Source organism: Kitasatospora sp. NPDC004272 (assembly GCF_053603035.1).
Genome location: NZ_JBSGET010000008.1, coordinates 1 through 56,172 on the forward strand (window position 1 = coordinate 1; position 56,172 = coordinate 56,172).

The 56,172-nt window shown below is 74.7% G+C and carries 53 protein-coding genes and 2 tRNA genes (1 of these 55 only partly in view); 32 read left to right on the forward strand and 23 right to left on the reverse strand.

The genetic code is table 11. The features are described 5' to 3' along the window. Positions 1–43: 43 nt before the first annotated feature. The 3 genes from ACWEO5_RS04510 to ACWEO5_RS04520 form a co-directional block, all read right to left on the reverse strand. The gene (locus tag ACWEO5_RS04510) at positions 44–958 is read right to left on the reverse strand and encodes a YhjD/YihY/BrkB family envelope integrity protein (protein ID WP_452160045.1); all 915 of its coding nucleotides are present in this window, start codon (positions 956–958) and stop codon (positions 44–46) included. Positions 959–1,032: 74 nt separating this feature from the next. Then, the gene (locus tag ACWEO5_RS04515) at positions 1,033–1,794 is read right to left on the reverse strand and encodes a polyprenol monophosphomannose synthase (protein WP_452160047.1); all 762 of its coding nucleotides are present in this window, start codon (positions 1,792–1,794) and stop codon (positions 1,033–1,035) included. Between the two features lie 108 nt (positions 1,795–1,902). Further along, complete coding sequence (locus tag ACWEO5_RS04520; RefSeq protein ID WP_452160049.1) at positions 1,903–2,925, reverse strand: hypothetical protein; 1,023 nt, start codon at positions 2,923–2,925, stop codon at positions 1,903–1,905. A gap of 265 nt (positions 2,926–3,190) precedes the next feature. Here ACWEO5_RS04520 and ACWEO5_RS04525 point away from each other — a divergent pair. From ACWEO5_RS04525 to ACWEO5_RS04535, 3 genes are all read left to right on the forward strand, one after another. Continuing rightward, positions 3,191–3,263, forward strand: a tRNA-Arg gene (locus ACWEO5_RS04525). An 857-nt stretch (positions 3,264–4,120) separates the two neighbouring features. Then, on the forward strand, positions 4,121–4,555 hold the full coding sequence (locus ACWEO5_RS04530) for a hypothetical protein (RefSeq protein ID WP_452160051.1): 435 nt from the start codon (positions 4,121–4,123) through the stop codon (positions 4,553–4,555). A 174-nt stretch (positions 4,556–4,729) separates the two neighbouring features. After that, a complete protein-coding gene (locus ACWEO5_RS04535; RefSeq protein WP_452160053.1) occupies positions 4,730–5,767 on the forward strand; it encodes an AI-2E family transporter in 1,038 nt (345 codons plus the stop codon). A 38-nt stretch (positions 5,768–5,805) separates the two neighbouring features. Here the strand turns inward: ACWEO5_RS04535 and ACWEO5_RS04540 are convergent, their stop codons facing one another. Next, positions 5,806–6,696 carry a LysR family transcriptional regulator gene (locus ACWEO5_RS04540; protein WP_452160055.1) on the reverse strand — a complete coding sequence of 297 codons (891 nt, stop codon included), beginning with the start codon at positions 6,694–6,696 and terminating at the stop codon, positions 5,806–5,808. 130 nt (positions 6,697–6,826) lie between these two features. Here ACWEO5_RS04540 and ACWEO5_RS04545 point away from each other — a divergent pair, with 130 nt between their 5' ends. Beyond that, complete coding sequence (locus ACWEO5_RS04545; RefSeq protein WP_452160057.1) at positions 6,827–7,564, forward strand: SDR family oxidoreductase; 738 nt, start codon at positions 6,827–6,829, stop codon at positions 7,562–7,564. 29 nt (positions 7,565–7,593) lie between these two features. On the opposite strand, the gene ACWEO5_RS04550 is transcribed toward ACWEO5_RS04545, so the two are convergent. After that, complete coding sequence (locus ACWEO5_RS04550) at positions 7,594–8,040, reverse strand: MarR family winged helix-turn-helix transcriptional regulator (RefSeq protein WP_452160059.1); 447 nt, start codon at positions 8,038–8,040, stop codon at positions 7,594–7,596. A gap of 132 nt (positions 8,041–8,172) precedes the next feature. On the opposite strand from ACWEO5_RS04550, the gene ACWEO5_RS04555 reads away from it, so the two are divergent. Then, positions 8,173–9,087, forward strand: a complete 915-nt coding sequence (locus ACWEO5_RS04555; protein WP_452160061.1) for an alpha/beta hydrolase — start codon at positions 8,173–8,175, stop codon at positions 9,085–9,087. 130 nt (positions 9,088–9,217) lie between these two features. Continuing rightward, complete coding sequence (locus ACWEO5_RS04560) at positions 9,218–9,820, forward strand: hypothetical protein (RefSeq protein WP_452160063.1); 603 nt, start codon at positions 9,218–9,220, stop codon at positions 9,818–9,820. A gap of 61 nt (positions 9,821–9,881) precedes the next feature. Here ACWEO5_RS04560 and ACWEO5_RS04565 read toward each other — a convergent pair whose 3' ends face one another. The 3 genes from ACWEO5_RS04565 to ACWEO5_RS04575 form a co-directional block, all read right to left on the reverse strand. Further along, entirely contained in the window at positions 9,882–10,208 is a 327-nt protein-coding gene (locus ACWEO5_RS04565; protein ID WP_452160065.1) for a putative quinol monooxygenase, read from the reverse strand. A 169-nt stretch (positions 10,209–10,377) separates the two neighbouring features. Then, entirely contained in the window at positions 10,378–10,587 is a 210-nt protein-coding gene (locus ACWEO5_RS04570; protein ID WP_344554065.1) for a DUF397 domain-containing protein, read from the reverse strand. Then, entirely contained in the window at positions 10,571–11,410 is an 840-nt protein-coding gene (locus ACWEO5_RS04575) for a helix-turn-helix domain-containing protein (RefSeq protein ID WP_452160068.1), read from the reverse strand. The genes ACWEO5_RS04570 and ACWEO5_RS04575 overlap by 17 nt, the downstream gene beginning before the upstream one ends. Positions 11,411–11,523: 113 nt before the next feature. Here ACWEO5_RS04575 and ACWEO5_RS04580 point away from each other — a divergent pair, with 113 nt between their 5' ends. The 3 genes from ACWEO5_RS04580 to ACWEO5_RS04590 are packed head-to-tail and all read left to right on the forward strand — an operon-like array spanning position 11,524 to position 12,295. Beyond that, on the forward strand, positions 11,524–11,880 hold the full coding sequence (locus tag ACWEO5_RS04580) for a hypothetical protein (protein ID WP_452160070.1): 357 nt from the start codon (positions 11,524–11,526) through the stop codon (positions 11,878–11,880). Further along, complete coding sequence (locus ACWEO5_RS04585; RefSeq protein WP_452160072.1) at positions 11,877–12,062, forward strand: hypothetical protein; 186 nt, start codon at positions 11,877–11,879, stop codon at positions 12,060–12,062. Before ACWEO5_RS04580 ends, ACWEO5_RS04585 begins: the two co-directional genes overlap by 4 nt. Continuing rightward, positions 12,059–12,295, forward strand: coding sequence for a hypothetical protein (locus ACWEO5_RS04590; protein ID WP_452160074.1), 237 nt, complete (start codon positions 12,059–12,061; stop codon positions 12,293–12,295). The genes ACWEO5_RS04585 and ACWEO5_RS04590 overlap by 4 nt, the downstream gene beginning before the upstream one ends. 29 nt (positions 12,296–12,324) lie before the next feature. Here the strand turns inward: ACWEO5_RS04590 and ACWEO5_RS04595 are convergent, their stop codons facing one another. Continuing rightward, a complete protein-coding gene (locus ACWEO5_RS04595) occupies positions 12,325–12,996 on the reverse strand; it encodes a signal peptidase II (RefSeq protein ID WP_452160076.1) in 672 nt (223 codons plus the stop codon). A gap of 206 nt (positions 12,997–13,202) precedes the next feature. On the opposite strand from ACWEO5_RS04595, the gene ACWEO5_RS04600 reads away from it, so the two are divergent. Further along, positions 13,203–13,694, forward strand: a complete 492-nt coding sequence (locus tag ACWEO5_RS04600; RefSeq protein WP_452160078.1) for an HPP family protein — start codon at positions 13,203–13,205, stop codon at positions 13,692–13,694. 19 nt (positions 13,695–13,713) lie between these two features. Here ACWEO5_RS04600 and ACWEO5_RS04605 read toward each other — a convergent pair whose 3' ends face one another. The 3 genes from ACWEO5_RS04605 to ACWEO5_RS04615 form a co-directional block, all read right to left on the reverse strand. Beyond that, positions 13,714–14,187, reverse strand: coding sequence for an ATP-binding protein (locus ACWEO5_RS04605; protein WP_452160080.1), 474 nt, complete (start codon positions 14,185–14,187; stop codon positions 13,714–13,716). 232 nt (positions 14,188–14,419) lie between these two features. After that, a complete protein-coding gene (locus ACWEO5_RS04610) occupies positions 14,420–15,229 on the reverse strand; it encodes an ABC transporter permease (protein WP_452160082.1) in 810 nt (269 codons plus the stop codon). Then, positions 15,226–16,224 (reverse strand): ABC transporter ATP-binding protein, encoded by a 999-nt coding sequence (locus ACWEO5_RS04615; protein WP_452160084.1) that lies wholly within the window; start codon positions 16,222–16,224, stop codon positions 15,226–15,228. The genes ACWEO5_RS04610 and ACWEO5_RS04615 overlap by 4 nt, the downstream gene beginning before the upstream one ends. Before the next feature lie 281 nt (positions 16,225–16,505). On the opposite strand from ACWEO5_RS04615, the gene ACWEO5_RS04620 reads away from it, so the two are divergent. The 8 genes from ACWEO5_RS04620 (at position 16,506) to ACWEO5_RS04655 (ending at position 30,686) form a co-directional block, all read left to right on the forward strand. Then, complete coding sequence (locus tag ACWEO5_RS04620) at positions 16,506–16,670, forward strand: hypothetical protein (RefSeq protein WP_157852240.1); 165 nt, start codon at positions 16,506–16,508, stop codon at positions 16,668–16,670. Between the two features lie 104 nt (positions 16,671–16,774). After that, entirely contained in the window at positions 16,775–18,013 is a 1,239-nt protein-coding gene (locus tag ACWEO5_RS04625) for a cytochrome P450 (protein WP_452160086.1), read from the forward strand. Continuing rightward, positions 18,010–18,885 (forward strand): biotin/lipoyl-containing protein, encoded by an 876-nt coding sequence (locus ACWEO5_RS04630; RefSeq protein ID WP_452160088.1) that lies wholly within the window; start codon positions 18,010–18,012, stop codon positions 18,883–18,885. Before ACWEO5_RS04625 ends, ACWEO5_RS04630 begins: the two co-directional genes overlap by 4 nt. Further along, positions 18,882–21,323 carry an ATP-binding cassette domain-containing protein gene (locus tag ACWEO5_RS04635; RefSeq protein ID WP_452160090.1) on the forward strand — a complete coding sequence of 814 codons (2,442 nt, stop codon included), beginning with the start codon at positions 18,882–18,884 and terminating at the stop codon, positions 21,321–21,323. The genes ACWEO5_RS04630 and ACWEO5_RS04635 overlap by 4 nt, the downstream gene beginning before the upstream one ends. Continuing rightward, the gene (locus tag ACWEO5_RS04640) at positions 21,320–23,566 is read left to right on the forward strand and encodes an ATP-binding cassette domain-containing protein (protein WP_452160092.1); all 2,247 of its coding nucleotides are present in this window, start codon (positions 21,320–21,322) and stop codon (positions 23,564–23,566) included. The genes ACWEO5_RS04635 and ACWEO5_RS04640 overlap by 4 nt, the downstream gene beginning before the upstream one ends. 1 nt (position 23,567) lies before the next feature. Next, positions 23,568–26,813: a DUF4135 domain-containing protein gene (locus ACWEO5_RS04645; RefSeq protein ID WP_452160094.1), complete on the forward strand. Its 3,246-nt coding sequence runs from the start codon at positions 23,568–23,570 to the stop codon at positions 26,811–26,813. 28 nt (positions 26,814–26,841) lie between these two features. Further along, the gene (locus ACWEO5_RS04650; RefSeq protein WP_452160096.1) at positions 26,842–29,106 is read left to right on the forward strand and encodes a TOMM precursor leader peptide-binding protein; all 2,265 of its coding nucleotides are present in this window, start codon (positions 26,842–26,844) and stop codon (positions 29,104–29,106) included. A 53-nt stretch (positions 29,107–29,159) separates the two neighbouring features. Further along, the gene (locus tag ACWEO5_RS04655) at positions 29,160–30,686 is read left to right on the forward strand and encodes a SagB family peptide dehydrogenase (protein WP_452160098.1); all 1,527 of its coding nucleotides are present in this window, start codon (positions 29,160–29,162) and stop codon (positions 30,684–30,686) included. A gap of 84 nt (positions 30,687–30,770) precedes the next feature. Here the strand turns inward: ACWEO5_RS04655 and ACWEO5_RS04660 are convergent, their stop codons facing one another. From ACWEO5_RS04660 to ACWEO5_RS04670, 3 genes are all read right to left on the reverse strand, one after another. Further along, positions 30,771–31,463 (reverse strand): response regulator transcription factor, encoded by a 693-nt coding sequence (locus ACWEO5_RS04660; RefSeq protein WP_344554091.1) that lies wholly within the window; start codon positions 31,461–31,463, stop codon positions 30,771–30,773. 28 nt (positions 31,464–31,491) lie between these two features. Continuing rightward, the gene (locus tag ACWEO5_RS04665; protein WP_452160100.1) at positions 31,492–31,725 is read right to left on the reverse strand and encodes a hypothetical protein; all 234 of its coding nucleotides are present in this window, start codon (positions 31,723–31,725) and stop codon (positions 31,492–31,494) included. 307 nt (positions 31,726–32,032) lie between these two features. Then, positions 32,033–32,377 (reverse strand): hypothetical protein, encoded by a 345-nt coding sequence (locus ACWEO5_RS04670; protein WP_344554094.1) that lies wholly within the window; start codon positions 32,375–32,377, stop codon positions 32,033–32,035. A gap of 274 nt (positions 32,378–32,651) precedes the next feature. On the opposite strand from ACWEO5_RS04670, the gene ACWEO5_RS04675 reads away from it, so the two are divergent. Then, positions 32,652–33,668, forward strand: a complete 1,017-nt coding sequence (locus ACWEO5_RS04675) for a LuxR C-terminal-related transcriptional regulator (protein WP_452160102.1) — start codon at positions 32,652–32,654, stop codon at positions 33,666–33,668. Positions 33,669–34,311: 643 nt separating this feature from the next. On the opposite strand, the gene murJ is transcribed toward ACWEO5_RS04675, so the two are convergent. Then, positions 34,312–36,474, reverse strand: a complete 2,163-nt coding sequence (murJ, locus tag ACWEO5_RS04680; protein ID WP_452160104.1) for a murein biosynthesis integral membrane protein MurJ — start codon at positions 36,472–36,474, stop codon at positions 34,312–34,314. Between the two features lie 304 nt (positions 36,475–36,778). Next, positions 36,779–37,615 (reverse strand): phosphatase PAP2 family protein, encoded by an 837-nt coding sequence (locus tag ACWEO5_RS04685; protein WP_452160106.1) that lies wholly within the window; start codon positions 37,613–37,615, stop codon positions 36,779–36,781. A 475-nt stretch (positions 37,616–38,090) separates the two neighbouring features. Between ACWEO5_RS04685 and ACWEO5_RS04690 the strand changes: the two genes are divergently transcribed. Then, positions 38,091–39,062 (forward strand): sigma-70 family RNA polymerase sigma factor, encoded by a 972-nt coding sequence (locus tag ACWEO5_RS04690; RefSeq protein ID WP_344554099.1) that lies wholly within the window; start codon positions 38,091–38,093, stop codon positions 39,060–39,062. A gap of 42 nt (positions 39,063–39,104) precedes the next feature. Next, positions 39,105–39,311 carry a hypothetical protein gene (locus tag ACWEO5_RS04695; protein WP_344554100.1) on the forward strand — a complete coding sequence of 69 codons (207 nt, stop codon included), beginning with the start codon at positions 39,105–39,107 and terminating at the stop codon, positions 39,309–39,311. A 14-nt stretch (positions 39,312–39,325) separates the two neighbouring features. Here the strand turns inward: ACWEO5_RS04695 and mscL are convergent, their stop codons facing one another. From mscL to ACWEO5_RS04715, 4 genes are all read right to left on the reverse strand, one after another. Then, positions 39,326–39,742, reverse strand: coding sequence for a large conductance mechanosensitive channel protein MscL (mscL, locus tag ACWEO5_RS04700; RefSeq protein WP_452160109.1), 417 nt, complete (start codon positions 39,740–39,742; stop codon positions 39,326–39,328). A 614-nt stretch (positions 39,743–40,356) separates the two neighbouring features. After that, the gene (locus ACWEO5_RS04705; RefSeq protein WP_452160111.1) at positions 40,357–40,665 is read right to left on the reverse strand and encodes an FmdB family zinc ribbon protein; all 309 of its coding nucleotides are present in this window, start codon (positions 40,663–40,665) and stop codon (positions 40,357–40,359) included. Between the two features lie 94 nt (positions 40,666–40,759). Continuing rightward, positions 40,760–42,058: an MFS transporter gene (locus ACWEO5_RS04710; protein ID WP_452160113.1), complete on the reverse strand. Its 1,299-nt coding sequence runs from the start codon at positions 42,056–42,058 to the stop codon at positions 40,760–40,762. A 181-nt stretch (positions 42,059–42,239) separates the two neighbouring features. Then, a complete protein-coding gene (locus tag ACWEO5_RS04715; RefSeq protein ID WP_452160115.1) occupies positions 42,240–43,775 on the reverse strand; it encodes a potassium/proton antiporter in 1,536 nt (511 codons plus the stop codon). A gap of 216 nt (positions 43,776–43,991) precedes the next feature. Here ACWEO5_RS04715 and ACWEO5_RS04720 point away from each other — a divergent pair, with 216 nt between their 5' ends. Beyond that, positions 43,992–46,733 (forward strand): penicillin acylase family protein, encoded by a 2,742-nt coding sequence (locus ACWEO5_RS04720; protein WP_452160117.1) that lies wholly within the window; start codon positions 43,992–43,994, stop codon positions 46,731–46,733. A gap of 125 nt (positions 46,734–46,858) precedes the next feature. Here ACWEO5_RS04720 and ACWEO5_RS04725 read toward each other — a convergent pair whose 3' ends face one another. After that, positions 46,859–47,446: a 5-formyltetrahydrofolate cyclo-ligase gene (locus ACWEO5_RS04725; protein ID WP_452160119.1), complete on the reverse strand. Its 588-nt coding sequence runs from the start codon at positions 47,444–47,446 to the stop codon at positions 46,859–46,861. A gap of 63 nt (positions 47,447–47,509) precedes the next feature. Between ACWEO5_RS04725 and ACWEO5_RS04730 the strand changes: the two genes are divergently transcribed. The 8 genes from ACWEO5_RS04730 to ACWEO5_RS04765 all read left to right on the forward strand — a co-directional run bounded on the left by ACWEO5_RS04730 (position 47,510) and on the right by ACWEO5_RS04765 (position 53,790). Next, positions 47,510–48,349, forward strand: a complete 840-nt coding sequence (locus ACWEO5_RS04730; protein WP_452160121.1) for a GGDEF domain-containing protein — start codon at positions 47,510–47,512, stop codon at positions 48,347–48,349. A gap of 57 nt (positions 48,350–48,406) precedes the next feature. Beyond that, positions 48,407–49,327: a UTP--glucose-1-phosphate uridylyltransferase GalU gene (galU, locus tag ACWEO5_RS04735; RefSeq protein ID WP_452160123.1), complete on the forward strand. Its 921-nt coding sequence runs from the start codon at positions 48,407–48,409 to the stop codon at positions 49,325–49,327. 25 nt (positions 49,328–49,352) lie between these two features. Further along, a complete protein-coding gene (gene glp / locus ACWEO5_RS04740; RefSeq protein ID WP_452160125.1) occupies positions 49,353–50,666 on the forward strand; it encodes a molybdotransferase-like divisome protein Glp in 1,314 nt (437 codons plus the stop codon). Between the two features lie 116 nt (positions 50,667–50,782). Then, positions 50,783–51,220: a cyclic pyranopterin monophosphate synthase MoaC gene (gene moaC / locus ACWEO5_RS04745; RefSeq protein ID WP_344554180.1), complete on the forward strand. Its 438-nt coding sequence runs from the start codon at positions 50,783–50,785 to the stop codon at positions 51,218–51,220. Further along, positions 51,217–51,708, forward strand: a complete 492-nt coding sequence (locus ACWEO5_RS04750) for a MogA/MoaB family molybdenum cofactor biosynthesis protein (RefSeq protein ID WP_452160127.1) — start codon at positions 51,217–51,219, stop codon at positions 51,706–51,708. Before moaC ends, ACWEO5_RS04750 begins: the two co-directional genes overlap by 4 nt. Then, a complete protein-coding gene (locus ACWEO5_RS04755) occupies positions 51,705–52,331 on the forward strand; it encodes a GNAT family N-acetyltransferase (RefSeq protein WP_452160187.1) in 627 nt (208 codons plus the stop codon). The genes ACWEO5_RS04750 and ACWEO5_RS04755 overlap by 4 nt, the downstream gene beginning before the upstream one ends. 151 nt (positions 52,332–52,482) lie before the next feature. Further along, complete coding sequence (gene sepX, locus ACWEO5_RS04760) at positions 52,483–53,565, forward strand: divisome protein SepX/GlpR (RefSeq protein WP_452160129.1); 1,083 nt, start codon at positions 52,483–52,485, stop codon at positions 53,563–53,565. A gap of 148 nt (positions 53,566–53,713) precedes the next feature. Then, positions 53,714–53,790 (forward strand) — tRNA-Ala (locus ACWEO5_RS04765). 135 nt (positions 53,791–53,925) lie between these two features. On the opposite strand, the gene ACWEO5_RS04770 is transcribed toward ACWEO5_RS04765, so the two are convergent. After that, positions 53,926–54,450 carry a PadR family transcriptional regulator gene (locus ACWEO5_RS04770; RefSeq protein ID WP_452160131.1) on the reverse strand — a complete coding sequence of 175 codons (525 nt, stop codon included), beginning with the start codon at positions 54,448–54,450 and terminating at the stop codon, positions 53,926–53,928. A 173-nt stretch (positions 54,451–54,623) separates the two neighbouring features. Here ACWEO5_RS04770 and ACWEO5_RS04775 point away from each other — a divergent pair, with 173 nt between their 5' ends. Next, positions 54,624–56,060 carry an MATE family efflux transporter gene (locus ACWEO5_RS04775; RefSeq protein WP_452160133.1) on the forward strand — a complete coding sequence of 479 codons (1,437 nt, stop codon included), beginning with the start codon at positions 54,624–54,626 and terminating at the stop codon, positions 56,058–56,060. Positions 56,061–56,096: 36 nt separating this feature from the next. Beyond that, positions 56,097–56,172, forward strand: partial view of a class I SAM-dependent methyltransferase gene (locus tag ACWEO5_RS04780; protein WP_452160135.1) — the beginning only. The gene runs 587 nt beyond the window's last position; the window shows 76 of its 663 coding nt (coding positions 1–76); it begins with the start codon at positions 56,097–56,099; its stop codon lies off the right edge, out of view.

Consider the following 56,172-nt stretch of genomic DNA (forward strand, 5'->3'; position numbering starts at 1 on the left):
GCTCGCACGAGCGGCGGGAGCCGGGGCCTTCCGGCTGCCGGGCCTACCAGCGCCCGGGCTCGCCGCGGGTGCCCAGGTAGCGGGCCACGGCGGGCTCCTCGGAGACCACCCGTCCGAGGACCAGGGCCAGGGTGACGGCGGTGAACAGCACGATCAGCCAGGACAGCGCGGTGAACACCACCCCGTACGGGCCGAACTTGGTGACCGAGGCGCTCATCGCGTGCGGCAGGTAGACCTTCGAGGCGATGCCGAGGCCGACCTCGGCGACGCCGCACAGCAGGGCGCCGGGCAGCAGCGGGTACCAGCGGATCCGGGCGCCGAGCAGCAGGTGCTGGGTCCACCACCACACGGCGGTGGAGGCCAGGAAGAGCAGCGGGACGCCCAGCCACAGGCCGGCGCCGAAGCCCTTGCGCATCGGGACCTGGACGACCAGGAACACCAGCCAGCCCAGCAGCCACACCACCCAGCGCCACAGGGCCACCCGGACGCTGTTCTTCGGCATCTCCCAGGCCCGCTCGCAGACCCGCTGCAGGGCCCGGCTGAGCGCGGTCGCGGACGCCAGGGTGACCAGCGCGCCGATCGCGCCGATGCTCTGGGTGGTGCCGTCGACCTGGGTGTTCATCAGCTGCTGGACCTGCTGCTGGGCGGGGCCCTGCAGGCCGAGCTGCTCGCGCAGCGAGCCGGTGACGCTGTGCTTGAGGGTCGCGGGGGCGAACACCGCCACCACGAACAGGGCCGGCAGCGCGGACAGGAACGCCTGCGCGGCCAGCCGGGTGGCGTTGTCGAGCAGGTTGACCCGGATCAGGTTGCTGACGGCCCGGCCGACCAGCGGGATCCGCTCGGGGGCGCCCTTGGCGGACTCGGTGAGCCGGGCCGCCCGCCGCTTCGCCGACCCCCACCGGCCGGGACCGGGGCCGGGGGCGGGATCCTGCTCCGCTCGTCGCAGTGACTCTGTCACGTCGGAACCTCCGCAAGCGCCGCCGGGCCGGGAGGTTCCATCGTCACCCGGCCCGCGGCGGCGGAGCCCGCCGCCTACTTCTTCCGGGTGAGCTTCGCGATCCGGTCGTTCACTCCCCAGGCGGTGACCCGCCACAGCGCCTCGACCACGATGTTGCGGCTCATCTTCGACGCGCCGTGCTCGCGCTCCACGAAGGTGATCGGCACCTCGGCGACCTTGAACCCGGCCTTCACCGCGCGCCAGGCCAGGTCGACCTGGAAGCAGTAGCCCTGCGAGGCGACCTGGTCCATGCCGAGGCCGAGCAGGGTCTCCTTGCGGAAGGCCCGGTAGCCGCCGGTGACGTCCCGGATCGGCACGTCCAGCATCAGCCGGGAGTACGTGGAGCCGCCCTTGGACAGCAGCAGCCGGGACTTCGGCCAGTTCACCACCGCGCCGCCGGGCACCCAGCGCGAGCCCAGCACCAGGTCCGCGCTCCGCAGCGCGGTCAGCAGCCGGGGCAGCTCCTCCGGCTGGTGCGAGCCGTCCGCGTCCATCTCGACCAGCACGTCGTAGCCGGCGTCGATGCCCCAGTGGAACCCGGCCAGGTAGGCCGCGCCGAGCCCCTCCTTGCCCTTGCGGTGCAGCACCTTCACCTGGTCGTCCTCGGCGGTCAGCGCGTCGGCGAGCTTGCCGGTGCCGTCGGGGCTGTTGTCGTCCGCGACCAGGACGTGCGCCTCGGGGACGGCGGCGCGGACTCGGGACACGATCCGCTCGACGTTCTCGGCCTCGTTGTAGGTCGGGATGATCACCAGGATCTTGCCGAGACCGGCGAACGGGGTCTCCGGGGAGGAACTCACAGCTGGGTGCCTTTCGGGAGCGGCTGACCGGAGCGGCACGGAGGGTGCGCGCGATTTCCACGGTAGGCCACCGGGAGGGCTGCCCCGGGCCACCCGGTGGGGCCGGGGTCAGCGCCCGCAGCCCCGGCAGGGGCGCCGGGTGGCCCGGTGGTGGGCCAGCGCGGCCAGGCCGAGGCCGAGGCCCCAGAGCCAGTAGGCGGGCATCGCCACCCAGAGGAAGGACAGCGGCAGCGCGCCGGGGTGCTCCACCGGGTGGACCGTCTCCCCGACCAACTGGCCGATGCCGACGCCGAAGTAGACCAGCAGCCCGACCGAGACCGCCGCCGCGGGCCCGAGCAGCAGCGGACGCGGCACCCGCCGACCGCCGAGCAGCGGCACCCGGCGGGGGAGGACCCGGCCCCAGCGGTGCACCAGGGCCAGCGGCAGGACGGTGCCGGCCAGCAGGAAACCGGCCTCGAACGCCGCCAGCGAGAGCGCCCCGGCCGCGCCCGCCCGGCCCGGCCCGCCGAAGCCCAGGCCGTACTGCGCCCCGATCCGCAGCCAGCAGGACGCGACCGCCCCGTACGCCGCCCAGCGGGCCCAGCGCGGCAGCCGGGCCGACGGGTCGTGCACCAGCCGCTCCCCGGTGCGGCCGCAGCGCGGGCAGTCGCCCCGGTGGCGGCGGCGGTGGGCGACGGCGGCGGCCGCCAGCAAGGCCGAGACGGCGCAGCAGCAGACCCGGCTGGCGGACCCGGCGGCCGAGAACGGGATGTGCAGGCCGGGCAGCAGCCGCCCCACCACGTCCAGCAGCAGGAACGGACAGCCCAGCAGCAGGGCCGCGCTCACCGCGGCGGCCCCGGCGAAGAGCGGGGCGCGCGGCCCGGTGGCCCGGTGCAGCCCGAGGGCGAGGCCCGCGGCGGCGGTGCACAGGGCCACCGCCGCCCAGGACGGGAAGAGCAGCAGGTCGGTGCCGAACCGGCCGAAGGACGGGGCGTGGCCCAGCGCCCACCAGGTCTGCAGCAGGCCGTAGCCGAGGGCCGCGACGAAGGCGGCGGGTGCCGCCCGGCGGGCCCAGCCCGGGGTGCGTTCCGGGTGCGGCGCCGCCGTGCCGCCCGCGCCGCCCGTGCGGTCAGGGGCGTCCGTACCGGTCATGCCGTCCATGTTGGGGCGGGGTGCGGCCGGGAGGCATCGGCCACCGGGAGGAGCGGTCTCCACCGCAGGGAGGACGGCCTCCTCACATCCCCGAGTTGACGCACCGTCAGGAGTCGTCCCGTCCGGCGGGCAGGCGGGCGGCGACCATCCGGGGCAGGAGCGCCAGCCCGCCGGGCTGCCCCGCCCGCGACGGGGGCCGGGGAAAGGGAGGAGCTCCCGGCGGAATCGATCCGCTAGGCTGTGGGGCGGTTGCGCCGCACTGCCCGCCTCAGTAGCTCAGGGGATAGAGCACGGCTCTCCTAAAGCCGGTGTCGCAGGTTCGATTCCTGTCTGGGGCACAGCGTGACCGCAGGTTGCAGGCCCTCCATCCCCTCGGGGGCGGGGGGCCTGCGGCGTTCCGGTGCACGCGCAGTGCGCGTGCCGGAGGGGAACCGTCCGGGGGCGTGGCGGCCGAGGACGGGTCGGCCGAGCGTCGAGCGCTTGGTGTGGGCGAGCGCGGCGAGCCATTCCGGGGAGTAGGGGCCGGGGTCGTGGCTCCGCCGGGCAGTCGGTCCCGCGTCGCTGCTCGGCCCGCCCGAACTCCGCGGATCGAGCGGCATGCCCGGCTCGCCCCGGGCAGGATACGCACTCCGGTGATTCCCCCGCCGGGATTCGGTGAATCTCGCGGCGCCCCCGGTGGCATCCCCTAGCGTGACCCGTACGGTGACGGCTAGTCACTTCACCCCTCCGGTCGCACAACTTCCAGAGCGAGAGGGGGTGGAAGACATGGCCGGGTTCAGGTTCCTGATCAAGACGATCAGGAGGCTTCGAACGCCACCGCTGTCCGGCCGAGGAGACCGACGGTTACTGACCCTGGTTCGCCTGACGCAGTTAGCGGCTGCGCTGGCGACCATCGCGGCTCAGTTCCGCCGGTGACCCCGGCCTCCGCCTAGCCAGCGGACGCGGGGCGGCCCATCGGGTCGCCCCGCGCTTCTGTTCCCGGCCCAGGGGCCGGGTCCGCGTTCTACGTTAGCGGGGTCGGGTGCGACGCTCGTGCCGGTTATCACTTTTCGGCCTCGCGGTATTGCTTCGAACGCTCGATGGAGTTTCTCATCGCCAGAGGTCAGGGTGGTGAGGCCGGTAAACTTCTTTACCGGCCCCACCGGTCAAGAATTTTACCGGTTTGAATCGCTGTCGAAAGAGGGGAATCGCGACCGTGCCCGACCGGACCTCCGCCGCCGCCAGGAAGCTCGAACGCGCGAAGCAGGCTCTGTACGACGCCATGGCCGCAGACGTCCGGGACGGGGTGAGCGCGAACGAGGTGGCCCGCCGGGCGAGCCCCACGCTCAGCCGTCCGGTCGTCCTCGGGGTGCTCAGGGCCCGGGCGATCTACGACGCCGCCGAAGCGGCCCTGGCCGACACCCTGGCCCGGGAGTGGGTGCAGATCGTGCTGGTGGACCGCGCTGTAGCCCTCAGCCTGGACCCCAGGACCGCGGGCCTTTCGGTTCGGAACCAAGACGTGATCGCGAGGATGACCCTCAAGTCCCTGGAGCTGGCGGGCCTCTCCCTGCGCTGCTGGGACAGGAACGACGAGGACGACGACGTGGCCTACCACTTCCGCAACGGACGCCACGTGGAGATCACCCGCTGATCGGCGCCGAACGGCGGGTGCGGGTGGGCCCAAGCGGTGGCGGTCGCAAGCGGGGGTGGGCCGGGTGGGTGATTCGGGGTGGGTGGGGCTGCGGGGCGGGGGTGGCGTGGGGGTGGTGGGGGAGGATTCGGCGCAAAGCGGGCGGGTGGTGCGGCGGAAGGGCGGGTTTCGGTGGTGTCCGAGCGGGAGCCTGGCGCGGCGGGGGAGGGGTGGCGGTCGGCGTCGCGGTGGGGGGCGGCGGTGCTGGTGGCGGCGGCGGTGGTGGCACTGGTGATCGCGCTGTGCGTGCTGCTGCGGGCGGCGGTGGTGCCGCTGCTGATCGCGGTGCTGATCAGCGCGCTGGTGGAGCCGGTGAGCCGGCGGCTGACGGCGCGCGGGCTGCCGCGGGCACTGGCGGCGGCCGTCGGGTGCCTGCTGCTGGTGGCGGTGGTGGGCGGGGCGCTGTGGGTGGTGGTGAAGCTGATCTCGGACGCCGCGTCCGGGTTGACGGCCTCGTTGCAGGCGGCCGCGGACCGGGCCTCGGGGACAGACCCGTTCGCACAGGCGGTGCGCGGCGCGGCGAGCGGCCTGCAGCAGTGGGGGAGCAGCCTGGGGGCGGGCGTCGTCTCGGGGGTGCTGAGCGGGGTGGGCCTGGCCGCGCAGGTGCTGGCCTGCGGGGTGCTGACGCTGGCGCTGGCGTTCTTCCTGCTGAAGGACCGGGCGCTGCTGGTGGCGGCGCTGCGCCGGGCGTCCCCGGCCGGGCAGCGGGAGCGGGTGCTCGCGGTGGTCGGGACGGGGTACGCGGCGATGTCCGGCTTCATGCGCGGCACCACGATCATCGCGGGCATCGACGCCGGTTTCATCGCGCTGGGCCTGACCCTGCTCGGGGTGCCGCACGCGCTGGGCCTGGGCGCGCTGGTGTTCGTCGGCGCGTACGTGCCGTACGCGGGCGCGTTCCTGTCGGGCCTGACCGCGGTGGTGGTGGCGTTCGCGGACGGCGGCCCGGGCGAGGCGCTGTGGGCGTTCGGGATCGTGCTGGGCGTGCAGGCCCTGGAGGGGGCGATCCTGCAGCCCGCGGTGCAGAGCCGGACGGTCCGACTGCACCCGGCGGTGGTGCTGTTGACGATCTCGGCGGGCGCCTCGCTGGGCGGCCTGCTCGGCACGCTGCTGGCGGTGCCGCTCACCGCCGCCGCGGTCGGCGTCGGCCGGCAGGTGCGGGGCTGGCGGAGCTGAGGCGGGCGCTGGCACACGGGCCCCGGCCCGGTGGGGGATCAGGGGGTCGGCGCGGTGTCCGGGGCCGCCAGGCGCGCCGCGGTGCGGACCAGGGCGGCCAGCGGGCGGGAGCGGCTGTGCGGGGGCCAGGCGAGGTGGGTCACCACGGGGGGCGCGTCGGTCAGCGGGACGGCGGCGTGCTCGTGCCACAGCCAGGTGCGGGCGGAGGCGGGGACGAGGGCCATGGTGCGTCCGAGGGCGATCAGTTGGGCCAGCTGCGTGTGGTCGCGGACCTCCGGCCCCGGGCCGGGCGGGTAGCTGCCGCGGCGGGGCCAGCGGGCGACCGGGAGGCCGGGGACGTCGTGGACCTCGGCCAGGGACAGCGCCTCGCGCGCCGCGAGCGGGTGGCCGGCTGGCAGGACGGCGAGCTGCCCCTCGGTCAGCAGCTCCTCGCTGTCGAAACCGGCCGGGGAGCTGAACGGCACGAGGAGGAGCGCGGCGTCGGCGCGGCCGTCGCGCAGCATCTGCTCCTGCTCGTCGAAGCCGCCGGGCAGCACCTCGACCTCGACGGCGTCGGGCTCGGCGGCGTAGGCGTCGAGCAGCCGCCGCAGCAGGTCGTGGGAGGCGGCGGCCTTCACCGCGAGGGCCAGGCGCTCCCGGCCGCCGTCCGGACGGTCCGCGCCGCCGGAGCGGCGGGTGCGCCGGGCCGCGGCGGCGGTGGCGTCCAGGGCCGCGCGGCCCTCGTGCAGCAGCACCCGGCCGGCGCCGGTCAGCCGCACGCCGCGCCGGTCGCGGTCCAACAGGCTTACCCCGAGCCGTCGTTCGAGCTGCTGGACGGCCCGGGACAGCGGCGGCTGGGCCATCCCCAGGCGGGCGGCGGCGCGGCCGAAGTGCAGTTCCTCGGCGACGGCGACGAAGTACCTGAGCTCGCGGGTCTCCAAGGCGTCCACGGCCGTCCCCTCCCCGGGCCGGTGCCAGGGGCGGCGCGCGGGCCGGTGCCTGGGCCGATACCTGGCGGGTGTCACAGGATACCGATCGGGTCTTGGACGCCCGCCCCGGCCGGGGGCGAGCATCGGCGGCATGGACGAGACGAGGACCGCGCTGGTGACCGGCGCGAACAAGGGCATCGGGTACGCGACGGCGGCGGGTCTCGGTGCCCTCGGGTACCGGGTGGGCGTGGGGGCCCGGGACGGGGGCCGGCGGGCGGCGGCGGTCGGGAGGCTGCGGGCCGACGGGGTCGACGCGTTCGGCGTGCCGCTGGACGTGACCGACGGACCCGGCGTCACCGCGGCCGCCGAACTGGTCGAGCGGACGGCCGGGCGCCTGGACGTCCTGGTCAACAACGCCGGGGTCCCGGGGGAGACCGGCCCCGGCTGGTTCCAGGACCCGACCGGCCTCGACCTCGACGTGGTGCGGACGGTGCTGGAGACCAACGTGCTGGGCGTCATCCGGGTGACCAACGCGCTGCTGCCGCTGCTGCGGCGCTCCGCCTCGCCCCGCATCGTCAACGTCTCCAGTTCGGTGGGTTCGCTGACCCTGCAGGCGGACCCGGACGCCGAGATCGGCCCCGTCATGGCGGCCTACGCGCCGTCGAAGACCTTCCTCAACGCCGTCACCGTGCAGTACGCCCGCCAACTCGCCGGCACCGGCGTCCTGGTCAACGCCGCCTGCCCCGGCCTGGTCGCGACCGACTTCACCGGCTTCCACGGCCCGCGCACCCCCGCACAGGGCGCGGCCACCGTGATCCGGCTGGCCACGCTGCCGGACGGCGGCCCGAGCGGTGCGTTCTTCGACGACGGCGGCACCGTCCCCTGGTAGGCCGGGTCCTCCGTCGCGGGCGGTACCGGTCAGCCCAGTTGGCCGTGGGCGCCCGCTTCGAGGGCGGCGCGCAGGACGGCCAGGGTGGCGGCGGCACGGTCCAGGTCGTCCGGGGTGACGGCCGCGGTCAGGGCGGCGAGTTCCGTCTCGACGACGCGGCGGGCGGCGGACAGCCGCTCGTCCCCCTCGGGGGTGAGGTGCAGCAGCGAGGAGCGCCGGTCCTGGGGGTGCGCGGCCCGTCGGCACCAGCCCGCGGCCACCAGCCGGTCGACGGCCTTGCTGACGGCGCCCACGGTGATCGCCAGTTCGCCGACGATGTCGAGCACGCGGCACTCGGGCACCCGGTCGATGATCTCCATCATCTCGAACTGACCGGTGCCGAGGTCGAGTTCGGCGCGCAGCCGGGTGTTCACCGCGTTGTAGAGGCGGGTCTCGGTGCGGACCAGATCGATGAAGAAGGGTGTGACGCGGCTCACATTCGCTCCAATGGATTCCCAGGAATCGTATTCCTTGGAATATTGTTCGAGTCGGCAGATGGATTCCTGGGAATCCATCCTTGCACACCCGTCCGCACGCCCACTCGCACCCGCGCCCCCCCGGAGGTCCCCGTGTCCCGCCAGCAACGCGACGCCCTGAACGCCCTGTTCCGCTCCGTCCCCCGCAGCGAGGTGCCGCCCGCCCCCGCCGAACAGCGCGCCGGTTTCGCCGCGGCCGTCACCCGCCCCGGGCCCGAGGACGTGGCCGTCCGCCGGACCGTCCTCGGCGGGCGCCCCGCCCTGGAGTTCGAACCCGCCGGCGCCCCGGCCCGCGGCCGCCTGCTCTACCTGCACGGCGGCGGCTACGTCATCGGCTCGCCCGACACCCACGCCGGCCTGGTCGGCGAACTCGCCCGCCGCGCCGGACTGCCCACCACCTCGGTCGACTACCGGCTCGCCCCCGAACACCCCTTCCCCGCGGCCCTCGACGACGGGCTCGCCGCCTACCGCGAACTCCTGGCCACCGGCACCGACCCGCGCGCCCTCGCCCTGGCCGGCGACTCCGCCGGAGGCGGACTGGTCATCGCCACCCTGCTCGCCGCCCGGGACGCCGGACTGCCGATGCCGGCCGCGGTGGCGGTCTTCTCCCCCTGGGTGGACCTCGCCCTCACCGGAGAGAGCGTCCGCTCCAGGAAGGACGCCGACCCGCTCTTCGTCGAGGCCGACCTGCACGCCTACGCCGACCACTACCTCGGCGCGGACGACCGGACCCACCCCCTGGCCAGCCCGCTGTACGCCGACCTCGCCGGCCTGCCCCCGCTGCTCGTCCAGGTCGGGACGGACGAACTGCTCCTGGACGACGCGGTCCGGCTCGCGACCCGCGCGGTCGCCGCCGACGTCGAGGTCACGCTCGAAGTCGGCCCCGGCCTCCCGCACGTCTACCAGCACCAGTACGGCCGCCTCGACGAAGCGGACGCCGCCCTCGACCGCACCGCCCGCTTCCTCGCCGACCGGTTGGACGCCGCGCGGTCGGACGCCGTCGGCTGAACCTCGGTCCCGGCGCGGCGCGGGCGCAGGCGTGAGCAGCAGGACGGGGCCGCCCCGGCCGCTCGGCGTTCCCCTCCCGGGTCTAGGGTCCGTGCGAACGATCCCTTCCGGAGAGCGTGCGAGGAAGCACATGAACGTCCGTTTTGTGGTGCACCTGGTCGGGACGCTGACGCTGGTACTGGCCCTGACCTTCGGCGGCTTCGCGATCGGCGGGCCCCTCGTGGGCCGGCTGGGGCTGGTCCTCTGGGTCGTCGTGGCGAGCCTGGTCCGGGCGGTGCTGCCGCCCTCCTACCACTACGGCGTCGCGGGCGCGGAGACCACCTCGGCCACCTACCGGGGCTGGGCGGCCGGGCTCGTCGCGCGCACCGCCCTGGGCCGGAACCGCACCCCCGAGGGCGACCAGCTCCGCCTCGCCGCCGGCGTCCGGCTCTGCCTGTTCGGCTTCGCCGTCCGCGGCGGCCACGAGACCCGGGGCCACCTGCTGCTGCAGCGGACCCCCGACGGCGGCACGGAGGTCTCCTGGCAGGGCCGCAAGGAGGGCGCCGCCCAGCCGATCACCCCCGCGGTCCCGGCCTTCACCCCCGGCGGAGCGGTGCTCAACCCCGCCCACGCCCGCATCGGCTACGCCTCGCCCGTCCGCTTCGGCCGGGACACCTACTGGCTGCGCGCCCACGACGCCGACGTCATCCGACTGGCCCTCGGCCCGGGGCCCGCGACGCCGTCTGCCGCCTGAGCCCGGTCACGGACCCGGGTCCACGACGCTCCATCAATTCGGATGGGCGGACAAGTGCCGCTCAGGAGTCGGTGGTTCGGCTGCCGACATGCACGGCATGACCGTAGGAACCCTCGGGCTTTCCGGCCAGCAGCGGACCGACCCGGCGCGTCACCACGGCGACCGCTTCGGAGCGGGTGGTCGCGTCGTGCGCCTCCTTGTCGGTCCACAGCTGGGTCAGCCAGACCGTGTCCGGGTCGTCGAAGGCCGTGTTGATGCTGTAGTCGAGCAGGCCGCCGGCCTCGCCGCTGACGCGGAACCCGTCGAGGAGCACGGCGACCAGCTCGTCCCGCCGACCGGGCAGCGCGGTCATCCGCCCGTAGACGCTGAACTCGTTCCCGCTGGACATGCGCGCTCACCCCTCCGCCCGATCGATTCGCATCCGATCTTAGGGCAACTGCGGTGCAAAGGAAGAGACTTCGGGGATCGCTTCAGCAAGTGGCGAAAGGCTCGAAGGGGCCGATCGCACCTCGGTGCCGAGGTGCGCCGGGGTCCGGGAGTCGACGGCTGTCGGGCGGTCACGCGCCGGGGAAGGTGCCCGCCTTGACCTCGGTGACGAACGCCTGCCAGGTGCGGGGGGAGAAGGCCAGGTGGGGGCCTTCGGGGTCCTTGGAGTCCCGCACAGCACCGGGGTTGCTGTCGTTCACCTCGACGCAGTTTCCGCCGTCGCCGCCGCTGTAGGACGACTTGCGCCAGGCGGAGGCGCCGGGGTCAAGGGCGTTGCTCATGTGCGTAATCCTCCGCCGCCGATTCGATCAGGGGCAGGGACGCCTTCGGCGACAGCGAGGCGGCCCTGGCTGCATCATAGGCCGCCTGGCAGCGGGCGACTATGACCGGATCGTCGAGCAACTGGCCTGAGTACGGGCCCTCTACGTACGCCACCGGTGGTGCTTCTGCGAACGTCATCATGAAGAGCGAACCTGTCACGAGGGCATGTTCCCCTTCGCTGAACGGCAGTACCTGGAGCACGAGTTTGCCCGCGCGTACCAAGTTCAAGAGGTGGCGCAGTTGCTCGGTCATCACGCGCCTGCCGCCGACCGGTAGCCGGAGCACCGCCTCGTGGAGGACGACCCACAGCTGAACGGCTGCTGTATCGGTCAGGACGGGCACCCGCCCGAGCCTGGCCGACACCTTCTCCTCCACCTCCTCGGCCTCGATGAACGGATTGCTGGCCCGGATGACGGCCCGCGCGTAGTCGGCCGTCTGCAACAGGCCAGGTACCAGGGTCGGGGCGTACTCGAAGATCTGCTCGGCCTGGGCTTCGAGTTCGGCGACCCGCGTGAAGTGGGCGGCGTGCTGTCGGTGGGCCGCCAGGAGGTAGATGCGGGCGAAGTGGTCCCCGGTCTCGAAGACCTTGTCGAAGCGTTCGGAGAGTTCCGCCTGCGGGTTCCGGGCCGCGACCTCGATCTGGCCGATGTACCCGCCGGAGCAGTAGACGAGATCGCCCAACTCCCGCTGGGAGATCCCCATCTTCTCGCGGTGCCGCCGTAGCTCCGACCCGTAGTAGGCGCTCGGAGAGGTGGCGGGGCCGAGCTCCTTGGGGTTGACCATGCGTCACATCCACTTCACTACAGCAGCGTTGCTGCAACGTCGTCCCTGTTCAGGGTAGCTATCCGTGCCGATGCTGAGGGTGGAAAGTCCAGGATCCGAGGCAGGGAGCGGCGATGGCGGAGACGGAGCACGGGACGGCGCAACTGCGCGCCCGGCAGGCCGAGGCGGAGGGGGCGGCGGACGCCGTGGAGGCGGCGTGGCGGTTGGCGGGGTTGCCGTCGGAGCCGAGCGTGATGCCGGTGATGAGCGGGCGGGGGCTGAGGGCGGGGGCGCACGTCTCGCTCGGGGGGTGCAGTGCGGCGACGGCCCGTGCGCTGGCCGAGGTGCTGACGGAGTACGCCCGGCTGACCGGGCGGCTGATCGACGGGCGGTCGCAGCGGATCCTGGCCCGGGTGTTCGCCGAGAACGGGCTGTCGCCGGTGCGGCCGGGCGAGGGTGCGTACCTGGTGGCGAGGGAGCTGAGCGCGTGAGCACGGAGCGGTGGGAGCCCGAGGAGGGGCGGCCGGCGTACGACCGGCGTTCCGGGGAGGACGTCCGGGTGATGGCGGTGCACAGCTGCGGAGTGTTCGTCCGGAGCCTGCGGGACGGGCGGGAGAGCGTCACCACGCTCGCCGAACTCGTCCCGTCCGAGCGCGCGGTGGAGGGGCTGTGACGGACGACGCGCTCACCCGGGCCTGGGCGGGGGCGGCCCGGCTGGCCGAGCTGATCGGGGTGGAGGTCAAGGTCACCGAGGTGCCGGAGGGAGCCCACGTCCTGCTCGAACTCCCGCCCGGGGATAGCGACTCCAACCACCTGGAGGTGCTCGCCGTCCTGCGCACCGCCGACCGCTTCGGCCACCGCCGCTCGGCCGACGGCGTCGAGCACCTGTGGGCCACCTACTGGTAGGCGGACGGCCCGTCCGGGACGGCCCCCGTTCAGGAGCTGCTGCCGACGGCTCCGGTCTCCGGGGCGGGGTCGGCGTCCGAGGCGGTGGCGGTGGCGGTGGCGGTGGCGGTGGCGGGGGACAGGCTCGGGGAGGTGCCGCGGAAGGACAGGACGACGGCGAGGGCGCAGCCGCAGCTGATCGCCCAGTCCGCGAGGTTCATCACGCTGAAGTCGCGGACCGCGATGAAGTCGACCACCGCGCCCTGCGCGCCGCCGGGGGAGCGGAACAGCCGGTCGGTGAGGTTGCCGAGGGCGCCGCCGAGCAGCAGGCCGAGCGAGATCGCCCACGAGGTGCTGGCCAGGCGGCGGGAGAGCCGGACCACCACGACGACCACGGCCGAGGCGACCAGGGTGAAGACGATCGTCATCGCCTCGCCGATGCCGAGCGCGGCGCCGGGGTTGCGCTGCACCCGCAGCTCCAGCCAGCCGCCGATCAGCCGCACGGGCGAGCGCCCCTCCAGACCGGCGACCACCGCCAGCTTGCTGCCCAGGTCGACCGCGTACGCGGCGGCGGCGACCGCCCACAGCAGCCGCACCCGCCTGCGCGCGGCGAAGGCGCCGTCCTTCGCCGCGTCGTCCGATGTCGCGTCGTCCGATGTCGCGTCGTCCTTCGCCGCGTCGTCCGGCGTCGCGCCGCTCGTGGTCGCGTTGCTCGTCGTCATGTTCGCTCTCCTCGCGCTCCTGGCCCCCGTGGGCAGCGGGCGGGGCTTCTCGCCCCGAGGAAAGTACCCCGGGGCGATCTGCGCCCGTCCCTCCGGGCGTACCGGAAAGGCGGTAGGAGATTGCCTCTGAGGCAACAGGATTCTTGAAACGTCAACAGTCTGTTTAGGATCCTGGGATCGCATACTGCCTGATCAGGAGTTCTCACATGTCCGTCACCTCGAAAGCCGCCACGCTGGGAGGCCGCGCGTGGCACGCGATGCGAGCCGGAAGCTTTGCCATGGGGGCACTGCTGGTGCTGGTCGGGGTCGGGGTGGCCCTGCACCAGCCGGTGCTGATCCCGCCGCTGGCGGCCAGCGCCGCCCTGGTGCACGGTGCGCCCGGGCTGCCGATCTCGCAGCCGCGCAACCTGGTCGGCGGGCAGCTGCTGTCCGCCGCGGTGGGCTTCCTGGTGCTGGCGGTGGCCGGGCCGGGCCCGTGGGCGGCGGCGGTCGCCGGCGGACTGGCCCTGGTGGCGATGCTGATCGCGCACGTGCCGCACTCCCCGGCGGCGGCGACCGCCGTGATCGTGGTGCTGCAGTCCCCGCGTCCGGTGGTGTTCCTCCCGCTGCTGGCCCTCGCCACGGCCGTCCTGGTGCTGTTCGGCCTCCTGCCGCACCGGATCGGCGGCCACCCCGTGCGGTACCCCGTCGCCTGGTGACGCGGTCGGCGCGCCGGGACTAGGCGGACGGGGGAGCGGCGGGCAGGAAGGGCTGCCGGGCGTCCACCACGGTGCCGGGGCAGCGGTCGGGGGCGCTCCCGGTCGGGAGTTCGGCCCAGACGACCTTGCCGTGCGGCGAGGTGCGGTAGTAGCCCCAGCGGGAGGAGAGCTCGTCCACCAGGTGCAGGCCGCGGCCGCCGGTGGCGTCCGGGCCGGCCGGGCGGGGGCGGGGCGGGCGCGGGTCGTGGTCGCCGACCTGGACCAGCAGCGAGCCGCCGCGCAGCACCAGCGAGAGGGTGAACCCGTGCGGGCCGCCGCGGGCCCGGACCGCGTTGGTGGCCAGTTCGGAGACCACCAGCCGGGCGGCGTCCGAGAGTTCCACCCGGGCGTGCCAGCACTCCAGCACGTGGACGGTGTGGCGGCGGGCCCCGGCGACCGATTCGGGGTTGCTGTCGAGCGTCAACAGGCTGAGCTGTGGCCGACTTCGAGACATCGCGGGCCTCCCGGCGGATGCGCACGGGCACCCGCCGACGACAGGAGACGACCCGCGCCATCCAGCTTCGGTCGGAGCACCGGCGGCCCGCCACGGCCGGAAGTCCCCCGGGGAAGGGGCACTTCGGGACGGGCGGGCCGGACGGAGGTGGGTAGGCGGCGTTAACCCGGGCGGGCCGTCGAGCGGCCCGGGGGGGCCGACACCGGGTCAACTGCCCCGGGACGGCAACGGATCAACCGCGCCGGGGCTCCCAGCGCAGCAGGCGGCGGCAGAGCGCCGCGGCCGCGGCCAGCCAGGCGGCGAGCAGCAGCAGCGACGGCCCGGCCGACGTCCAGCCGTGCAGCAGGTCCAACTCCCGCAGCGGGCCGCCCGCCCAGGTCTCGGCGCCGAACTCGCGGCCGAACCAGGCCGTCCGCAGCCCCCGCACCACCGGGGAGAGCGGCAGCGCCCCGGACGGGCCGCGCAGCCACTCCGGCAGGCCCGCGACCGGGGTGAACACGCCCGCGCCGAACATGCACAGCACCAGCACCGGCGTCGCCACCAGCGGCGCCGACTCGGTCGACGGCGTCACCCCCGACAGGGCCACCGCCAGCACCGAGAACAGCAGGTAGCCGCCCAGCAGGACGAGCAGCAGCAGCACCGGATCGGCCGGCAGCGGCGCCCCGAACCAGCCGACCGCGACCCCGCCCAGCACCACCGCCTGGATCAGCACCACCACCCCGCCCGCACCCACCTGCCCGGCGAACACCGCGCTCGGCGGGCACTCGGTGCCGCGCAGCCGCTTCAGCACCAGCTCCTCGCGGCGCGCCACCACGCCGCCCAGCAGGTTGACGAACGAGGTCACCAGGGCCAGCCCGAGCAGCCCCACCGCCACGTACCCGGCGGCGTTCACCCCGCCGATCTCCCGCTCGCGCAGCGGCGCGGCGATCACCAGGTTGAGCAGCACCGGCAGCAGGAACCCGATGAAGGTGGAGCGCCGGTTGCGCCAGAACACCTTCCAGGACAGGGCGAACTGCCCCTTGGCGTACGTGGACCAGCTCATCGGGACGCTCCCGTCGCGGTGGGTGAGTGGCGGTCGGCGGGCGTGTGGTGCCCGCCGGGGGAGGGCTGGTCGGCGGGCGCGTGGCGGTCGGCGAGGTCGAGGAAGACGTCCTCCAGCGAGCCGGAGCGCACCTCCAGGCCGTCCAGTTCGACGCCCCGGGCCGCCGCCCAGGCGTGCAGCGCGGCCAGCGCGGGCGCCGAGCGGGGCACCCGGTAGACCGCCCGGCCGTCCGCCGAGGACGGTGCGGCGCCGAGCAGTTCGGGCAGCGCGGCCAGGCCGAGGCCGGGCGGCAGCGGGAGGGTGATCAGGTCGCCGCGGCCGGCCAGCACCTCGGCGACGGTGCCCGCGGCGGCGATCACGCCGCGGTCCATGATGGCCACCCGGTCGGCCAACTGCTGGGCCTCCTCCAGGTAGTGGGTGGTCAGCACCACCGTGGTGCCCGCCGCCCGCAGCCCCGCCACCAGCCGCCAGGTGGCCCGCCGGGCCTCCGGGTCCATGCCGGTGGTCGGCTCGTCCAGGAAGAGCAGCTCCGGCTCGTTCAGCACGGCCAGCGCCAGGTCCAGCCGGCGGCGCTCGCCGCCGGACAGCTGGCCGACCCGGGTGCCGGCCCGCGCCTCCAGGCCGACCTCGGCCAGCACCGCGGCGGTCGGCCGGGCCCGGCTGGTGAAGGCGCGCCAGCAGTCGACCGTCTCCTGGACGGTCAACTCCTTGAAGAAGCCGCCCTCCTGGAGCATCACCCCGGTGCGCCGGCGGACCTGCGGCCCGGCCGTGAACGGGTCCAGGCCGAAGACCCGGACGCGCCCGGAGGTCGGCGGGTGGTAGCCCTCCAGCACCTCCAGGGTGGTGGTCTTGCCCGCGCCGTTGGTGCCGAGCAGAGCAAAGAGTTCGCCGCGGGCGATCGAGAAGGAGACGCCGCGCACGGCCTCGTATTCTCCGTAACTGCGCCGCAGGTCCACTACCTCCACGGCCGGGAATTTCTCGGAAAGAGGTGTCATGCAGGCAGCGTGACGGGTGCGGGCGGTTCGCGGCAAGTAGCGCATCGCCGCAGCTCAGAACATGTGCAAAATGTCATCTCGGGTCATGACATTCGCGCCCCGCGGAATCTGACATCTCCTACTGCACGGATTTCCGGAAGCCGGTCATAGTTGAGACATCGCCGAGAGCGGAACCGGAAAAAGCGAAAGCCGGACCGGGAAAGCGAAAGGCGGAAGAAGGACGGACCGAGGCGATCGACCCGGGAAGCGGGCCGGAGCCGCGAGACAAGAAGGAGCCTCCCATGGCGCAGAACGAGATCAACAAGGACGAGCAGTTCGACATCGAGGTCGAGGAGCTGGACACCGTCAACGGCGGCGTCTCCGTCTCCTCCCTGCTCTCCGCCGCCTGCCCGGTGTCGAGCTTCAGCTCGGTGTCGAACTCCGTCGCCGAGGTCGCGGCCGAGTAATTCGGGACCCGTGCGGGGGTGGTCCGCTCTCGGGCGGCCCACCCCCGCACCCCGCTCCGGCCCCAACGCCCCAGCCAGACCGCCAGATTGAAGGAGAGCCGGGCATGGACAGCCTCCGGCACGAGCTGACGCGGTTCATCCAGCAGCCCGCCGCTCAGCAGGACCCACCCGCGCTCTACCGCCGGCTGCTGGCCGAGGCACCCGTCCTGGACCTCGGCCCGCTGTACGTGGTCTCCGGGCACCAGGAGGTCCTCACCGTCCTGATGAACCCCGGCACCAACGTCGACCCGACCACGGTCGGACTGCCCAGGGCCGGGAACACCGCCCTGCTCAAGGTGGTCAACCGGATGCTGCCGATGCGCGACGGCGCCGACCACACCCGGCTCAAGCGGCTCGCCACCGCCGCGTTCAGCCACCGCAGGCTGGAGCAGATGCGCGAGCGGATCGAGACCACCGCCGCCCGACTGCTCGCCCCGCTGATCGCCGCCGGCTCCTTCGAACTCGTCGCCGACCTGGCCGTCCCGCTGCCGGTCGCCGTCTCCTGCGCCATCCTCGACGTCCCCGACTCCGAGCAGGACCGGATCACCGGCTGGGCGGGCCTGGTCGCCCGAGCCATGCTCGACCCGGCCGGCACCGGCCCCGGAGCCGCCGCCATCGACGCCGAGTTCGCCGAATTCCACGCCTACGTCGAGCAGTTGTGCGCCGAGCGGACCGCCCGCCCCGGCGACGACCTGATCAGCCGACTGGCCACCGCGCGCGGCGAGGGCCGGCTCGACACCGAGGAACTGCTCGCCTTCGTGGTGATGCTGCTCGCCAACGGCCTGGAGACGCTCACCTCCGGACTCGCCGTCGCCGCCTGGGAGTTGATCCGCACCCCCGGTCTGGCCGCCCGGGTCCGCGACGAACCCGCGCTGGCCGCCGCCGTGTTCGACGAGGCCCAGCGGCTCGGCAGCCCGGTCCGCGCCAGCGCCCGGGCGCTGACCCGCGAGGTCGTCCTCGGCGACACCGTCGTTCCGGCGGGCAGCGTCGCCATGCTGCTGTACGCCGCCGCCAACCGGGACCCGCGCCGCTTCGCCGACCCCGACCGCTTCGACCCGGACCGCCCCGAACGCCAGCACCTCGCCTTCGGCCACGGCCCGCACCACTGCCTGGGCGCCCCGCTCTCCCTGATCGCGGGCTCCGCCGTCCTGCGCGGCCTCGCCGAGGCCGACGCCGCACGGGAGTTGAGCACCACCCTGACCGAGGCCACCGCCCGCCCGAACGAGCAGTTCGCCTTCGGCGGGGTGCGCGAACTGCCGGTGTCCTGCCCGCTGCGGACCGAGCTGACGGAGGTGGCGGCATGAGCACCGCGACGGACCGGCCGACCGCCGAAGCGGATCACAAGCGCACGAAGCGGGACACGGGGAGGAACACGGAGGAGGACACGGGAACACGGCCCGCGACGGAGCCCGAGGCGCCGGAACGGGAGCGCTCGCAGACCGCGGTGGTCGCCGCCGCCCGGGCCGCCGCCGTGCTGGAGCCCGGACTCGACCAGCCCGTGCGGCTGATCGGCGCCCGGCTGTGGCTGGCCGGCGCCGCCCTGGTGCTGGCCGTCGGCGCGGGCGCGGGCTGGGCGGTGTGGGGCAAGCTCCCGCACACCATGACCGTGCACGCCGTCGCCGCGCACGGCGACGCCCCCGTCCGGGTGGCCGCCGAACGCCCCGGCAGCCTGGTCGAGTTCGAGGTCCGGCCGGGCGACCCGGTCACCGCCGGACAGGTGCTGGCCCGGGTCGGCGACGGCGCCCTGACCGCCCCCGAGAGCGGCACCGTCAGCGCCCTGCTGGCCCCGCCCGGCAGCCAACTCGCCCCCGGCACACCCGTGCTGGCCCTCGACCCGGCCGCCGCCCCGGCCACCGTCCGACTGCTGCTGGACGACCCGCAGGACGCGGCGAAGCTCGCCCCCGGCCTGCCCGTGCTCGTCCCGGCACCCGGCGGGGGAGCGGTGCGCGCCGTCATCGACCGCGTCGAGGCGCTGCCCGTCCGCGCCGACTCGCTCGACGGCACCCTGCCGGTCGCCGTCCCCGGCCTGCCGTCCGGCGGCGCCCCGGTCTGGATCGCCTACGCCCGGCTCCCGCAGGGCGTCGCGTTCGCCGGCCCGCTGGCCCTGGACGTCCGGGTCGACCTCGGCAGCCGGCACCCCTACCAGGCGGTGCTCGGACAGGAGGCCAAGCGATGAAGCCCGCCCGGACCGCCACCGCCGAGCCGCCCGCCACCGAACCGCGCACCGCCAACGGCGGCCCGCCGCAGCCTGAGACGTCGCAGCCCGGGCCCTCGCAGCCGGAGACGTCGCAGCCGGGGAAGAAGCCCGAACCGCAGCAGAAGCGGCAGAAGAAGCGCACCCACCTGCGCACGCCCGTCGTCCCGCAGATGGAGGAGCAGGACTGCGGGGCCGCCTGCCTCGCCGTGGTGCTCGGCGCCTTCGGCCGGCGGATCACGCTCAACGAGGCGTCCCGCGCCTGCGGGGTCAGCCGGGACGGCGTCAGCGCCGCCGCCGTCGCCCGGGCCGCCGGGCGGTACGGGCTGCTGGCCCGCGGCCGCCGGGTGGTGCGCCGCGAGGGCGAGCGGCTGGAGGGCCTCGACGCGGTGCCGGTGCCGTCGATGGTGCTGGTCACCGGCCCGCACTTCGCCGTCTTCGAGGGCGTCAAGCGCGGCCGGGTGCACGTCAACGACCCCTCGCTGGGCTCCTACTCGGCCACCCCGGCCGAGTTCTGGGAGTCGTTCGCCGGCATCGCCGTCGGCTTCGAACCCGGACCGGACTTCGAACCCGGCGGCCGCCGCTTCCCGCTGCTGCGCTCGCTCACCGCCCGGATGCGGCCGTACGCCTGGCCGATGCTGGTCGCGGTGCTGGTCGGCATGCTGATGACACTGCCCGGCGTGGCCTCCGCCTTCCTGCTCCGCACCTACCTGGCGACCGTCGTGGGCGGCGGCGCGAGCGGCTGGGCGGTGCCGCTCACCCTGGCCGGGTTCTCGGTGACCGCCCTGGTGCTGGCCGGGAACTGGCTGCGCTCGGCGATGGTCAACCGGGTGCTGGAGGCGATGGCCGCCCGCTCCTCGGCGGCCTTCCTGTGGCGGATGCTGCGGCTGCCCGGCGCGTTCTTCCACCGCCGCCAGCTCGGCGGCCTGGTCACCCGGGTACAGCTCAACGACGGCCTCGCCAACCTGCTCTCCTACCGGGTCGCGGGCGCCGCCTCCTCGCTGGCCGCCGCCACCGTGCACCTGGGCGCGCTGCTCTGGCTGGCCCCCGAGCTGGCCGTCATCCCGGTCGCCGTCGCGGTGCTGGACGCGCTCGCGCTGCGCTCCGCGGACCGGCGGCGCGGCGGCACCATCCACCGGCTGCACGCCGAGGGCCACAAGCGCGACGGCGTCGCCTTCGCCGGGGTGTCGGCGATCGAGACGGTCAAGGCCGAGGGCGCCGAGGACGCGCTGTTCCGCTCCTGGGCCGGCTGGCAGGCCCGCGCCGCCCACACCGGGCAGCAGGTCGCCGCCAGCGTGCTGGTGCCGCTCTCGCTGCCCGGCGCGCTCAACTCCGCCGCCGCGGCCGCCGCCGTGATCGCCGGAACCGCCCTGCTGCTGGCCGGCTCGCTCTCCTTCGGCACCCTGCTGGCCTTCCTGCTGCTGCTCAACGGCTTCCTCCTGCCGGTCTCCCAACTGGTCGGCACCGGCTCCGAGTTCACCGTCGCCCGGGCGCAGAACGCCCTGCTGGAGGACATCGAGACCAGCGAGGTCGACCCGTACCTCACCCCGGTGCTCGACGCCCCCGCCGAACCCGTCCGGCTGCGCGGCGAACTCGAACTGCGCGACCTGGAGTTCGGCTACGACCCCAACCGGCCCCCCGCCCTCACCGGCATCTCGCTGCGGATCGCCCCCGGCGAATGGGTCGCCGTGGTCGGCGGCAGCGGCAGCGGCAAGTCGACGCTGGCCCGGCTCGCGGCCGGCGTGCTGCGGCCCTGGAAGGGCGAGGTGCTGCTCGACGGGAAGCCCCGCGACGACTGGCACCGCGCCGTCGTCACCGGCCAGGTCGCCTACGTCGAACAGCAGTTGCGGCTCTTCGAGGGCACCGTCCGGGAGAACCTCACGCTCTGGGACCCGGCCACCGGCGAGGACGCCCTGCACCGGGCGCTGGCCGACGCCGAAGCCGCCGAACTGGTCCGCCGCCGCGGCGGACTGGACGCCCGGATCGACGAGGACGCCCGCAACTGGTCCGGCGGCGAACGCCAACGCATCGAGATCGCAAGGGCGTTGGCCCTCGACCCGGCGCTGGTCGTGCTCGACGAAGCCACCAGCGCGCTGGACGCCCACACCGAGGCCGCCGTCAACGGGCACTTGCGCCGCCGCGGCGTCAGCTGCCTCGTGCTGGCCCACCGCCTGAGCACCATCCGGGCCGCCGACCGGGTCGTGGTGATCCGCGAGGGCCGGATCGTCCAGCAGGGCCCGCCCGCCGAACTCGCCGAACAGGACGGCCCGTACCGGGAGTTGCTGCGCGAAGCGGCGGCCGCCGGGACGGGCGGGGACCCGGAGGCGGCCGAGACGGCCGGGACTACCCAGACCGCCCAGGCCACCCGCGCCACCCAGACCACCCACGACCAGCCCGTCCGGACGGAGGAGCAGGCATGACCGTCACCACCACTGCCGCCCCCGCGGGCGGGACCACGACCACCGCGGCGGACGAGGAGCGCGACCCGGCGACCCGGGCCGACGCCACCGCGGCCGCCAACCGGACCGCACTCGCGGACGCGTTGGCGGAGTTCGGCACCACCACCCGCCCGCACACCTCCCCGCGCCGCGGCGGAGCCACGCCGACAGCGCCGCGCCACCGCGCGGACCTGGCGCGGGAGGTGCTGCGGGCACTGGGAGTGCCGGTGCCCCACGAGATCCCCGCCGCGGTGCGGGACGCCGCCGACCCGGTCACGGCGCTGCTGCGCCGGGCCGGAGTGCGCTGGCGCCCGGTCACCCTCACCGGCGGGGACGAGAACGGCACGGCCGGGCCGATGGTGGCGTTCGCCGCCGAGGACGGCCGGCCGATCGCCCTGATCCCCCGGGCCGGACGGCACCGCCGCCACGACCCGGGCTCCGAACGGGCTGCCACCCGAGCGGAGTTGAGCCGCCAGGCGCTACTGCTGTACCCGCCGCTGCCACCGGGGTGCCCGACCTCGGGAGACCTGCTGCGCTTCGCCCTCGCCGTGCCCGGTGCCCGCCGGGACCTGGCGGTGCTGAGCCTGGCCGGTCTGGTGTCGGCGCTGCTCGGCCTGCTCGTCCCGCTGTCCACCGGAGTGCTGCTGCCCGGCCTGCTGCTGGCCGAACGGCACCCGGTGCGCTGGCTGGCCGTGCTGCTGGGCTCCGCGGTGGTGGCGTCCTGGCTGCTCACGCTGGTCCGCAACACCGCGGCCGTCCGGCTCACCGGCCGGGTGCAGCACGCGCTCGAACCCGCCGTCTGGGACAGGCTGCTGTCCCAGGACGCCAGGTTCTTCCGCGACTACACCACGGGTGACCTGGTGCACCGGGCGAACGCGGTGGCGCAGGCCCGACAGGCCCTCTCGGAGGTGCTGGTGGGCGCCGTGCTCGGCGCGGTGTTCGCCGTCACCGGGCTGACGGTCCTGCTGCTGGTGGACTGGCGGCTCGGCGGGCTGCTGCTGCTCGCCGTGCTGGCGGTGACGGCCGCGCTGCTGCTGCTCGGCCGTCGCCGCCAGGAGCACGAATCGCAGGTCTACCAGGCGCACGGGCAGCTGCAGGGCGTGCTGTACGGGCTGCTGCTCGGCATCGACAAGATCCAGACCGCCGGCCGGGAGATCCAGGCGTTCGCCCGCTGGGCCGTCCCGTTCGCCGGACAGAAGCGCGCCGACGCCGCCGCGATGCGCAGCGAGGCGCTCTCCGGTGCCCTGACCACCGCACTCCAGCCGCTGCTGCTGGCCGTCCTGCTGGCGGGGGCGACGTTCGGCCCGGCCGCCGAGGCCGGGCACCTGATGGCGGCCGGCGTGGCGGCCGGCCAGGTCGCGCTGGCGCTGGGCCAGGTCACCCACGCCGCGGTCGGCGCGTACGGCGTCGCCCCGGTGCTGGAGCGGCTGCGGCCGATCCTCGCCGAACCGGCGGTGAACGCCGCCGAACGGGCCGGGCAGCTCGCCGACCCCGGCCGGCTGCGGGGCCGACTCGCCCTGGACGGCGTGGTGTTCCGCTACCCGGGAAGCGCGCTGCCCGCCCTGGACGGGGTGTCGCTGCGGGCCGAGCCCGGCGAGTTCGTCGCCGTGGTCGGGCCGTCCGGCGCCGGGAAGTCCACCCTGATCCGGCTGCTGCTCGGCTTCGAGCAGCCCGAGGCCGGTGCGATCCGCTACGACGGCCGCGAACTCGCCACCCTGGACGCCCGGTTGGTGCGCCGGCAGCTCGGCTCGGTACTCCAGCACGGCCGGATGCTGCGCGGCTCGCTGCTGGAGAACCTGGCCGGCGCCGACCCCGACGTCACCGAGGACCGGATCTGGCACGCCGCCGAACTCGCCGGGATCGCCGACGAGTTGCGCGCCCTGCCGATGGGCCTCGGGACCAGGGTCGGCGAGGACGCCCAGGGCTTCTCCGGCGGCCAGGTGCAACGCCTGCTGCTGGCCCGCGCCCTGGTCCGCGACCCCGCCGTGCTGCTGCTCGACGAGGCCACCTCGGCCCTCGACAACGCCACCCAGCAGCGGGTCGCCGCCGCCGTCGCCGGACTCGACCGCACCCGCCTGGTGATCGCCCACCGACTGAGCACCATCCGCACCGCCGACCGGATCTACGTGCTGGACGGGGGCCGGGTGTCCGCCGAGGGCACCTACCGCGAACTGCTCGGCACCGACCCGCTGTTCACCCGCCTCGCCCGCTTCCAGGAGATGTGAGATGTCGCTCGACGTTCAGACCTGGCTCCGCACCGCCGGAACCCCGGGCCCCGCGGCCCCGACGACCGCCCTGCTGCCCGGCCTGCCCGGCGCCGACGAGCGGCTGCACGCCGTGATCGCCGCCGCCGCCAGCTTCGAGGAACGCGCCGCCGCCCGCGACGACGGGCAGGCCCTGTTCGCCCCCGACCAGGGCGAGGACCGGCGCAGCCGGGCCGCCGCCGTCGAGACCTGGCTGCGCCGCGCCGCGGGCGACCAGCGCTCCGCCGGGGTGCTGCTCGACCACCTCGCCGAGACCGGCCGCCCGCTCGGCGAGGGCCTGCGTCGGGTCCGGCTCACCGACCCTGCCAGGCTGCCGAGTTGGGCGTACCCGCTGGCCGTGTTCCTGCGCGCCCAGAGCGAGGCGCCCGCCACCGGGCCGGGCGCGGTCGCGGCCGGCTTCCGGGCCGCCGCCGACGCCCTGCTGCCCGCCGGGCAGGGCTCGGTGCTGGGCGTCCCGGTCACCGCGAAGGGCCGCGCCGACGTGGTCGGCACCCTGACCGGACGGCTGGTCGAGGTCGCCAACCTCACCCTCTGCCAGGAGTTCCAGCTCGCCACCGGCCGCCCCCGCGCCACCGGTTGGGACGCCGAGGGCGGCCCGGACGCCTCCGCCGCGGGCTGGCTGGCCCGGCTGGAGCGGCTGCCCGCGCTGGCCTACCTGATCGGCACGGTCTGCCGGCAGTGGCAGGAGATGTACACCGAGATGTTCGCCCGCCTCTCCGCCGACCGGGCCGGCCTGGTCGCCGAGATGTGGGACGGGGTCGACCCGGGCGCGCTGGACTCGGTGCACGGCGACGCCGGCGACCGGCACGCCCAGGGCCGCTCGGTGGCGCTGCTGCGCTTCGCGAACGGCGCCGGCGTGGTCTACAAGCCCAAGGACATGCGGCACGCCACCGCCTTCCTCGGCCTGGTCGAGCGCCTCAACCAGGAGCTGAGCCTCGACCTGCCGGTGCGCACCGTGCTGATCCGCTCCGACCGCGGCGACGACGGCCACGGCGCCTCGCTCAGCACCGACTGCTCCGGCGACTACGGCTGGGAGGAGCTCGTCCCGTCCCGCCCCTGCGCCGACCGCGCGGGCTTCGCCCGGTTCTACCGCCGGCTCGGCATGACCATCCGGCTGGTGCAGCTGCTCGAAGGCCGCGACATGTGGGCCGACAACCTGCTGGCCGACGGCGAGCACCCCGTCCTGATCGACCTGGAGTGCCTGCTCTACCCGCGGGTGCAGAACCCGCCGGTGCTCAAGGACGCCCAGCACGCCCTGCTGGACGAGCTGGAGACCACCGTGGTGCGCACCGCGATGGCCTTCCAGGCGTGGACCCCGGCCGGCCGCACCGACGCCCTCGACATCGGCTGCCTGTCCCGGGTCGGCAGCCTGGAGGTCGTCCCCGGCGTGCCCGCGCTGCCCATCACCGCCTACCGGCCGGTGCACGACGGGCAGCCCGCCGACCCGTGGCAGTACACCGAGGAGGTGGTCGAGGGCTACCGCGAGATGCACGACGCGCTGTACCGGATCCGCGGCGAACTCGCCGCCCCCGAAGGACCGTTGAGCGGATTCCGGGGCGTCTGGGTGCGCTACATCTGGCGGCACACCTGGGACGGCTACAAGATCCTGCGCGCCTCCACCAGCCCGCTCGCGCTGGACGACGGCGCGACCCGGGAGACCGTCATCGCGGGCGCCCTGCGCGGCGCCGTCACCGCCCGCTCCGGCGACCCGGACCGCGGCGACCTGCTGGAGGTGGTGCTCGCCGAGCTCGACTCCTTCCGCACCCTGGACATCCCGTTCTTCCGCTCGCTGACCACCTCGTCCTCGGTGTTCACCGCCGACGGCCGCGAGATCCCCGGCCACTTCCGCTCCACCGGCTGGCAGCGCCTCCAGCAGCGGGTCGCCGAACTCGACGACTTCGACCTGGACACCCACGTCGCGGTGCTCTCCGGCTGCGTGGACGCCGCCCGGGCCGGCACCGAGGAACCCGCCGCCCCGCCGCGCCCGCTCACCGCCGCCGAACCGCCCGCCCCCGGCGAACTGCTGGCCGAGGCCGTCGCGATCGGCGACCGGATCCTGGACGCCCGGCGCGGCACCGGCTGGGTCGCCCAGGGCTGGTACCCGGGCACCGGCCTGCGCCAGGTCGAGGTGCTCGGCCCCGACCTGACCGCCGGCACCCTCGGCATCGCCCTCTACCTCGCCGAACTCTGGTCCGCCACCGGCGAACCCCGCTTCCACCGGGCCGCCCACGCCCTGCTCGCCGAGGCCGCCGCCCTGATCGACCCGGCCGAACCCAAGGCGTTCGCGTTCGCCGGCGACTCCCGGCTGGCCTCCGGCGCACCCGTCCCCGGCGGCTTCTTCGGCCCCGGCGCGATCATCCACGGCCTGGCCCGCGGCGGACTGCTGCTCGGCGAGGCCGACTTCCTCACCGCCGCCCAGGCCCTGGTCCCCGGCGCCATGACGGTCGCCGAGTCCGCCTCCAACCGGCCCGGCCGCCCGGTCAGGATCCCGCACGCCGACGTCCCGCTCGGCACCGCCGGCCTGCTGCTCAACCTGCTGCGGCTGCGCCGCGCCGCGGGCGGCAGCCACGGCGAGACCGACCGGGCGATCCGCACCCTCGCGGCCACCGCCCTCGACCGACTCGCCGACGAGCACACCCCGTTCGACTTCCTGCAGCTCGTCCCCGGCGGCACCGACTCGATCGCCGCCGCGCTCGCCCGCACCCTCGCCGAAGCCCCCGCCCTGCTCGCCGACCCCGAGGACGTCCGGGCCCGGCTGCACGCCCACCGCTTCGACACCGCCACCCGCTCCGGCCGCCTCGCCTGCCTGGACGCCGCCGTCTCGCTCGGCGCCGACGCCGTCGACCAGGCCGACCTCGGCGCCCTCACCCCGCCCGTCACCGGCCCCGAACTCGCCGCCCTCACCGGCCGCGCCCTGCTCTCCGCCGCCACCGAGGCACTCACCGCCGCCGAGGCCGGACTCGTCCACACCCTCCCCGAGGACGCCACCGGGGCCCTGCTGGACGGCCCGTTCTACGACGGGCGCGAGGCCGCCGCCCTGATGGTCCGCGAACTGCTCACCCGCCACCGCCTGCACGGCACCTGGTTCCCGGACCGGGCCGCGCACGACGCCGTCAACCTCGGCGCGCTGGACGGCACCGTCGCCGTCGGCCTGCTGCTGCTGCGCCTGCACGACGCCTCCGCCGCCCCGCTCGCCACCCTGCGCTGACCGCGCGCCGCTTCGAGGAGTACCCGCCATGTCCGAACTCATCGGCTTCAAACGCCACTTCACCCCGTACGTGGTCGACGGCGAGGCCGTCTACCTGGTCTCCGAGCGCGGCGTCTCGGTGGTCGACGGCACGCTCGCCCAGGCCCTCGCCCCGCTGCTGGACGGCACCCGCACCGCCGAGCAGATCGGCGCCGCCCTGGACGGCGTCGTCCCCGCCGACAAGCTGCGGGCCGGCGTCGACAAGCTGCGGGCCGGCGGCTGGGTCACCGCCGCCGACCCGGCCACCGACCGCCCCGGCGCGGCCTTCTTCGAGATGGCCGGGCAGGACGGCGACACCGCGATGACCGCGCTGCGCGCCGCCACCGTCCGGATCGAGGTGCACGGCGACCTCGACCCCGCGCCGTTCCTGGCCGCCCTGGCCGCCGCCGGCGTCACCGTCGACCAGGACGCCGAGTTCACCGTCGCGCTCACCGAGGACTACCTCCACCCCGGCCTGGCCGAACGCAACCGGCAGGCCCTCGCCGACGGCCGCCCCTGGCTGCTGGCCCGCCCGGTCGGCTCGATCGTCTGGGTCGGCCCGGTCTTCAGCCCCGACACCCCCGGCGTCGACGGCTCCGGCTGCTGGGAGTGCCTGGCGCACCGGCTCTCCGCCAACCGGCAGTCGCTCAGCTACCTGCAGCACCGGCTCGGCCAGGACCAGCCGATCTCCACCGCCGGCGCCCACCTGCCCGCCACCCTGGCCCTGGGCACCCAGCTCGCCGCCCTGGAGACCGCCAAGTGGCTGGCCGGCGCCCGCCCGCCGCAGCCCGCCGTCACCACCCTGGACACCGTGCTGCTGGAGAGCGAGAAGCACGTCCTGGTCCGCCGCCCGCAGTGCCCCTCCTGCGGCGACGACGCGATGATGACGCTGCGCCAGCTGGCGCCCGTCCGCTTCGAGTCCCGCCCCAAGGCGTTCACCGCCGACGGCGGCCACCGCTCCGCCTCGCCCGAGGACATGCTGGAGAAGTACCGCCCCCAGCTCAGCCCGGTCACCGGCGTGGTCACCACCCTCGTCCCCGCCGCCCGCACCCCCACCGGCCTGCGGGTCTACGTCTCCGGGCAGAACCTGTCCCGGCAGAGCGGCGACCTCAAGCAGCTGCGCACCGGCCTGCGCTCGGTCTCCTGCGGCAAGGGCCGCACCGACGTGCAGGCCCGGGCCTCCGCGCTCGGCGAGGCGATGGAGCGCTTCTCCGGCGTCTTCCAGGGCGACGAGGCCCGCCGCACCGCGACCTTCGCCGAACTCGGCGACGCCGCGATCCACCCCGGGCGCACCCTGCTCTACTCCGCCAAGCAGTACGCCGAACGCGACCGCTGGAACGTCAAGCAGTCGATGTTCAACGTCGTCCCGGTGCCGTTCCGCACCGACGACCCGATCGAGTGGTCCCCGGCCTGGTCGCTCACCGAGCAGCGGCACCGCTGGCTGCCCACCCAGGCGATGTACTACGGCTACCGGCACGCCGGCCGGTTCTACGCCGCGGGCGACTCCAACGGCTGCGCGGCCGGCACCTCCTTCGAGGACGCCGTCCTGCAGGGCTTCCTGGAACTCGTCGAACGGGACGCCGTCGCGCTCTGGTGGTACAACCGGGTGCAGCGCCCCGCCGTCGACCTGGACGCCTTCGGCGACCCGTACGTCGACCAGCTCCGCGAGGTCTACCGCGGCCTGCGCCGGGAGATCTGGGCGCTCGACCTGACCGCCGACTTCGGCATCCCCGTCGTCGGCGCCTTCTCCCGCCGGCTCGACGCCGGGAACAACGGCACCAACGAGGACGTGCTGATCGCGTTCGGCGCCCACCTCGACCCGCACATCGCGCTCACCCGCGCCCTCACCGAGATGAACCAGTTCCTCGGCCCGGTCGCCGGCGACGAGCACGGCAGGGTCAGCTACGCGGGCGCCGACCCCGAGCAGAAGGCCTGGTGGACCACCGCCACCGTCGCCAACCAGCCCTACCTGCTGCCCGACCCGCGCGCCCCGCGCTCCACCCCCGCCAGCTGGCTCCCGCTCGCGGGCCCCGACCTCGCCGACGACCTCGCCCTCGTCCAGCGGATCGTCGAGGACCACGGCATGGAGTTCCTGGTCGCCGACCAGACCCGCCCCGACGTGGGACTGCCCGTCGCCCGGGTGATCGTCCCCGGCATGCGGCACTTCTGGGCCAGGTTCGCGCCCGGCCGGCTCTACGACGTCCCGGTCCGGCTCGGCTGGCTGGACACCCCGACCCCGGAGAGCGAGCTCAACCCGATCCCCATCTTCATCTGACCGACGCGCGGGGCAGCCGGGCCCGGCTGCCCCGCCCCTCCGGGGAGGTACCCATGACCGTCATCGAAACCCTGCCGCCCGCCCCCGCCACCGGGGGCCACCGCCCGCTCCGCCGCCTGCTGCGCCTGCGCCCCGAGGTCGAGGTCACCGCCCAGGGCGCCGACGTCGAACTCGCCCACCCGTGGGGCCGCCAGCGCGTCCACGCCCTCGGCGAGCGCACCGTCGCCGCGCTGCTCGACCTCACCCGCGCCGACGCCGACCTCGACCTGCTGAGCCTCGACCACGTCCGGCTGCTCAAACTGCTCGAACGCTTCCCGTACCTGGTCACCACCACCGTCGCCGACCCGCTCGGCACCCCGCTGGCCACCGCCGTCCCGATCGCCCGCTCCGCCGCCCTGCCCGGATTCGCCCGCCCCACCGGCCGGTTGGTGCTCTCCCGGTTCGCCTACCTGCGCCGGCTGCCGGACGGCCACGGCCAGGACGGCGAGAGCTGCGTCCTCGAATCGCCGATGGCACCGTTCCGGCTCACCCTGCACCAGGCCGCCGCCGGAGCCTTCGTGGCCGCCCTCAGCACCTCCCGCACCGCCGAGGAGGCCGCCCTGCTCGCCGGAATGAGCCCCGGCGAGGGCGAGGCCCTGGCCGGACTGCTGGCCGGCGGCGGCTTCCTGGACGCCGGACAGGGCTCCGAAGCCCCGCTCTGGGACTTCCACGACCTGCTGTTCCACGCCCGCAGCCGCCCCGGCCGGCACGACTACCCCACCGGCGGCGTCTTCGCCCACCAGGACGTCCCGCAACTGCCCGCCGTCTCCGCCCCCGGCGCCCGCGAGGAGGGCGAGGGCATCGACCTGCCCGTCCCCGACTGGGACACCGTGGTCGCCCGCGACCCCGCGCTCAGCGAGGTCCTGGAAGGCCGCCGCTCGGTGCGCACGTACGCCGACACCCCCGTCACCCTCGACCAACTCGCCGAACTGCTCTACCGGGTGGCCCGGGTCCGCCGGGTCATCCCCGGCGACCCCGCCGACCCGCACGGCTACGACGGCGTCGAACGCCCCTACCCGGCCGGCGGCGCCACCGGCGAACTGGAGGTCTACCTCTCGGTGGTCAAGTGCGTCGGCCTGGAGCCCGGCGTCTACCGCTACGACGCCGCCGCCCACCGGCTGCGCCCCCGCCCGTTCCAACACCCCGGCGAGGAGGCCGCGTTCAGCGAACTCGTCACCGCCGCCTGGCGCGCCACCGCCTGCACCGTCGACCCGCAGGTGCTGCTCACCGTCACCAGCCGGTTCGGCCGGCTCTCCTGGAAGTACAGCCAGATCGCCTACGCGCTGACCCTCAAGCACGTCGGCGTGCTCTACCAGACGCTCTACCTGGTGGCCACCGCCATGGGCCTGGCCCCCTGCGGCCTCGGCTCCGGCGACACCGACGCCGCCGCCCGGGCGCTCGGCCTGGACTGGACGGCCGAGTCCTCGGTCGGCGAGTTCCTGATCGGCAGCCGCCCGGCCGGGGTGCCGCGCACCGCGCACGGCTTCGCGGACGTGGTGGACGCCGCCCGCGCCGGGGAGGGCTTCGGCGAGAACTTCTGACGGCCCTTCCGGAAGCGCGCACGCCTGCGACCCGTCAGCGGGAATCTGACGGGTCGTCGGCGAGCCTGCGTTTCCTCAAGCGCCCTACAGCCAGCCGCACTCGCGGGCGATCCGGATCGCGTCGCAGCGGTTGCGCGCCCTGGTCTTGGCGATCGCCGCCGAGACGTAGTTGCGCACCGTCCCCGGCGAGAGCGACAGCGCCGCGGCCGCCTCCCGCACCGTGCTGCCCTCGGCGATCTCGCCCAGCACCGCCAGCTCCCGGCGGCTCAGCGGCCCGGCCTGCCCGGACCGCACCACGTCCAGCACCAGCCGCGGGTCGTACACCCGGCCGCCGCGGGCCAGTTCGCGCACCGCCGCGATCAGCGCCGGCGCCTGCACGTCCTTCAGCAGCACCCCGGCCGCGCCCTCCACCAGGGCCCGCCGGGACTCCGCCGTCCGCGGCAGCGCCGGGACCAGCAGCAGCACCGCCGTGCCCGGCGCCGCCTGCTGCACCTGCCGGGCCGGCCCCGGCCCGTCCGGCTGCTCCGGATCCAGGCCCAGCACCGCCACCGCGGGCCGCACCCGGGCCGCCGCCGCCGCGGCCTCCTCGCCGCCGGCCGCCTCGGCGACCACCGCGAGGTCCTCCTCCCGGTCCAGCAGGGCCCCCAGGCCCGAGCGGAACAGGTGGTGCCCGTCGGCCAGCAGCACCCGGGTCGAGTCCGTGGCCGCCGGCTCCGCGGACGGGAACCGGTGCGTCATGACCCGCTGCCCCAGCGGGCGTTCCAGTGCGGTCGTCATCCGCGCGCCTCCGCCCGTTCCGGCCCGGTCAGCCCCAGCCCCAGGTACCGGACTCCTGCGCGCCACCGCTCGGGCTGGTGGTCGGGGTCGGGCTGCCGGAGGGGACGGGGGTCGGGTCGGAGACGCCGGGGCCGATCACGACCGCCTGGGCCCCCGCGTCGGCGGGCTGCCCCGGGCCGTCCAGGACCGCCCCGTCGGCGGTGACCACGGCGCCCGGCCGGGCCGGCCCGGCCAGTTCGGCGGCGGTGGCGACGCCACCCACGGTCAGAGCGCCAAGTACGGCAATCGCGACAATTCGAATGTTCAGCGACATGGGAGTGCCCGGTCCTCTCGCGTTCGGCTGATCCCCGGGCTGCCACCGGGGAGTGTGGTGTGAGCCGCCGCCAGGTCTCCGGTGCGCTCCGCGTCCCCCGCCGGGGGCTGCTGCCGCGGTTCCCGCTCCGTCGTCCTGCCGACAACAACGAGAGTGCTCCCGGTGGCACCTCCGTGTCAGTAGCCGGAGCTGGCACCAGAGTGCCGTGACACCCTGAGGACAGCTCCCGCCCCCGCCCCCGGCACCCGACGCCCGGTCAGCTCCGGGCGCTGTCCTGCCACAGCCCCAGCGCGATCCACGGGTCCGCCTCGCAGCGCTCCACCGACCAGCCCGCCAGCGGCCCGTCCGGCCCCACCAGCCGCGCCGCACCCGCCCGCAGCGCCAACTCCGCCGCCAGCAGCGAGGACGCGGTCAGGAAGCACACCGCCGCCAGCCCGTCCACGCCCGCCCGCAGCCGCACGGCCCGCACCCGGGCGTGGCACACCCGGGCCCCGTCCAGCCGCAGCCGCAGCAGCGCCGTCCGCACCGGAGCGGCCCCCGCGGTCTCCGGGCAGCCGTCCTCCACGGGCGGCGGAACCAGCTCCAGGCGGATCGCGTACATCAGTCCAGCGTGGCAAACCGCGGGCCGATCCGGGGGCCGCCACCGGTGTCAGATCCCCGCCTGGCACGAATATGACAGTTCCCGGGCGCTCTTCACGCCTCGCCCACCAGTGCGACAGAATCTCCGCAAGCCGGTTCTCCCCGCCGTCCGGACAGCGCTAGTCTGACGCCCGGTCAGCAGGAATCCGGGGGGTGCGCGGCACCTGCGCGCTGGAGGTCGACATGGGTAGAACCACGAGAACGGGCACCCGGCCGGACGCACGACGGACCGACTGTTGACCGCCGGCGGCCCGATCGGGCTCGACGCGTTCGGCGAGGCGGTCTACCGCGCCATGCTGCTGCACCCCGACCTCGACACCGGCGGCCTGGCCGGACACCTCGACTCCACCGAGGCCGAGGTCGGCGAAGCCCTCGACCGGCTCGCCGACCTCGCCCTCACCCGCCCCGCCAGCTGCGGCACCCGCTGGCGCGCCGTCAACCCCGAACGCGGCCTCGCCGCCCTCCTCGCCCACCAGGAGGCCGAGGAGGCCCGCCGCCAGCGCGAGGCCGAACGCAGCCGGGCCGCGATGGCCGGACTGATCGCCGAGTACGCCAGCATCCACGCCCCCGGCACCGACGGGCAGCGCGGCATCGAGATGCTCGCCAGCCTCGACCAGGTCCGCGACCGGCTGATCCAGCTCGCCTCCGACGCCACCGTCGAAGTGCTCTCCTTCGCCCCCGGCGGCCCGCAGCCCGCCCCCGTCATGGAAGCCAGCCGCGCCCTCGACCAGGAGACCCTGGAACGCGGCGTCCGGATGCGCACCGTCTACCAGGACAGCGTCCGCAACGACCCCGCCACCGTCCAGTACGCCCGCTGGCTGCACGGCCTCGGCGGCGCCGTCCGCACCACCCCCACCCTGCCGCTGCGCATGATCGTGGTCGACAACGCCACCGCCATCGTCCCGATCGACCCCGACGACCCCCGCAAGGGCGCCGTCCTCCTCCAGAGCCCCGGCGTGGTCGCCGCCCTGCGCGCCCTCTTCGACCAGGTCTGGGAACACGCCCGCCCGCTCGGCGAGAGCCCCCAGCGCGACCTGCGCGGCCTCACCGGCCAGGAACGCGAACTGCTCCGCCTCCTCGCCGAAGGACTCACCGACGAACGCGCCGGCCAGCGCCTGGGCGTCTCCCTGCGCACCGTCCGCCGGATGATGGCCGACCTGATGGTCCGGATGGACGCCCGCAGCCGCTTCCAGGCCGGCATCCAGGTCGCCGCCCTCGGCTGGCTGGAGACCGCCGAAGACGCCCCCGCCTAGCCCCCCGGCGGGCCCCTCCCCGCACCCCCGCACCAGGCCACCAGGCAACCCGAGGCCCGCCGCAGGCGGTTCGGGCGGCCGGTGCTCGCCGCAGGCGGTTCCGGCGCTGGCTGTCCTGCTGGTCCGCCGTCGTTGCGGCCCCGCGGCAGGCGGTCGCCGTCATTGTCCGGCGCGGTGGCCCGTCGGCAGTCCTCCGCCCCGGAGCCCGCCGCAGGCGCTCCGCTACGGTTGCCCGCCGTCCGAGGCCCGCCGCAGGCGGTTGCCGTCGCCGCTCGGTGCGGTGGCCCTCCGCCCCGTAGCCCGCCGCAGGCGGTTTCAGCGGCGGTGCTTGCCGTCCGAGGCCCGCCGCAGGCGGTCGCCGTCGTCGCCCGGCGCGGTAGCCCTCCGGCAGTCCTCCGCCTCTGCAGCCCGCCGCAGGCGCTCTGCCAAGGTTGCCCGCCGTCCGAGGCCCGCCGCAGGCGGTTCGGGTGGCCGGTGCTCGCCGCAGGCGGTTTCGTTGCCGTCGCCGCCTCGGCAGTCCTCCGCCCCGGAGCCCGCCGCAGGCGCTCCGCTACGGTCGCCCGCCGTCCGAGGCCCGCCGCAGGCGGTTGCCGTCGTCGCTCGGTGCGGTGGCCCTCCGCCCCGTAGCCCGCCGCAGGCGGTTTCAGCGGCGGTGCTTGCCGTTGGTCGGCGCCGGGGTCGGGTACGGGATGCGCAGCTTGCGGGCGAACGGTGCCACCGAGGCGCCCACGCCCAGCGGGCGGGCCAGGACGAACAGCGAGACCAGCACGGCCAGCGCGCCCGCCGCCAGGCCCGCCAGGCTGCCGAACAGCCCCGCGCCGAACCGCCCCGCCAGCCAGTGCGCGGCCAGCGCGCCCGGGAGGCAGGCCAGGATCAGGCCCAGGTGCAGGACCACCAGCCGGCCGCCCTCCAGCCCGCTGCCGCGCCGTCGCACGCCCAGGTCCACCGTCGCGTTCGCGCCCGGCGCGAAGGAGTCGGTGCGCAGCACCATCGTGGCGTCCGGGTTCCCGCCCGGCGCCTCCCGCCGCGGGGCGGGCACCGTCGCGGGCGGGGCGCCCTTCGCCAGTCGGCGGCCCAGCGCCACGCCGGTCACCACCGCCGACAGGGTGGCCGCCACGGTGTGCGCCACCGCCATGCCGATCACCTTGTAGCGCAGCGGCAGCGTCTCGTAGGCCACCCAGCACAGCGCCGCGTTGGTGCCGGTGGAGATCAGGGTCAGCCAGAACGGCGTCCGGGCGTCGCCCATCGCGTAGAAGCCGCGGGCCAGGCCGTACTGGGCGCAGAACGCGGGCAGGCCGACCGCGAAGGCCATCAGCAGCAGGCCGACCACCATCGCGTCGTCGTGCACGTGCGCCCCGGAGCCGTAGCCGTACGCGGCCATCGCGATCTGCGAGCCCAGCGCGAAGAACAGCACCGCCGCGGTGACCACCATCGCCGCCGAGGAGCGCAGCACGCCCGCCAGGTCCTCGCCGATCTTCCGGTAGTCGCCGGCCGTCGCGGCCCGGGACATGGTCGGCAGCAGCGCCGTCACCAGCGAAACCGTGATCACGCCCTGCGGGACGACGAACAGCGCGTAGGCGTTGTTGTAGGCGGAGAAGCCGCGTCCGCCCAGGATGCCCGCGTCCTTCGCCGCGTTGCCCGCGCTGGTGCTCAGGCTGGTGATCACCGCGAAGGACAGCTGGGTGGCCAGTACCAGGGCCAGTGCCCAGCCGGCCGCGCGCAGCGGCCGGGTCAGGCCCGCGCCGCGCCAGTCGAAGCGCGGGCGGTAGCTGAAGCGGGCCGAGCGCAGCGAGGGCAGCAGCGCGAGCGCCTGCACCATGATGCCCAGGGTGGAGCCGAGGCCCAGCAGCATGGCGTCCCCGCCGCTCACCTCGTTCGCCTCGTAGGCGTGCTTGCCCATCGCCAGGTAGCCGCCGAACACGGCGATCGCGACCACGTTGTTCAGCACCGGCGTCCACATCATGGCGCCGAACCGGTCGCGGGCGTTCAGCACCTGTCCGAGCAGGGTGAACACGCCGTAGAAGAGGATCTGCGGCAGGCAGTACCGGGCGAAGGTGATCGCCAGTTGGCGCTGCACGGGGTCGTCGGCCCCGGAGTAGAGGTCGACGATCTGCGGGGCGAACAGCCAGGCGCCGACCGTCAGCACCACCAGGACCACGCCGCAGAGGGTGAGCAGCCGGTCGCTGTACGCCTGGCCGCCGTCCTGGTGGGTCTGCATCGCGTGCACCAGCTCCGGCACGAACACCGAGGCCAGCACGCCGCCGAGCAGCATCATGTAGACGATGTTCGGCAGCGAGTTCGCCACGTTGAACGCGTCACCGGCCGGGCCGGTGGCCAGCGCCGCCACGATCACCGCGCTGCGCACGAAGCCCAGCGCCCGGGAGGCCAGCGAGCCCAGCGCCATGATCAGGCCGTTGCGGCCGGTGGAGGCGGCGGGCTTGGCCGCGGCGGGCTTCGCGGGCTCGGCCGCCTGCTCCTCGCTCACCCGCGGCGGCGGCACCGGCCGTTCCGGGGCCTGCGGGGCGTACGGCGACCACCCGGGCTGCTCGAACGCCTCGGCCGGGATCCGGCCGAGCTGCATGGTCGGCTGGTCCTGCCCCGGCCACCCGGCCGGCTGCTGCCCGTACGGGTCGCCCGGCGGGTACTGCGGCTGCTGCTGGTGCGGTTGGTGGTGCTGCGGCTGCCCGTACGGGTCGCCCGGCTGCTGCCGGTGCGCCTGCTGCTGCGGCTGGTGCTGCGGCTGCTGGTAGGGGCCGCCCTGCGGTTGGTACGGGTCGGTGGGGCCGTCCGCGGTGTGCATGGTCATCGGACCCCCCGTCGATCGGTGCCCGTCCGGCTTTGCGTGGGTGAGTGCGGTGAGTCGGCGCTGGTCCGGACTCCGCCTGCCGGTTGCAGGGTGCACCAGCCGCAGAAGTCTGCCCCACTTCGGCACCCGATGGGGAGTCGGGTGCCGACCGGCGGGGTGTTCGACCGGGTCGCACCGGTGTCCGGTGGCCTTGCCGCACCCGCCGGGGAGTGTCGTTTGCGCCCGGAAACACGCGGAATGCTGGCCGCACGATTCCCCCGGGGGGAGGAGGCGGGCGACCGGGTGTGACGTTGCTCACGGCCCGTCAGGAACGGCCCGGATCGCGCTCCGTGACCGGCGGTGCGCCCTCCACCGTCCCGACCGGCCCGCCCGTCCCGACTGGCCCGCTCTGCCCGGCCGTCCCGCTCTGCCCGGCTGGTTCGGCCGGTCCGGCGGTCCCGGTCGCCCCGACCCGCCCGCCCGGCCCGCCCGGCCCGCCCGTCCCGACCGGCGGCAGCGGCGGCGCCAGCACCCGCTGCACTCGCGGCCGGGTCCGCAGGCGCAGCAGCCGGACGTCCCGGCGGAGCCGGCCCGGCCGCCACAGGCCCACCGCCAGCGCCGGGGCGGCCAGCGCCACCGGCGCCACCGCCCAGGCCGCCAGCACGTCGCTCGGCCAGTGCGCGCCCAGCGCGATCCTGGTCCAGCCCACCGCCAGCACGGCCAGCGCCGCGGCGCCGCCCGCCGCCGCCCGCCCCGACCGTCCGGTGCGCGGCCAGGCCAGCGCCAGCAGCACCCCGCAGGTGACCGTCGAGGCCAGCGCGGGGCCGGACGGGAAGGAGGCTCCGGCGTCCGGGGCCAGCTGGTCGGCGAAGTGCGGTCCGGGGCGGCCGATCAGCGCCCGCCCCGCGGCGTCGGCGGCCCAGGCCAGCAGCGCGGCCGTCGCCGCCCAGCCCGCCAGCCAGCGGGCGCCCAGTGCCCACAGCCACACCGCGACCGCCCCGAGCAGGGTCCGCATCACCCAGGGCGCGCCCAGGTCGGCCAGCGTCTGCAGGGCGGCCGTCCAGACCGGGTGCCGCAGCGCGTACCGGTGCAGCAGCGCGGCCCAGCCCTGGTCGAACCGGGCCAGCGGCGCCCAGTCGGCCCGGACCAGGACCAGCAGCACCGCGAACACCAGCGCGCCCGCCAGGGCCGGCCAGGCACAACGGAGCGCCCCCGTGCGTTGTACCGGGGGACGGGCCGTCGGCGGGCCGGTGCGCCGACCGCCGCCCGGGCGACCGGTGGCCGCTCGGGAGTCGTGGTCGGCGGACTGGTGCATGACAGACACCTTCCCAGCGGCAGGCGGCGAACCGGCGCTGGGGCGATAGCGATTCGGCATCGGTTGTGCGGATACGCCGCGAAGGCTCCGCGCCGGTTCGGTGCCGGTTCCGGGGAGCACGCCGTGCGGGGCGCGTCACGCTGCGTGTACCGATCGGATGAAAATCGGCAGGATACTGCATCCCCGGTGGAAAACTGAGCCACTTGGGAATGTTGTCCGATTTCTGTGCGTTGGATCGTTACGTGTGAGCCGCGAACGGCCCACACGGTTGTGCCGAGTGGCGGAACGGAGCGCCCCCGGCAGCGTCAGTGAGGGAGCAAGCATGGCCACCCGTGCCGTCGTACGCGACAGGGCCGATCGGACTCGCACCGCCCGCCCGACCAACCTCGAAGCCGACCGCGACCTGGTCGGCATGTACCTCGACGAGATCGCCAGGACGCCCCTGCTCGATGCCGCGGAGGAGGTCGAGCTGTCCCTGCGGATCGAGGCCGGGGTCTTCGCCCAGCACCTGCTCGACGAGGAGGAGTCCCTCGACGGCGTCAGCACCGAGGAGCTGCGGGCGATAGCGGACGACGCCGAGCGCGCCAAGGACGTCTTCATCCGTTCGAACCTGCGCCTGGTCGTCGCCGTCGCCCGCCGCTACCCGCGCAGCGGCCTCCCGCTGCTCGACCTGATCCAGGAGGGCAACGCCGGCCTGGTCCGCGCCGTGGAGAAGTTCGACTACTCCAAGGGCTTCAAGTTCTCCACCTACGCGACGTGGTGGATCCGCCAGGCGATCACCCGCTCCATCGCCGACCAGTCCCGCACCATCCGCCTCCCCGTCCACCTGGTCGAGGAGCTGGGCCGGATCCGCCGGGTCCAGCGGGAGAAGGCCAAGGAGCTGGGCCGCGAGCCCGAGCCCGCCGAGATCGCCGCCGAGCTGGACAGCACGGAGCAGCGGGTCAAGGACGTCCTGGACTGGGCCCGCGACCCGGTCAGCCTCAACATGTCGGTCGACGACGAGGGCGAGACCCAGTTCGGCGACCTGGTGGAGGACACCGGCGCGGTCTCCCCGGAGGACGCGGTGATGGTGATGCTGCGCCGCGAGGAGCTGGACGACCTGATCGGCCGCCTCGACGACCGCACCGCCTCGATCATCCGCAGCCGCTACGGCATGGAGGACGGCCGCGAGCGGACGCTGACCGAGGTCGGCAAGCAGCACGGCCTCACCCGCGAGCGGATCCGCCAGATCGAGAAGCACGCCCTCGCCGAGCTGAAGAAGATCGCCGACCACGCGGGCTTCGAGGCCGCGTAGCACCCGGGCCGTCGGGGCCCGCGCCGGTCCTACAGTGGAGGCATGACCTCCCCGGACGAACAGCAGCCCGAGCCCCGACCCGCGTCCGAGCCCCGGCCCGAGCCCGCTCCCCGGCGCCGACTGGTCTTCAAGGACCCGTTCGAGCAGCAGACCTCCGACGACACCGACCGCGGTTGGGGCGACGCCTCGGGGGAGCGGGGGCTCGACTGGTACCGCAGCCAGCGGCCCCCGCACCACGGGGAGAAGTAGCGGGGGAGCGGGGATCAGCCGCGGCGCACCAGCGCGTCGCGGATCTCGGTGAGCAGCTGGACCTCCATCTCCTCGGCCTCCAGGGCCTCCTCCTCCGCGGTCTTGCGCTTCCGCAGGTAGTGGTTCATCGGCAGGATCAGCAGGAAGTAGACGACGGCCGCGGTGATCAGGAAGGTGAGCGCGGCGCTGAGCACCGAGCCCCAGAGGATGAAGACGCCCGAGGTGACGTTCCCCGCGGCGTCCACCTCGCAGGGGCCCTTGAGGCAGGACTTGTAGGCGGACAGGTCCTTGGTGCCGAACACGCCGACCAGCGGGTTGATCACGCCCTTGACGAACGCGTTGATGACGGTGGTGAAGGCCGCGCCGATGACGACGGCGACGGCCAGGTCCACCACGTTTCCGCGGAGCAGGAATTCCTTGAAGCCTTTCATGCCGCGTCGAACGGCGGCCGCCCCCTGAGGTCACGGGTGAATCCGGCGTCAACGGGTTGACGCCGGCGGGCAGCCGACCGCCCCGGCGGGGGCCCGGCCGGGCGGCGGCGGAGCCCCCCGCGGCGGGCCGCAGAGCAGCGCGGCCGCCAGCACCAGGCACCCCGCGGCGAACCGGCCCGGACGCCGGCGCAGGGCGCCGCGCAAGCGGTGGCGGCCCCGCGCGGTGCTGCGGATCGGCGGGAAATCGGGCACTTCGCGGCGCGGCGGGACGAGCGCGGCGGGCAGCGGGGGCAGTACGGAGGAGGTCACGGCAGCGGGCCTTCCGACGGTTCTCCACGGCCCCGGACGGGGTCGTGACCGCCATCCTGCGCCCGCCCGCCGGAGCCCGGCCGCGGATTTCCCCAGCCTGTGGAAAACCCGGCCCTGTGGAAAACCCCCGTCACCCGCAGGGGTGAGCCGCTGGGCCGTCCGGCCCCCCACCCGTGACCCGCCCCCGCCCGCCGTCCGGAGGAAGCCGCGTAACCCGCCCCGGAGCGCGGCGGAAGCCGCCCCCGAACGGCACGGAGCCCCCGCCCGGCAACGGCCGGACGGGGGCTCCGCGGGAAGGCGGGGGGTCAGCTCGCGGTGGACGCGGAGCCGGAGGAGCTGCTGGAGCCGCTGGTCGAGGACGACGGGGTCGAGGACGACGGGGTCGAGGACGCCGTCGAGGTCGAGGAGGACGAACCGCTCACCGAGCTGCTGGAGCTGGAGCGGCTGTCGGTGCGGTAGAAGCCGGAGCCCTTGAAGACCACGCCCACGGCCGAGAAGACCTTGCGCAGCTTCCCCTGGCAGTCGGGGCACGTGGTCAGCGCGTCGTCGCTGAACTTCTGCACCGCCTCAAGGCCATTGCCGCACTCGGTGCACTGGTACTGGTACGTGGGCACTTTCCGCTTCCTCCTGCACTCCCCCTGGCACTCTCACGCTATGAGTGCTAACGACGGTCCATGATGCGGCATTCCGCTGGTGGAGTCCAGCGGCTCAGCCGCGGCGGGCCGCGCCGACCGCCTCCTCGCGGGCGACGCCGCCCCGTGCCACGGTACGGGGCGCGGGCGCCGGGGAGAGCAGCAGGCGGCGCATCGTGACGAGCGCCACCAGGCCGAGGCCGGAGCCGGCGAGCGCGACGGTGAAGCCGAGCGAGGGCCCGGAGCGGTCGATCAACTGCCCGGCGGCGGTGGAGCCGAGCGCCAGGCCCAGGCCGATCGAGCCGGTCAGCCAGGTGAACGCCTCGGTCTTGGCGCCGTCCGCGACCAGGGTCTCCACCAGGGTGAAGCCGGTGATCAGGGTGGGCGCGATGGCCAGGCCGCAGAACAGGCCCGCCACGGTCAGCGCGACCAGGTTGGGCATCGCCCACAGCGTGGAGCAGCCGAGCACCAGCAGCGCGTAGCAGACCACCATCCGCTGCCGGGCGCCGCTGCGCCACGGGACGAGCCCGTAGAGCACGCCCGCCACCATCGAGCCGGTCGCGAACAGGCCGTAGACCAGGCCGCTGAGCCCGCCCGAGCCGGCGTCCTCGGCGAAGGCGGTGATCGAGACCTGCAGGGTGCCGAAGACGGTGCCCAGGCCGAGGAAGGCCCCGGCCAGCAGGCGCACGCCGGGGGAGGAGAGCGCGGAGGCGCGCCGGACGCCCGGGGCGGCGGGGCCGGTGGGCGCGGGCGCGGTGTCCCGGCGGGCGGCGAAGGCCAGGCCGCCGAGCAGGGTGAGGGTGGCCTCGGCGGTGAGCCCGGCGGCCGGGTCGACCAGGGTGGCGATGCCGGTGGCCAGCATCGGGCCGATCACGAAGGTGAACTCGTCGGTGACGGACTCGAAGGCGAAGGCGGTGTTCATCAGGGCGGGCCGCTCGGCCAGCCGGTGCACCCAGCGGGCCCGGACCATCGCGCCGACCTGCGGCACCGAGGCGCCGGCCGGGGCGGCGGCCAGGAACAGCGCCCAGTCGGGGGCGCCGGAGCGGGCCAGCACGATCAGCGCGGCGACCGCGCAGGCGTGCACGAGCACGGCGGGCACCAGGACGGCGGCCTGGCCGTGGCGGTCGGCGAGCCGGCCGGTCTGCGGGCCGACCAGGGCCTGGGAGACGGCGGCGGCCGCGGCGACCGCGCCGGCCAGGCCGTAGGAGTCGGTGGTGTCGTGCACCAGCAGCACGATGCCCAGGCTGAGCATGGCGTACGGGAGCCGGGCGACCAGGGCGGGGAGCAGGAAGGTCCAGGCGCGGGGGGTGCGCAGCAGCGCGCCGTAGCCGGTGCCGTGGGGGGTGGTGTCGTCGACCGGTCGGCGAGCCGCCACGGTCGGTCCTCTCTGCTGCCTGGTAGCGCCGCGCGGGTGGGACCGGCCGGGCGCCGAGGGTCGTCCTCTCGCGCGCCGACCGGGGCCGTCGCGCCGACTCTGCATCAGGCAGATGTGGAAAATCCGGGTTGATCAGAATGTACAAGCGTATATCAGGGCGTTCCGCCTTCGGTTCAAGCGTTCAGCCGGTCTTCTTCCTGGGGTTGGAAGGCCGGGTGCCGGTCGGCGGTGCCTCCGCGTTGTGCAGCCACCCGGCGAGCTTGCCGCCGCGGTCGACGGCGCGCAGCCGGCGCTCGGCGGCCCCGGAGACCTCGTCGGTGGTGACCACCAGCAGTTCGTCGCCCTCGCGCAGCACGGTCATCTTGTCCGGGACGAAGCTGGAGCCCTCGCGGACGACCAGGGTGACGGCGGCGCCGGTGGGCAGGCGCAGCTCGGAGACCTCGACGCCGGACATCCGGGAGCCGGGGGCGAGCTGGACGGAGAGCAGGTGGCCGTGCAGCTTCTCCAGCGGCGCGGACTCGATGCCGAGGTCCTGCCCGATGTCGCCCTCGCCGATCTTCAGCCACTTGGCGACCAGCGGCAGGGTCGGGCCCTGGAGCAGGGTGAAGACCACGACCAGGACGAAGACCACGTTGAACAGCTGCTGGGCGTCGGTCGCGCCGGTCACCAGCGGGATGGTGGCGAGCACGATCGGCACCGCGCCGCGCAGCCCGGCCCAGGACAGCAGCGCCTGCTCCTGCCAGGGCACCCGGAACGGCGTCATGGTCAGCAGCACCGACAGCGGCCGGGCGACGAACACCAGCACCGTGCCGGCCACCAGCCCGGGCACCACCGCCGAGCCCATGCCGGCGGGCGTGACCAGCAGGCCGAGCAGCACGAACATGCCGATCTGCCCGATCCAGGCCAGCCCGTCCGCGAAGCCGCGCACCGCCGGGCCGTGCGGCAGCTTGGAGTTCCCGAGGATCACCGAGGCGATGTACGCGGCCAGGAAGCCGGAGGCGTGCAGCAGCGCGCCGCCCGCGTAGGCGAGCACGATCAGCGCCAGCACCGCGATCGGGTACAGGCCGGAGGAGGGCAGCGCGACCCGGCGCACCGCGTAGGCGCCGAGCCTGCCGACCGCGTAGCCGACGGCCGCGCCGATCGCCAGCTCGACGACGATGGTGCCGACCAGCACGTACCAGGGATCGAGCTCGCCGGTGCCGGCGAAGGCGACCACCAGGATCACCACGGGCGCGTCGTTGAAGCCGGACTCGGCCTCCAGCAGGCCGGTCAGCCGCTGGGGCAGCGGCACCATCCGCAGCACCGAGAAGACCGCCGCGGCGTCGGTGGAGGAGACGATCGCGCCGAGCAGCAGCGCGGTGCGCCACTCCAGGCCGACCAGCCAGTGCGCGCCGGCGGCGGTGACGAAGACCGAGACCGCGACGCCCAGGGTGGCCAGCACGGCGGCGGCCGGGACCACCGGCCTGATGGCCCGCCAGCTGGTCTTGAGCCCGCCCTCGGCGAGGATGACCACCAGGGCGGCGTAGCCCATCACCTGGGTGAGTTCGGCGTTGTTGAAGCTTATGCCGATGCCGTTCTGGCCGAGGGCGACGCCGATGCCGAGGTAGATCAGCAGCGAGGGCAGCCCCGAGCGGGTGGAGATCCGCACCGCCACCACGGCGAACAGCAGGATCACGGCGGACTCAAGCAGCAGGGTGTTCAGGTGGTCAACGGTCACGCAGGGGCACCTCGGGCAGGGAGGGGGTGACTGACGGATCGTTACCCATCCTAACATTTTACTTGATCTTTACGCTAGCCCCTTCACCCGTCCCCGCCCGGTAAGGTCCTGCGGAGCGTCGAACCGCCGCCGGTGTCCCCCGTGCACGGCCGCCGGGACGCTCGCCCTAATGTGGTGACCTGTCACGGTCGCACGCTCCCTCATACAAGGACTCGGATGCCCCGCTCGAAGAAGTTCCGGCGCGCACGTCTGATCATGATCCTGCTCGCCGTGCTGCTGATCGCGGGTCTGGTCGGCGGCGGCTGGTGGGCGGTGGACACCGTCCGCTCCTCCTTCCCGCAGGTGAGCGGCAGCGTCAAGGTGGCCGGCATGTCCGCCCCGGTGGACGTGGTCCGCGACGACAAGGGCATCCCGCAGCTGTACGCCGACACCGACGCCGACCTGTTCCGGGCCCAGGGCTACGTCCAGGCCCAGGACCGGTTCTGGGAGATGGACGTCCGCCGGCACATCACCGCCGGCCGGCTCTCCGAGATGTTCGGCTCCTCCTCGGTCGAGAACGACACCTTCCTGCGCACCATGGGCTGGCGCCAGGTGGCCCAGAAGGAGTGGGACACCGTCCTGTCCGAGGACACCAAGCGCAACCTGACCGCCTACACCGAGGGCGTCAACGCCTGGCTCGACGAGCACCCCGGCGGCGCCGGCGCCTCGCTGGAGTACGCGCTGCTCGGCACCGTCAACTCCGGCTACCAGCCCGAGAAGTGGGACCCGGTCGACTCCGTCGCCTGGCTCAAGGCGATGGCCTGGAGCCTGTCCGGCAACATGCAGGAGGAGATCGACCGCTCGCTGCTCACCCAGGACTTCAGCACCGAGCAGATCGAGCAGCTCTACCCCGAGTACCCGTACGACCGCAACGGCACCATCGTCAAGACCGGCAAGCTCTCCGCCGACGGCACCTACACCCCCGGCGAGGGCACCACGGTGCCCCCGGTGACCGGCTCCGCCGCCCCGGCCGCCAGCGCCCAGGCCCGGGCCGCCACCCAGGCCCTGGTCGGCGACCTGTCCGACAAGGTGTCCGCGCTGCCGCAGCTGCTCGGCCCGCAGGGGCAGGGCATCGGCTCCAACTCCTGGGTGGTGTCCGGCGCCAACACCACCACCGGCAAGCCGATGCTGGCCAACGACCCGCACCTCGGCCCCGGCATGCCGTCCATCTGGTACCAGATGGGCCTGCACTGCCGCGCCGTCTCGCCGACCTGCAGCTACGACACCGCCGGCTACACCTTCGCGGGCATGCCCGGCGTGGTCATCGGCCACAACAAGGACGTCGCCTGGGGCTTCACCAACCTCGGCGCCGACGTCACCGACCTGTACCTGGAGAAGGTCACCGGCCCGGACACCTACCTCCTCGACGGCAAGGACGTGAAGTTCACCGTCCGCAAGGAGACCATCAAGGTGGCCGGCGGCGACGACCGCACCATCACCGTCCGCACCACCCAGGACGGCATGCCGCTGATCTCCGACCAGTCCTCCGAGGACCAGAAGGTCGGCCAGTACGCCCCCGCCGGCAACGCCGCCCCCGACCGGGCGGCCGGCTACGGCGTCGCGCTGCGCTGGACCGCGCTCGTCCCCGGCAACACCATGGACGCCGTCTTCGAACTCGACCGGGCCACCGACTTCGCCTCCTTCCGGGCCGCCGCCAAGGACTTCGCCGTCCCCGCGCAGAACCTGCTGTACGCCGACACCAAGGGCAACATCGGCTACCAGGCCCCCGGCCTGGTCCCGGTCCGCGGCAAGGGCGACGGCCGCTACCCCGCCCCCGGCTGGGAGTCCGCGTACGCCTGGAAGACCGCCTACCTGCCGTTCAAGTCGCTGCCCTACGCGTACAACCCGCCGGAGGGCTACATCGTCACGGCCAACCAGGCCGTCGTCGACCAGAACTACAAGCCGCTGCTCACCACCGACTGGGAGTACGGCACCCGCGCCAAGGAGATCACCGACCAGATCCAGGGCAAGCTGAAGAACGGCGGCAAGATCTCGCTGGACGACATGCAGTCCATCCAGCTCGACAACACCAGCGTGATGGCCCAGGAACTCGTCCCGCTGCTGCTCAAGGTCAAGATCGACGACCCCTACGTGCGCGAGGCCCAGGACCTCCTCAAGGACTGGAACTACCACCAGGACGCCGACTCCGCGGCCGCCGCCTACTACAACGGCGTCTGGCGGGCCCTGCTCACCCTCTCCTTCGGCCAGAAGTTCCCCGCCGACCTCCGGGTCGAGGGCGACTGCCTGCTGGTGCGCCAGAAGCGCGACAACACCCTGCCCGACGACGCGCTCGGCGGCGCCGCGCAGGCCGTCACCGAGTGCGGCACCCGCAAGCCCTCGCAGGCCCAGCCGGACGGCGGCGACCGCTGGATGGAGGTCGTCCGCCAGCAGCTCACCGACCCGAAGTCGCCCTGGTGGGACTACATCGACTCCGACCACCAGCAGCAGCACGGCCTCGACAACCTGCTCGCCGAAGCGCTCAAGGACGCCCGCCAGGACCTCACCTCGCGCCTCAGCAAGGACATCTCCACCTGGAGCTGGGGCCGCCTGCACCAGCTCACCCTGCAGGAGCCCACCCTCGGCAGCGACGACTCCTCGATCGCCTCCGGCCTGGTCCACAAGCTCCTCAACCGCGGCCCCTACAAGCTCTCCGGCGGCAGCGCCGCCGTCGACGCCACCGGCTGGAACGCCGCCGCCGGCTACGACGTCGACTGGATCCCCTCCATGCGGATGGTCGTCGACCTCAGCGACTTCGACTCCTCCCGCTGGATCAACGTCGGCGGCGCCTCCGGCCACGCCTTCCACCCCAACTACAACGACCAGACCTCCCTCTGGGCCTCCGGCCAACTCCTGCCCTGGGCCTACACCAAGGACGCGGTCACCAAGGCCGGCAAGAACACCCTGACCCTCACCAACTGAGATCAGGGGCTCGGGGAACGGCGGGTCCGTGCTGCTGCGGGTCCTTGACCGAACCGGAAGCCGATGCGCGCTCCGGCAGTGGACCACCGGCAGACCGGGGCTCGCCGTTCCCCGGGCCCCCGGGGTCAGAAGCGCGTCACGCCCTCCGGGGTCACCACCGCGTGCACCGGCAGGTCGTGCGGTTCGGCCGGCACCTCCGGGAGGATCTCGCTCGCGTACAGCAGGGTGGCCAGCAGCGGCCGCGCGCCCTCGCGGGCGAGGCGGGCCAGGACGCGGTCGTAGGAGCCGCCGCCGCGGCCGAGCCGGACGCCGTGCCGGTCCACGGCCAGGCCGGGGAGCAGGACGACGTCCGCGCCGAGGACGGCGTCGGGGCCGAGCCGGGGGGCGGTGGGTTCGAGCAGGCCGAGGGCGGCGGGGGCGAGGTGCGCGTCGTCCTCGTACGGGGCCCAGTCCAGGTCGTTGTCGGCCAGCAGCACCGGCAGCAGCACCCGGACGCCCGCGCCGGCGAGGGCGCGCAGCAGCGGGCGGGTGCCCGGTTCCGCGCCGACCGAGACGTACGCGGCGACGGTGCCGCCCGGCGGCACCAGCGCGGTGGCGCGCCCGGCCAGGGCTCCGGCCGCGGCGGCGCGCTCCGGGGCACCGAGCACCCGTCGTTCGGCGAGCAGCCGTGACCTCAGCGCCGCCTTGTCGTTGGACAACCGATCCGCAGTCACCGTTCGATTCCCTTCAGCTCCGTCACGTGCACTGACACGAGCCTGACACGCCGAGGCCGCCGCATGTCCACCCCGTTCCTGCTCCAGGCCGTGGCCGCGTTCGGCGCGGCCGTTCCGGCCGCCGCCGGCGTCCTCGCGCTGCGCCGCCGCAGGTGCCGGGCCGAGCACGGCGCCCGGGAGTCGGAACTTCTGGCGAAGATCGCGGAACTGACGGAGGAACGCGACGAGCTGGTCCGCACCGCCTCCTGCGACCCGCTGACCGGGGTGTGGAACTACCGGCACCTCCAGCTGACCCTGGACCGCGAGATCGAACGCGCCCGCCGGGCCGAGGCCACCGCGATCGACCCCCGCCCGCTGTCGGTGCTGCTGGTGGAGGTGGCGGGCTTCGACGCGGTGGTCGCCGAGCACGGCCGGGCCCGCGCCAACGCGATGCTCCGGGACCTCGCCCAGCGGCTGGCGATGGAGATCCGTGGCTGTGACACGCTGGGGCGATACGGCGGGGAGGACTTCCTGGTCCTGCTGCCGGACACCGGCCCGGAGGGCGCCGCGCAGGTCGCCGAGCGGCTCTGCTGGTCGGTGCGCCGCCACCGCCTGACCGACCGTCACCCCGGCGAGAGCGCCGATCCGGACGAGCGCAGCGGCCTGACCGCCTCCGTCGGCCTGGCCGTGCAGCCCCGGGACGGCGCCCACGCGGCCCTGCTGCTGCGGGCCGCGGACCGGGCGCTGGCCGCCGCCCGGGCCGCCGGCGGGGACTGCTGGCGCTCCACCGAGCAGCTCCCGGCCGAATTGGCCGGTCCGGGCGCCGCACCGTCGGCGGGTAGGGTGTCTTCCGGCCCCGGCGGGGCCCCCCTCACCCCGCACGCGACCACCGTCGGCCCGGGCCCGATCGGTGACAGGCCCTAATCATCGATTCACTCCGCTCTCAGCCGAGTGGAACGCCCGCCTTAGTAAGGTCGACGCATGACGAACAAGCACGCCCGCCAGCCGGTCACCAAGGCAGTCGTCCCGGCCGCCGGTCTCGGCACCAGGTTCCTCCCCGCCACGAAGGCCACGCCGAAGGAGATGCTGCCGGTCGTCGACAAGCCGGCCATCCAGTACGTCGTGGAGGAGGCTTCCGCCGCGGGCCTGTCCGACATACTGATGGTCACCGGACGCAACAAGCGTGCTCTGGAGGACCACTTCGACCGGGCCTACGAGCTGGAGGAGCTGCTCAGCCGCAAGGGCGACCAGGAGCGGCTGCGCCGGGTGCAGGAGTCCGTGCAGCTCGCCAGCATGCACTACGTCCGCCAGGGCGACCCCAAGGGCCTCGGCCACGCCGTCTCGGTCGCCGAACAGCACGTCGCGGGACAGCCGTTCGCCGTCCTGCTGGGCGACGACCTGATCGACCCGCGCGACCCGCTGCTGTCCCGGATGATCGAGGTGCAGCAGGAACTCGGCGGCTCCGTCGTCGCGTTGATGGAGGTCGACCCCGCGCAGATCCACCTGTACGGCTGCGCCGCCGTCAAGGCCACCGACTTCGGCCCGGACGTCTTCCAGGTCACCGACCTGGTGGAGAAGCCCGACACCGCCGACGCACCCTCCAACTACGCCGTCATCGGCCGCTACGTCCTCGACCCGGCGGTCTTCGACGTGCTGCGCGAGACCCCGCCCGGCCGCGGCGGCGAGATCCAGCTGACCGACGCGCTGCGCGAACTGGCCACCCGAGGCGAGGCCGACGGCGGCCCGGTGCACGGCGTGCTGTTCAAGGGCCGCCGCTACGACACCGGCGACCGGGCCGACTACCTGCGGGCGATCGTCCGGCTGGCCGCCGAACGCGACGACCTCGGCCCCGAGTTCCGCGGCTGGCTGCGGGAGTTCGTCGCCACCGAGATGCAGGACTGACCCACCAGCGAAGGAGCGTGAGGCGATGACCGGGAAGCACGACCCCTGCTGCGAAGGGGCCGGCTCCCCGGCCTCGCCGCGCCTGTGGACCGTCGACGAGCACCTCGCCGACGTCCTCGCCGCGGTCGCCCCGCTGCCGCCCATCGAACTGCAACTGCTGGACGCCCAGGGCTGCCGGCTCGCCGAGGACGTGCGGGCCGGCGCCGACCTGCCGCCCTTCGACAACAGCTCGATGGACGGCTACGCGCTGCGCACCGCCGACACCGTGCGCGCCACCGGGCAGTACCCGTCGGTGCTCGCCGTGGTCGGCGACATCGCGGCCGGTGCCGCCGAACTGCCCAGGGTGGGCCCCGGCCAGGCCGCCCGGATCATGACCGGCGCCCCCGTCCCGCCCGGCGCGGAGGCCGTCGCCCCGGTCGAGTGGACCGACGGCGGCACCGGCACCGGGCTGGCCGCCGACGCGATGGGCGCGCCCGTCGCGGACGAGGAGGTCCGGGTGCTGCGCCCGGTCGCCGAGGGCGGGCACATCCGCCGCCGGGGCAGCGACGTCACCGCGGGCGACACCGTGCTGGAGGCCGGCACCGTGCTCGGCCCCACCCAGCTCGGCCTGCTCGCCGCGATCGGCCGCGGCACCGTCAAGGTCGCCCCACGCCCCCGGGTGGTCGTGCTCTCCACCGGCAGCGAACTCGTCCAGCCCGGCGAGGCCGCCGGACCGGGCCGGATCCACGACTCCAACTCCTTCACCCTGACCGCCGCCGCGATCGCCGCCGGGGCCGTCGCCTTCCGGGTCGGCGGCGTCCCCGACGAGGCGGACACGCTGCGCGCCGTGCTGGAGGACCAGCTCGGCCGGGCCGACCTGATCGTCACCAGCGGCGGCGTCTCGGTCGGCGCGTACGACGTGGTCAAGGAGGTGTTCGCCGACTACGGCGGCGTGGACTTCCGGCGGTTGCGGATGCAGCCGGGCAAGCCGCAGGGCTTCGGCCGGATCGGCGCGGCCCCCGGGGTGCCGCTGCTCGCCCTGCCCGGCAACCCGGTCAGCGCGTACATCTCCTTCGAGCTGTTCGTCCGCCCGGTGATCCGCACCATGCTCGGCGCCCCCGACGTGCACCGCCCGGTGGTGCGCGCGGCGACCACCGCCGCGCTGCGCTCCCCGGCCGGGCGGCGGCAGTTCCTGCGCGGCCGGTACCACCCGGCGGACGGCACCGTCTCCCCGGTCGGCGGCGAGGGATCGCACCTGGTCGGTGCGCTGGCCCGGGCCGACTGCCTGATCACGGTGCCCGAGGACGCGACCGCGCTGCCCGCCGGGAGCGCCGTCGATGTGGTCCTTCTCACGGACTGACCGGGGCGGGGTTGTACGGTAGCGCGAGATTCGCACCGTGCCACTGGAGCCCACTCGTGACCGACACACCCCCCGGCGACCGCCTCACCCACGTCGACCACACCGGCGCCGCCCGGATGGTCGACGTCTCCGAGAAGGCCGCCACCACCCGGGTCGCGGTGGCGGCCGGCCGCGTCCGGGTCGCCCCCCGGGTGGTCGAACTGCTGCGCGGCGAGGGCGTTCCCAAGGGCGACGCCCTCGCGGTGGCCCGGATCGCCGGGATCATGGGCGCCAAGCGGACGCCCGAGCTGATCCCGCTCTGCCACCCCATCGCGCTCACCGGCACCACCGTCGAACTGGCCGTCACCGACACCGCCGTCGAGATCACCGCCACCGTCCGCACCGCCGACCGCACCGGCGTCGAGATGGAGGCGCTGACCGCCGTCGCCACCGCCGCGCTCACCGTCATCGACATGGTCAAGGCCGTCGACAAGGCCGCCGCGATCGAGGACGTCCGGGTGCTCAGCAAGACCGGCGGCAAGAGCGGCGACTGGCACCGGGAGGAGGCCAAGTGAGGGCGCTCGCCGTCACCGTCTCCAACCGGGCCGCGGCCGGCGTGTACGAGGACCGGGGCGGCCCGCTGCTGGTCGCCGGACTGCGCGCGATGGGCTTCGAGACCGACGGTCCGCAGGTCGTCCCGGACGGCGAACCGGTCGAGGCGGCGCTGCGCGCGGCCGTCGCCGCCGGGTACGACGTGGTGCTCACCACCGGCGGCACCGGCATCTCCCCGCAGGACCTCACGCCCGAGATGACCGCCCGGGTGATCGACCGGCAGGTCCCCGGCATCCCCGAGGCGATCCGCGCCCACGGCCGGGCCGCCGTCCCCACCGCCGCCCTCTCCCGCGGCCTGGCCGGCCTGGCCGGACGCACCCTGGTCGTCAACCTGCCCGGCTCCACCGGCGGCGTCCGCGACGGCCTGGCCGTGCTCGCCCCGCTGCTGCCGCACGCCGTCGACCAGTTGGCCGGCGGCGACCACCCGCGACCCGCGGGCGGTGCGCACTGAACGCGGGCTGGCCGGTCGAACTGGCCGAGGGGGACGTGGTGCTGCGGCCGATCCGCCGCCGCGACCAGGCCGAGTGGCAGGAGGTCAGCCGCCGCAACCGGGACTGGCTGCGCCGTTGGGAGGCCACCGTCCCGCCCGCCCCGGCCGGCCGGGCCCCGCTGCCCCGGCCCACCTACCGGCAGATGGTCCGCTACCTGCGGGCCGAGGCCGGCGCGGGCCGGATGCTGCCCTTCGTGGTGCTCCACCGGGGCCGCCTGGTGGGCCAGTTGACGGTCGGCGGGATCACCTGGGGCTCGATGTGCTCCGCCAACGTCGGCTACTGGGTGGACGAGGCGGTGGCCGGCCGCGGCATCATGCCCACCGCCGTGGCGCTCGCCGTCGACCACTGCTTCCGGGACCTGGGCCTGCACCGGATCGAGGTGTGCATCCGCCCCGAGAACCGGCCCAGCCGCCGGGTGGTGGAGAAGCTCGGCTTCCGCGCGGAGGGGATGCGACCCCGCTACCTGCACATCGACGGCGACTGGCGCGACCACCTGGTGTACGCGCTGACCGCCGAGGAGGCCACCGACGGGCTGCTGCGGCGCTGGCAGGAACTCAGGAACCGACCGCCGCAAGAGAATTGAATGTGTGTTCGAATGTAGATATCGATATGGCATCGGAGTCGTGTCGAGCCGTCACAAATACCGGCAAAATAGTCTGAGAATCAGCTTGATCACACGACACGCCGCGCCAAATTGCTGCAGCGCCTTCGCCCGCGCCCGTACCGTGTGAAACGTGAGCAGTAGCGGCCTTATCTACGCGGTCATCGTAGGGGCCTGGGCTGCCTATCTGGTGCCGATGTGGCTCCGCAGGCAGGACGAGCTCAACGAGTCGCGTCCGACGGAACGCTTCAGTACCGCGATCCGCCTGCTGGCCGGTCGATCGGCCATGGAGCGGCGCGCGGCCCGGGCCCTCGGCGACCAGACCGACGACCAGCAGCACCCCGCCGGGGGCGACCCGGACGGGGCCCTCGCCGATTCCGCGGACGGCCCCGCGGACGGTCCCGACGCCGACCCGGCGATCGACCCCGCGGACGTGGCCACCCGGCCCACCGCCTGGGAGGACACCGAGCCGGCCCCGCGGCCCGACCCCGCGTCGGCCCCGTCCCAGCCGAAGCCCGCCGAGGGCCGGGGCGAACGGGAGCGCGAGCGGGAGTGGGAGCACGGGGACCGGCGCTCGGCCGAGCGGCGGGCCCGACTGCTCGCCCGGCGGCGGCGGATGGTCACCATGCTGTTCCTCGCCTTCGCGCTCGGCGCCGTGGTCGCCGCGGTGGCCGGTTTCGCCTTCCTCTGGGTGCCCGTCGTCCCCGGCGTGCTGCTCACCCTCTACATCGGCCACCTGCGCCGACTGGAACGGCAGCGCTACGAGGTCAAGTTCGACCGGGGCCGGGCCGCGCAGGCCGCCGAGCGGCTGCGCGAGCGCGAGCGCGAACGGGCCGCCCGCCCGTCCGGGCCGTCGTCCGCCCAGCCGTCCGCGGCCCGCCCCGCACCCGCCGCCGACCCGGTCGGCGCCGACCCGGCCACCACCCGGGCGACCGTCCTGGCCGAGGCCACCGAGCACGAGGAGTGGGCCGACGGCGTCCGCGCCCGCGCCGCCGCCGGGCCGGACTCCTGGGAGCCCGTCCCCGTCCCGCTGCCCACCTACGTCACCGCCCCCGTGGCCCCCCGCACCACCCGGGGCCTCGACCTCTCGGCCCCCGGCACCTGGGACTCCGGCCGCCCCGCAACCCCGCTCTTCGACCAGTACGGCGAGCCCGGCCAGGCCGTCCAGCCGCCCGCCGCGGACTGGGGCAGCCGCCCCCGCGCCGCCAACGAGTGACCACCCGCCCCACCCGTTCCACCCGCCCCGCCCCGGCCGCAACGCCCCACCCGCGCCGGGGCGTTCGCGTGCCCGGACGGCGGCCGTCCGGGTGGCAACGACCATGGTCACGAGTACCCGCGCAGAGGTGATAGAGTTCTTTCTTGTTGGGGCTGTGGCGCAGTCCGGTAGCGCACCTCGTTCGCATCGAGGGGGTCAGGGGTTCGAATCCCCTCAGCTCCACCAACAGAAATCCCGCCCGGGAAACCGGGCGGGATTTCTCGCATTCCGGGGCCGTTGCACGACGCACCCCGCGCGGGCGGGGTTCCGGGAGATTCCGGCACCGGACGGCCGGCCGACGGCTGACGGCCGGCCGGCGGCTCAGTCCTCCAGGGCCGCGATCGCCTCGGCCAGCCACCGCTTCTCCTCGGCGCCCGTCGCGCGGGCGATGCGCAACATGCCCTGCCGGAAGAGGTCCGGCGCCTCCTCGGCCCGCACCGGTTCGCCGTCGCGGTAGAAGAAGCTCGCCGGGGTGTCGAGGAAGACCTGCCGGCGGCGGAGGACGGCGACCTGCTCCGCCCGGTCCGGGAGGTGCCGCAGGAACGAGAGCAGCGTGAAGAAGCGCTGCCCGTCGGTGATCTCGACCTCCTTGGGCCGCCGGAGCCGGTCCTCCAGCTCGGCGCGGCCCGCCCCGGTGAGGGAGAGGATCCGCCGGGGCGCCGCGCCGCTGCCGGGCTCGGTGCGCTGCTCGATCAGCCCCGCCTTCACCAGCCGGGTGATCGCCGGGTAGAGCGCGCCGTCACTGACCGGGCGGATGTGGCCGCTGAGGCCCTGGATGCGGGCCTTCAACTCGTACCCGTGCAGGGGCTCCTCGCGGAGGAACCCCAGAATCGACAGCTCCAGCACGCGGCCGCACCCCTTCCTGTCCCTGTTCCCGTTCCCGGGTCCGTTCCCGTTCCCGGGTCCGTTCCCGGGTCCGGGTCCGGGTCCGTCCGGAGGCTTGCCCGTTCGGCGCGACCCATGCTACCTCTTTTCGCTGTACCTCGAATCGAGGTACAGCGGAGGGAGGGGGCACGGCCATGGGAGCAACACGGCACCGGCGCGAACTGGTGTCGCTGGCGTACCCGGTCTACCTGGAACTGCTCGCGGGCGTCACGGCCGGGATCATCAACATGCTCTGGGTGGCCAGGCTCGGCGGGCCCGCCGTCGCCGCCGTGGCCGTCGCCACCAACCTGGAGAACCTGCTGCTCGGCGTCATCCTGGTCGCCGGATCGGGCACCACCGTGCTGGTCGCGCGGGCCAGGGGAGCGGAGGACCCGGCGGCACTGCGCTCCGCCGTCCGCGGCGGCCTGGTGCTGTGGGCGATCGTCGCGCCGGTCGTCGCGGCGGGCGGGTACCTGGGCCGCGAGCCGCTCGCCCGACTCGTGCTCGGCGGCGGTGGCGGCTCGCTGACCCTCACCGTCGACTACCTCTCCCTCGCCCTGCCCGGGATCGCGGTGTTCTTCGCGACCAACGTCATCGACGGCGTCCTCAAGGGCACGGGCGACACCCGCACCCCGATGAGGCTCGCCGTGCTCGCCAACGGACTGATCCTCGCCCTGGACCCGCTGCTCATCCTCGGCTTCGGCCTCGGCGTCCGGGGCGCCGCGATCGCCACCGTCCTCGGCCGGACGGCCGCGCTGGCCTGCGGACTCGTCGCACTGCGCCGCAACGCCGTCCTGCGCCGGGCCGCGAGCGCGCCGTCGTCCCGGACGGGGACACCGGGTGCCGACGCCCGCCGGGTCGCCGCGACGGGCCTGCCCATGTCGGCCGACTTCGTCGTCCGGATGACGGGTGCGCTCGCCCTGGTCGGCCTGGTCGCCCGGATCGGGGTCGACGAGGTCGCCGCCTACGGAATCGCCACCAAGGCCGTGTACGTCGCGACCATGGCCTTCTACGCGGTGCGCCAGGCCGCCGCGATCCACACCTCCCACCTGCTCGGCGCCGGCCGCGACGAACGCCGGTCCGTCGGACGGCAGGCCCTGCTCCTCGGCGGGACGCTCGGGCTCACGGCCGCCCTGACCCTGCTCGCCGCCGCACCGTGGATCATGCGGGCCTTCGGCAGCGAGGGCGCGGTGGCCGAGGCCGGCACCCTCTACCTGCGCTGCCTGGGCCCGTACCTGGTCCTGCTCGCCTGCTTCATCGCCCTGGGCGGAGTCTTCGAAGGCAGCGGCGGCAGCCCCGCCCTCGCCCGGATCACCACCTGCGGGGTGATCCTCCAACTCGCCCTCGCCCACGCCCTGTCGGGGTCAGGGCTACCCGGCATCTGCACCGCCATGGCGGCCTCCACGGCCCTCCAGTGCGCGGCCGTCGCCAGGATGCACCGCCACGCGACGCCCCGGCCGGCGGACCGAACACCCCCGGGTCCTCCGCCCCACCTGCTCCGAACCGCGGGGGAGTGCGGTCGCGGCCACGGCCGGGCCGCCCCGCGCCACCCGGCAGGGCGCCTCAACCGCCGTGCTGGGGAGGAAAATTGATGGCCGGTCGATGAGCTGCGGGCGTACCGTCCGGGCATGGACTGGAACGCCTGGCACGACGGGTACGACGACCCCGGTTCCTGGCAGGCCCGGCGGCTGGAGGCCGTGCGGG

Coding starts and splice junctions, on each gene's coding strand:
- ACWEO5_RS04520 (WP_452160049.1), bottom strand. CDS start 2,925: ATGACCGGTACGGACGCCCCTGACCGCACGGGCGGCGCGGGCGGCACG.
- ACWEO5_RS04545 (WP_452160057.1), top strand. CDS start 6,827: ATGGACGAGACGAGGACCGCGCTGGTGACCGGCGCGAACAAGGGCATC.
- ACWEO5_RS04560 (WP_452160063.1), top strand. CDS start 9,218: ATGAACGTCCGTTTTGTGGTGCACCTGGTCGGGACGCTGACGCTGGTA.
- ACWEO5_RS04565 (WP_452160065.1), bottom strand. CDS start 10,208: ATGTCCAGCGGGAACGAGTTCAGCGTCTACGGGCGGATGACCGCGCTG.
- ACWEO5_RS04570 (WP_344554065.1), bottom strand. CDS start 10,587: ATGAGCAACGCCCTTGACCCCGGCGCCTCCGCCTGGCGCAAGTCGTCC.
- ACWEO5_RS04575 (WP_452160068.1), bottom strand. CDS start 11,410: ATGGTCAACCCCAAGGAGCTCGGCCCCGCCACCTCTCCGAGCGCCTAC.
- ACWEO5_RS04580 (WP_452160070.1), top strand. CDS start 11,524: ATGGCGGAGACGGAGCACGGGACGGCGCAACTGCGCGCCCGGCAGGCC.
- ACWEO5_RS04595 (WP_452160076.1), bottom strand. CDS start 12,996: ATGACGACGAGCAACGCGACCACGAGCGGCGCGACGCCGGACGACGCG.
- ACWEO5_RS04600 (WP_452160078.1), top strand. CDS start 13,203: ATGTCCGTCACCTCGAAAGCCGCCACGCTGGGAGGCCGCGCGTGGCAC.
- ACWEO5_RS04605 (WP_452160080.1), bottom strand. CDS start 14,187: ATGTCTCGAAGTCGGCCACAGCTCAGCCTGTTGACGCTCGACAGCAAC.
- ACWEO5_RS04610 (WP_452160082.1), bottom strand. CDS start 15,229: ATGAGCTGGTCCACGTACGCCAAGGGGCAGTTCGCCCTGTCCTGGAAG.
- ACWEO5_RS04615 (WP_452160084.1), bottom strand. CDS start 16,224: ATGACACCTCTTTCCGAGAAATTCCCGGCCGTGGAGGTAGTGGACCTG.
- ACWEO5_RS04620 (WP_157852240.1), top strand. CDS start 16,506: ATGGCGCAGAACGAGATCAACAAGGACGAGCAGTTCGACATCGAGGTC.
- ACWEO5_RS04625 (WP_452160086.1), top strand. CDS start 16,775: ATGGACAGCCTCCGGCACGAGCTGACGCGGTTCATCCAGCAGCCCGCC.
- ACWEO5_RS04630 (WP_452160088.1), top strand. CDS start 18,010: ATGAGCACCGCGACGGACCGGCCGACCGCCGAAGCGGATCACAAGCGC.
- ACWEO5_RS04635 (WP_452160090.1), top strand. CDS start 18,882: ATGAAGCCCGCCCGGACCGCCACCGCCGAGCCGCCCGCCACCGAACCG.
- ACWEO5_RS04640 (WP_452160092.1), top strand. CDS start 21,320: ATGACCGTCACCACCACTGCCGCCCCCGCGGGCGGGACCACGACCACC.
- ACWEO5_RS04645 (WP_452160094.1), top strand. CDS start 23,568: ATGTCGCTCGACGTTCAGACCTGGCTCCGCACCGCCGGAACCCCGGGC.
- ACWEO5_RS04650 (WP_452160096.1), top strand. CDS start 26,842: ATGTCCGAACTCATCGGCTTCAAACGCCACTTCACCCCGTACGTGGTC.
- ACWEO5_RS04655 (WP_452160098.1), top strand. CDS start 29,160: ATGACCGTCATCGAAACCCTGCCGCCCGCCCCCGCCACCGGGGGCCAC.
- ACWEO5_RS04660 (WP_344554091.1), bottom strand. CDS start 31,463: ATGACGACCGCACTGGAACGCCCGCTGGGGCAGCGGGTCATGACGCAC.
- ACWEO5_RS04670 (WP_344554094.1), bottom strand. CDS start 32,377: ATGTACGCGATCCGCCTGGAGCTGGTTCCGCCGCCCGTGGAGGACGGC.
- murJ (WP_452160104.1), bottom strand. CDS start 36,474: ATGACCATGCACACCGCGGACGGCCCCACCGACCCGTACCAACCGCAG.
- ACWEO5_RS04690 (WP_344554099.1), top strand. CDS start 38,091: ATGGCCACCCGTGCCGTCGTACGCGACAGGGCCGATCGGACTCGCACC.
- ACWEO5_RS04695 (WP_344554100.1), top strand. CDS start 39,105: ATGACCTCCCCGGACGAACAGCAGCCCGAGCCCCGACCCGCGTCCGAG.
- mscL (WP_452160109.1), bottom strand. CDS start 39,742: ATGAAAGGCTTCAAGGAATTCCTGCTCCGCGGAAACGTGGTGGACCTG.
- ACWEO5_RS04720 (WP_452160117.1), top strand. CDS start 43,992: ATGCCCCGCTCGAAGAAGTTCCGGCGCGCACGTCTGATCATGATCCTG.
- ACWEO5_RS04730 (WP_452160121.1), top strand. CDS start 47,510: ATGTCCACCCCGTTCCTGCTCCAGGCCGTGGCCGCGTTCGGCGCGGCC.
- galU (WP_452160123.1), top strand. CDS start 48,407: ATGACGAACAAGCACGCCCGCCAGCCGGTCACCAAGGCAGTCGTCCCG.
- glp (WP_452160125.1), top strand. CDS start 49,353: ATGACCGGGAAGCACGACCCCTGCTGCGAAGGGGCCGGCTCCCCGGCC.
- moaC (WP_344554180.1), top strand. CDS start 50,783: ATGGTCGACGTCTCCGAGAAGGCCGCCACCACCCGGGTCGCGGTGGCG.
- ACWEO5_RS04775 (WP_452160133.1), top strand. CDS start 54,624: ATGGGAGCAACACGGCACCGGCGCGAACTGGTGTCGCTGGCGTACCCG.